At 71.2% G+C, this 49232-nt stretch carries 47 protein-coding genes (2 of these 47 only partly in view); 17 read left to right on the plus strand and 30 right to left on the minus strand.

What is annotated here, in order from left to right; translation table 11 throughout:
- The 4 genes in view from F8S09_RS02270 to ccsA are tightly spaced (at most 13 nt apart) and all read right to left on the minus strand, a layout consistent with a single transcriptional unit that may run on beyond the window.
- Window positions 1–1610, minus strand: partial view of a heme lyase CcmF/NrfE family subunit gene (locus F8S09_RS02270; RefSeq protein ID WP_322618450.1) — the 5' portion only. Its footprint begins 385 nt before the window's first position; only the first 1610 of its 1995 coding nucleotides appear in the window; its start codon is at window positions 1608–1610; the stop codon falls past the left edge of the window.
- A gap of 13 nt (window positions 1611–1623) precedes the next feature.
- Window positions 1624–2082, minus strand: a complete 459-nt coding sequence (gene ccmE / locus F8S09_RS02275; protein WP_152868563.1) for a cytochrome c maturation protein CcmE — start codon at window positions 2080–2082, stop codon at window positions 1624–1626.
- Window positions 2079–2201, minus strand: coding sequence for a heme exporter protein CcmD (gene ccmD, locus F8S09_RS02280; RefSeq protein ID WP_322618451.1), 123 nt, complete (start codon window positions 2199–2201; stop codon window positions 2079–2081). The genes ccmE and ccmD overlap by 4 nt, the downstream gene beginning before the upstream one ends.
- Window positions 2194–2916: a cytochrome c biogenesis protein CcsA gene (ccsA, locus tag F8S09_RS02285; protein ID WP_152868565.1), complete on the minus strand. Its 723-nt coding sequence runs from the start codon at window positions 2914–2916 to the stop codon at window positions 2194–2196. Before ccsA ends, ccmD begins: the two co-directional genes overlap by 8 nt.
- A 198-nt stretch (window positions 2917–3114) precedes the next feature.
- Here ccsA and F8S09_RS02290 point away from each other — a divergent pair, with 198 nt between their 5' ends.
- The gene (locus tag F8S09_RS02290) at window positions 3115–3837 is read left to right on the plus strand and encodes a hypothetical protein (protein ID WP_152868567.1); all 723 of its coding nucleotides are present in this window, start codon (window positions 3115–3117) and stop codon (window positions 3835–3837) included.
- Between the two features lie 4 nt (window positions 3838–3841).
- Here F8S09_RS02290 and F8S09_RS02295 read toward each other — a convergent pair whose 3' ends face one another.
- The 4 genes from F8S09_RS02295 to F8S09_RS02310 all read right to left on the minus strand — a co-directional run bounded on the left by F8S09_RS02295 (window position 3842) and on the right by F8S09_RS02310 (window position 7015).
- Complete coding sequence (locus F8S09_RS02295; protein ID WP_152868569.1) at window positions 3842–4795, minus strand: leucine-rich repeat domain-containing protein; 954 nt, start codon at window positions 4793–4795, stop codon at window positions 3842–3844.
- Window positions 4796–4811: 16 nt separating this feature from the next.
- Window positions 4812–5567 carry a heme exporter protein CcmB gene (locus F8S09_RS02300; protein ID WP_407643648.1) on the minus strand — a complete coding sequence of 252 codons (756 nt, stop codon included), beginning with the start codon at window positions 5565–5567 and terminating at the stop codon, window positions 4812–4814.
- Window positions 5557–6252: a heme ABC exporter ATP-binding protein CcmA gene (gene ccmA / locus F8S09_RS02305; protein WP_152868571.1), complete on the minus strand. Its 696-nt coding sequence runs from the start codon at window positions 6250–6252 to the stop codon at window positions 5557–5559. The genes F8S09_RS02300 and ccmA overlap by 11 nt, the downstream gene beginning before the upstream one ends.
- Before the next feature lie 79 nt (window positions 6253–6331).
- A complete protein-coding gene (locus tag F8S09_RS02310) occupies window positions 6332–7015 on the minus strand; it encodes a cytochrome c biogenesis CcdA family protein (RefSeq protein ID WP_152868573.1) in 684 nt (227 codons plus the stop codon).
- Window positions 7016–7105: 90 nt separating this feature from the next.
- Between F8S09_RS02310 and F8S09_RS02315 the strand changes: the two genes are divergently transcribed.
- Window positions 7106–7516 carry a hypothetical protein gene (locus tag F8S09_RS02315; RefSeq protein WP_152868575.1) on the plus strand — a complete coding sequence of 137 codons (411 nt, stop codon included), beginning with the start codon at window positions 7106–7108 and terminating at the stop codon, window positions 7514–7516.
- On the opposite strand, the gene F8S09_RS02320 is transcribed toward F8S09_RS02315, so the two are convergent.
- The 4 genes from F8S09_RS02320 to F8S09_RS02335 form a co-directional block, all read right to left on the minus strand.
- Window positions 7477–8271: an intradiol ring-cleavage dioxygenase gene (locus F8S09_RS02320; RefSeq protein WP_152868576.1), complete on the minus strand. Its 795-nt coding sequence runs from the start codon at window positions 8269–8271 to the stop codon at window positions 7477–7479. The genes F8S09_RS02315 and F8S09_RS02320 overlap by 40 nt on opposite strands.
- A gap of 75 nt (window positions 8272–8346) precedes the next feature.
- The gene (locus tag F8S09_RS02325) at window positions 8347–8820 is read right to left on the minus strand and encodes a hypothetical protein (protein WP_152868578.1); all 474 of its coding nucleotides are present in this window, start codon (window positions 8818–8820) and stop codon (window positions 8347–8349) included.
- A 245-nt stretch (window positions 8821–9065) separates the two neighbouring features.
- Window positions 9066–11357 carry a protein translocase subunit SecD gene (gene secD / locus F8S09_RS02330; protein ID WP_322618452.1) on the minus strand — a complete coding sequence of 764 codons (2292 nt, stop codon included), beginning with the start codon at window positions 11355–11357 and terminating at the stop codon, window positions 9066–9068.
- A gap of 54 nt (window positions 11358–11411) precedes the next feature.
- Window positions 11412–11786, minus strand: coding sequence for a hypothetical protein (locus tag F8S09_RS02335; RefSeq protein ID WP_227978433.1), 375 nt, complete (start codon window positions 11784–11786; stop codon window positions 11412–11414).
- A gap of 233 nt (window positions 11787–12019) precedes the next feature.
- On the opposite strand from F8S09_RS02335, the gene F8S09_RS02340 reads away from it, so the two are divergent.
- A complete protein-coding gene (locus F8S09_RS02340) occupies window positions 12020–12574 on the plus strand; it encodes a hypothetical protein (protein WP_152868580.1) in 555 nt (184 codons plus the stop codon).
- Between the two features lie 184 nt (window positions 12575–12758).
- The gene (locus F8S09_RS02345) at window positions 12759–13712 is read left to right on the plus strand and encodes a hypothetical protein (RefSeq protein ID WP_152868582.1); all 954 of its coding nucleotides are present in this window, start codon (window positions 12759–12761) and stop codon (window positions 13710–13712) included.
- A gap of 206 nt (window positions 13713–13918) precedes the next feature.
- Here the strand turns inward: F8S09_RS02345 and infB are convergent, their stop codons facing one another.
- The 7 genes from infB to F8S09_RS02380 form a co-directional block, all read right to left on the minus strand.
- Complete coding sequence (infB, locus tag F8S09_RS02350) at window positions 13919–15760, minus strand: translation initiation factor IF-2 (protein WP_152868584.1); 1842 nt, start codon at window positions 15758–15760, stop codon at window positions 13919–13921.
- 49 nt (window positions 15761–15809) lie between these two features.
- Complete coding sequence (locus F8S09_RS02355) at window positions 15810–16097, minus strand: YlxR family protein (RefSeq protein ID WP_152868586.1); 288 nt, start codon at window positions 16095–16097, stop codon at window positions 15810–15812.
- Between the two features lie 7 nt (window positions 16098–16104).
- Window positions 16105–17286 (minus strand): transcription termination factor NusA, encoded by a 1182-nt coding sequence (gene nusA, locus F8S09_RS02360; protein ID WP_152868588.1) that lies wholly within the window; start codon window positions 17284–17286, stop codon window positions 16105–16107.
- Window positions 17287–17307: 21 nt separating this feature from the next.
- Entirely contained in the window at window positions 17308–17775 is a 468-nt protein-coding gene (gene rimP, locus F8S09_RS02365; protein ID WP_152868590.1) for a ribosome maturation factor RimP, read from the minus strand.
- Window positions 17776–17918: 143 nt separating this feature from the next.
- Complete coding sequence (locus F8S09_RS02370) at window positions 17919–19055, minus strand: LCP family protein (RefSeq protein WP_322618453.1); 1137 nt, start codon at window positions 19053–19055, stop codon at window positions 17919–17921.
- Between the two features lie 329 nt (window positions 19056–19384).
- A complete protein-coding gene (locus F8S09_RS02375; protein WP_152868594.1) occupies window positions 19385–21616 on the minus strand; it encodes a phospholipase D-like domain-containing protein in 2232 nt (743 codons plus the stop codon).
- Between the two features lie 30 nt (window positions 21617–21646).
- A complete protein-coding gene (locus F8S09_RS02380; RefSeq protein ID WP_152868596.1) occupies window positions 21647–22792 on the minus strand; it encodes an acyl-CoA dehydrogenase family protein in 1146 nt (381 codons plus the stop codon).
- Between the two features lie 78 nt (window positions 22793–22870).
- Between F8S09_RS02380 and F8S09_RS02385 the strand changes: the two genes are divergently transcribed.
- The 7 genes from F8S09_RS02385 (at window position 22871) to F8S09_RS02415 (ending at window position 30301) form a co-directional block, all read left to right on the plus strand.
- Complete coding sequence (locus tag F8S09_RS02385) at window positions 22871–23317, plus strand: hypothetical protein (RefSeq protein WP_152868598.1); 447 nt, start codon at window positions 22871–22873, stop codon at window positions 23315–23317.
- 54 nt (window positions 23318–23371) lie between these two features.
- Entirely contained in the window at window positions 23372–24391 is a 1020-nt protein-coding gene (locus F8S09_RS02390) for an MDR family oxidoreductase (RefSeq protein WP_152868600.1), read from the plus strand.
- Between the two features lie 54 nt (window positions 24392–24445).
- Window positions 24446–25135, plus strand: coding sequence for a hypothetical protein (locus F8S09_RS02395; RefSeq protein WP_152868602.1), 690 nt, complete (start codon window positions 24446–24448; stop codon window positions 25133–25135).
- Between the two features lie 180 nt (window positions 25136–25315).
- On the plus strand, window positions 25316–26233 hold the full coding sequence (gluQRS, locus tag F8S09_RS02400; protein WP_152868604.1) for a tRNA glutamyl-Q(34) synthetase GluQRS: 918 nt from the start codon (window positions 25316–25318) through the stop codon (window positions 26231–26233).
- 57 nt (window positions 26234–26290) lie between these two features.
- A complete protein-coding gene (trpB, locus tag F8S09_RS02405; RefSeq protein WP_152868607.1) occupies window positions 26291–27568 on the plus strand; it encodes a tryptophan synthase subunit beta in 1278 nt (425 codons plus the stop codon).
- Window positions 27565–28365 (plus strand): tryptophan synthase subunit alpha, encoded by an 801-nt coding sequence (gene trpA / locus F8S09_RS02410; protein WP_152868609.1) that lies wholly within the window; start codon window positions 27565–27567, stop codon window positions 28363–28365. The genes trpB and trpA overlap by 4 nt, the downstream gene beginning before the upstream one ends.
- A 115-nt stretch (window positions 28366–28480) precedes the next feature.
- The gene (locus tag F8S09_RS02415) at window positions 28481–30301 is read left to right on the plus strand and encodes a sensor domain-containing diguanylate cyclase (RefSeq protein ID WP_194165188.1); all 1821 of its coding nucleotides are present in this window, start codon (window positions 28481–28483) and stop codon (window positions 30299–30301) included.
- A gap of 220 nt (window positions 30302–30521) precedes the next feature.
- On the opposite strand, the gene F8S09_RS02420 is transcribed toward F8S09_RS02415, so the two are convergent.
- Entirely contained in the window at window positions 30522–31031 is a 510-nt protein-coding gene (locus F8S09_RS02420; RefSeq protein WP_152868613.1) for a YciE/YciF ferroxidase family protein, read from the minus strand.
- 69 nt (window positions 31032–31100) lie between these two features.
- Between F8S09_RS02420 and F8S09_RS02425 the strand changes: the two genes are divergently transcribed.
- A complete protein-coding gene (locus F8S09_RS02425) occupies window positions 31101–31949 on the plus strand; it encodes an MBL fold metallo-hydrolase (protein ID WP_152868615.1) in 849 nt (282 codons plus the stop codon).
- A 40-nt stretch (window positions 31950–31989) separates the two neighbouring features.
- On the opposite strand, the gene F8S09_RS02430 is transcribed toward F8S09_RS02425, so the two are convergent.
- On the minus strand, window positions 31990–34416 hold the full coding sequence (locus F8S09_RS02430) for an SMP-30/gluconolactonase/LRE family protein (RefSeq protein WP_152868617.1): 2427 nt from the start codon (window positions 34414–34416) through the stop codon (window positions 31990–31992).
- Between the two features lie 115 nt (window positions 34417–34531).
- On the opposite strand from F8S09_RS02430, the gene F8S09_RS02435 reads away from it, so the two are divergent.
- On the plus strand, window positions 34532–35791 hold the full coding sequence (locus tag F8S09_RS02435; RefSeq protein WP_227978434.1) for a hypothetical protein: 1260 nt from the start codon (window positions 34532–34534) through the stop codon (window positions 35789–35791).
- Window positions 35792–35813: 22 nt separating this feature from the next.
- Here F8S09_RS02435 and F8S09_RS18115 read toward each other — a convergent pair whose 3' ends face one another.
- The gene (locus tag F8S09_RS18115; protein WP_265468987.1) at window positions 35814–35948 is read right to left on the minus strand and encodes a hypothetical protein; all 135 of its coding nucleotides are present in this window, start codon (window positions 35946–35948) and stop codon (window positions 35814–35816) included.
- Between the two features lie 66 nt (window positions 35949–36014).
- Between F8S09_RS18115 and F8S09_RS02440 the strand changes: the two genes are divergently transcribed.
- A complete protein-coding gene (locus F8S09_RS02440) occupies window positions 36015–37892 on the plus strand; it encodes an N-acetylmuramoyl-L-alanine amidase family protein (protein WP_152868619.1) in 1878 nt (625 codons plus the stop codon).
- On the opposite strand, the gene F8S09_RS02445 is transcribed toward F8S09_RS02440, so the two are convergent.
- Complete coding sequence (locus tag F8S09_RS02445) at window positions 37883–38407, minus strand: ankyrin repeat domain-containing protein (RefSeq protein ID WP_152868621.1); 525 nt, start codon at window positions 38405–38407, stop codon at window positions 37883–37885. The genes F8S09_RS02440 and F8S09_RS02445 overlap by 10 nt on opposite strands.
- A 77-nt stretch (window positions 38408–38484) precedes the next feature.
- On the opposite strand from F8S09_RS02445, the gene F8S09_RS02450 reads away from it, so the two are divergent.
- The 3 genes from F8S09_RS02450 to F8S09_RS02460 are packed head-to-tail and all read left to right on the plus strand — an operon-like array spanning window position 38485 to window position 42431.
- Window positions 38485–39552: a hypothetical protein gene (locus F8S09_RS02450; protein ID WP_152868623.1), complete on the plus strand. Its 1068-nt coding sequence runs from the start codon at window positions 38485–38487 to the stop codon at window positions 39550–39552.
- A gap of 8 nt (window positions 39553–39560) precedes the next feature.
- Window positions 39561–40571, plus strand: a complete 1011-nt coding sequence (locus tag F8S09_RS02455) for a hypothetical protein (protein WP_152868625.1) — start codon at window positions 39561–39563, stop codon at window positions 40569–40571.
- 30 nt (window positions 40572–40601) lie between these two features.
- The gene (locus tag F8S09_RS02460) at window positions 40602–42431 is read left to right on the plus strand and encodes an arginine--tRNA ligase (protein WP_152868627.1); all 1830 of its coding nucleotides are present in this window, start codon (window positions 40602–40604) and stop codon (window positions 42429–42431) included.
- 63 nt (window positions 42432–42494) lie between these two features.
- Here the strand turns inward: F8S09_RS02460 and F8S09_RS02465 are convergent, their stop codons facing one another.
- The 7 genes from F8S09_RS02465 to gyrA all read right to left on the minus strand — a co-directional run.
- The gene (locus tag F8S09_RS02465; RefSeq protein WP_152868629.1) at window positions 42495–43346 is read right to left on the minus strand and encodes an alpha/beta hydrolase family protein; all 852 of its coding nucleotides are present in this window, start codon (window positions 43344–43346) and stop codon (window positions 42495–42497) included.
- Window positions 43347–43430: 84 nt separating this feature from the next.
- Window positions 43431–44564 carry an acyltransferase gene (locus F8S09_RS02470; RefSeq protein ID WP_152868631.1) on the minus strand — a complete coding sequence of 378 codons (1134 nt, stop codon included), beginning with the start codon at window positions 44562–44564 and terminating at the stop codon, window positions 43431–43433.
- 84 nt (window positions 44565–44648) lie between these two features.
- Window positions 44649–45758 carry a prephenate dehydrogenase gene (locus F8S09_RS02475; protein ID WP_152869963.1) on the minus strand — a complete coding sequence of 370 codons (1110 nt, stop codon included), beginning with the start codon at window positions 45756–45758 and terminating at the stop codon, window positions 44649–44651.
- A gap of 33 nt (window positions 45759–45791) precedes the next feature.
- On the minus strand, window positions 45792–46451 hold the full coding sequence (locus F8S09_RS02480) for a glycosyltransferase family 2 protein (protein ID WP_152868633.1): 660 nt from the start codon (window positions 46449–46451) through the stop codon (window positions 45792–45794).
- An 84-nt stretch (window positions 46452–46535) separates the two neighbouring features.
- The gene (locus F8S09_RS02485; RefSeq protein WP_152868635.1) at window positions 46536–47906 is read right to left on the minus strand and encodes an FAD-dependent oxidoreductase; all 1371 of its coding nucleotides are present in this window, start codon (window positions 47904–47906) and stop codon (window positions 46536–46538) included.
- 125 nt (window positions 47907–48031) lie between these two features.
- A complete protein-coding gene (locus tag F8S09_RS02490) occupies window positions 48032–48643 on the minus strand; it encodes a helix-turn-helix domain-containing protein (RefSeq protein ID WP_152868637.1) in 612 nt (203 codons plus the stop codon).
- A gap of 577 nt (window positions 48644–49220) precedes the next feature.
- On the minus strand, window positions 49221–49232 hold the final stretch of the coding sequence (gene gyrA / locus F8S09_RS02495; RefSeq protein ID WP_152868640.1) for a DNA gyrase subunit A. 2418 nt of this gene lie beyond the right edge of the window; only the last 12 of its 2430 coding nucleotides appear in the window; its start codon lies beyond the right edge, outside the window — the gene reads right to left on this strand; its stop codon occupies window positions 49221–49223.

Below are 49232 nucleotides of genomic sequence, written 5' to 3' on the forward strand. Positions count from 1 at the left end.
GCGCCCGCATTCAGCGTGACCTGTGCGTCCTGCCGGTAGGCCGAGGAAAAGGCGATGCCCAGCGCCATCACGACCAGCCCGGCGTGCGCGAGGTACGCGCCGTAGCGCCGGGGCTGCTCGCGCACCAAGCTGACCATCCCGCCCCGTCCGCTCGCCCGGTAGGCCCGCCACGCCCGCCCGGTCAGCAGGGCCAGCCCCACCACGTTGTAGGCCGACAGCCCCACCGCCGCCAGCACACCGACCCCGCGAATCCCGAAGGCGTAGGCGAGCACCGCCGTCCCCGCCCCGGCCAGCAGCAGCGGCCACAGCGCCCGCCACAGCCCCTGTCCCTCGGCCCGCCGCCAGGGCAGCAGCGGCCCCACGCCCATCAGCAGCAGCAGGCCCAGCCCCAGCGGAATGGCGAAGGCGTTGTAAAAGGCCGGGCCGACCGACGTGTCCCGCCGCCCCTGCACCGCCTCCACGATGGTGGGAAAGAGGGTGCCCACCAGCACCATCACCGCGAACACCAGAAACAGCCAGTTGCCCGCCAGGAACGCTCCCTCGCGGCTCAGGGCGGCGGGCGGGTCGCCGTCGTCGCGCAGGTGGGGCGCCCGCCACGCGGCCAGCCCGATGCCCGCGACCAGCAGGAAGGCGAGGAAGCCCAGAAACACCGGCCCCACCGGACCCCCCGCGAACGCGTGGACGCTCTGCACGATGCCCGAGCGGTTCAGGAAGGTGCCCAGCACCGTGGACGCATACGCCAGCACGATCAGCCAGACGTTCCACGACCGCATCAGGCCACGCCGCTCCTGAATCTGGATGGAGTGGAGGAAGGCGGTCGCCAGCAGCCAGGGAATAAAGGACGCGTTCTCCACCGGGTCCCAGGCCCAGTAGCCGCCCCAGCCCAGCGTCTCGTAGCTCCACCAGCCGCCCGCGACGATGGCGGCCGTCAGGAAGGCCCACGCCACCAGCGTCCAGCGCCGCGTCACGACGACCCAGTGGTCCGAGAGCCGCCCGGTCACCAGCGCGGCCACCGCGTAGGCGAAGGGCACCGCCAGCCCCACGAAGCCCAGGTACAGCAGCACCGGGTGGACGGCCATCATCCAGTGGTTTTGCAGGGCGGGGTTCGGCCCGCGCCCATCTGCCGGAATCTGCGCCAGCGGGGTAAAGGGGCTGGCGACCGTCGCGCAGATGCCCACGAAAAAGATCAGGCTGGCATACATCGCGGCCAGCGCCCAGGGCCGCAGCGCGTCGCGCCGCAGGGTCAGGCTGAGGATAAAGGCGTACCCCGCCAGCAACCACGCCCACAGCAGGATGGAGCCTTCCAGCGCCCCCCACAGGCTGGTCACCTTGATCCAGGTGGGGGAGGCCCGCATGGAGTGCTCGGCCACGTACCGCACCGAGAAGTCGTCGCCCAGCAGCGCCGCCATCAGCGTGAGGGTAGACAGGCTGACGAGGGCGAACACCGCCCACACCGCCCGCCGCGCCGCCTCAGTCGCCCGCGCGTCGGCCTTCACGCCGCCGACTACCGCGAGCCATGTCCCGCCCAGCGTAAAGGCGAGGGCCGCCAGCAGCGAGAGCTGGCCCAGCGCCCCCAGCGGGCTGGCGTCAAAGGAAATCAGATTCAGCACGGTGCGGGCCGCCTCAATCGGCCTGCCGCAACAGGTCCTTCAGCTCCGCCTGCGTCTGCGGCACGTTGTACTCCTCGGAGTGCTTCACCACGAGTTCGGAGGCGTGGAAGGTTTCGCCCTGAAACTCGCCGCGCACCACCACGCCCTGGTCTTCCTTGAACAGGTCGCTCACGGCCCCCGTGTACTGCACCGGAAAGGTGGCGCTGCCGTCGGTCACGTCGAACCGCAGGTCCAGCGTCTGCGGGTTGTACTGCACGGCCTTGACCAGCCCGCCAATCCGCAGCGGGCGGCCCTCCAACTCGGCGCGTTGCTGCACGTACTCGGTCGGGGTCACGAAATATTCCAGGCTCTTGCCCAGGTTCCCGAAGGCCAAGAAGCCCGTCAGCCCCACCAGCGCGAGCACGCCCAACACGGTGGGCAGCGGGTTCTTCTTGCGCCGCCGCGCCTGAGGCAGGGGAGAGGGCGCGGTCATCGCCGCTCCCCCTCGTCCCGCACCTGCCGCAACCGCCACCACATCCAGGCCAGGTAGCCCACCAGCAGCAGAAAGGTCACGACGTACACGACCACGACGTATCCGGTGTACTTATCCACGGGCGACCTCCATGCTCCTCAGGTCTTCCATCAGTTCGCGCTCCTCGCGGGCCTCCTCGCGGGCAGCCAGGATGCCGCGCACCCGCAGGAGGTAGACGTAGAGCAGGGTGAAGGCGAAGGTCGCCACCATCAGCACCAGGCCGTAGACGGGCGCGGCGTTCCAGCGGGCCGACCAGTCCAGGTCGCCCAGCAGCTTCAGCGTCTGCGTCTGGTGCACCCCGCGCCACCACTCCACCGCCATGTAGTTGACGGGCACGTACAGGGTGCCCACCAGCCCCACCACGGCGGCGACGCGGGCGCGGCGGTCCGGGTCGTCGATCAGGGAGCGAATCAGGAGGTAGCCGCCGTAGATCACAATGCTCAGGGCGGTGGTGGTCAGCCGGGCGTCCCACACCCAGTACGCGCCCCAGGTCGGCTTGGCCCACAGCATCCCGCCCACGATGGTGGACACCGTGAACAGCACGCCGATCTCGGCACTCGCCATCGCCAGGCGGTCCCAGCGGCGCTGCCGGGTCAGCAGGTACAGCAGCCCGAACAGGCCCGTGCCGCCGTAGGCGAGGTAACTCAGCCACGCGCTGGGGACATGCACGAAAAACAGGCGCACCAGCGACCCCTGGTTGAGGTCCAGCGGCGCACTCAGGCCCAGGGCCACGGCCACCCCCAGGCTCAGCAGGGTGGCGAGGCCCAGCCCCGTCGTCACGCGGTCTTGTTTCATCTCAGCTCCCCCATTATGACCCGCGCCCATTTCCCCACACCGTGAGGCCTGTGGGCGCAGGAATCCTTCGTCCCAGGAGGATCGCGTCTGGCGCAGAAAGGGGCAAGTGCGAGTGTCCCCGCTGGGGCGGGGGGCCTGCCCCCGCTTCCTGCTACCGTGGAAGCCAACCCTTTGTCCACCTTTCTCCCCGGAGGCTCCATGAAGCGTTCCCGCGTCCTGTCCCTGCTGACCCTTGCTGCCCTGTCCGCTGCCCTGCTCGCGGCCTGTGCGCCCTCAGCCGCCGCGCCCGCCGCGCCGCTGCCCGACCCCGCGACCTACCGCCCCGCCGACGTGACCGTTCCGGTGCCCGGCATCGGCGCCGTGGGCCGCTGGATGATCACCAAGGACCTCGTGCCCGCGACGTGGCTGGGCGAGAAACAGGGCGGGCGCACGCTGCGCGAGCCGGTCAACGTGCTCCTGATCGACCGGGGCGCCCGCACCCCGCAGGAGGCCACCACGCGCCTGCTGACCGCGATGCGGGCCGCCGGATACCCTCCACGCGGTGGTCACTCCACCGGCTACTGGGGTGAGGTCGGCGGGCAGCTTTACCCCATGCTCCCCACCGGCAAGGGAGAGGCATTCAGCGACGCGCCCTTTTTCGTCCCCAACAACCACGGGCGCATCTTCGGCCCGGTGGCGGTGGAGGGCGGGTATGCCTTTACCGGGGCCTTCAGCCTGGAGGGCGTGCGCGTCTACCCCACGCTGGGTCACCCCTACCGCTCCTTCCAGGTCTCGCGCGAGGACCTCGCGGACAAGCTGAACGCCGCGTCGGTCTACAAGCGGGCCGGGTACGTGGAGATGGGCTCGCGCCTGGACACGGCGACCGAGACGACCGGGGACCATGACGGGCGGGCGGTGCTGCTGGTGGCGGGGGGGTCGTAACCGCTCAGGCGTAGATCAGGCAGCCGCGCTCCTCCAGCGCCCGGAAGGCAGGGGGCAGGGAGGCCAGCTGGTTCCAGCGCAGGTCGAGCTTCTCCAGCCGTGGAAGTTCGGCCAGTGCGTCCGGCAGCTTGGTCAGCCTGTTCGCCCGCAGGTCCAAGAAACGGAGATGTTGCAGCCCGGCCAGAGAGTTGGGCACCTCCTCCAGCGCGTTGAAACGCAGGTCCAGTTCGGTGAGTTCGGTCAGGCCCCCCAGTGTGTCCGGCAAGTGGGTCAGGCGATTGCCCTGGACCATCAGCCTGGTCAGGCGTTCGCAGCGGCCCAGCTCAGCCGGAAGTGCCGTCAGCCGATTGTTCATCACGTGCAGTTCGCGCAGGTGCGTGCAGTTCCCCAGGGCGGCAGGGAAGGCTGTCAGGGCGTTGTTGTAGGCGCGGAATTCGGTCAGGTCTGCCAGCTCTCCCAGCCAGTCCGGGAGTGTCTCCAGTGCATTGTCCGTGACATTGAGGTACGTCAAGCCATGCAGGTGCCGCAGCGATGGGGGCAACCCGGTCAGCCGATTGTTGCTGAGGTACAGAAAGCGCAGGTCCCGCAATTCTGCGAATTCGTCGGGGAGCGCCTCCAGCCCGTTGTGGCCGAGGTCCAGCATCTCCAGCCGCGTCAATTGCCCCAGCCCCGGCCCCAGCGCCGAGAGCCGGTTCGCGGAAAGGTTCAGCGTTGTGAGGGCCGTCAGGGTCCATAGCCAGTCGGGCACGCCTTCCAGCGCGTTGTCATAGAGGCTCAGGACGCGGGCGTCCGTGCCCTGCCGCAGCGCGTCGGGCAACCCGGTCAGGCCGCATCCATTGAGGTGAATGTGGTTGGAAGGTGAGTCGCTGCCGGTGCCGAGGAGGGCCAGCAACTCTTGCCCCCGCGCTCCGGTCGGATGCTGGTGGCTCAGGCTGGGGGTGGCGGCAGGCTCCGGCATGGGCCACTGTACTTTCTCACCCCTCCACCGCGAAGCCGAACAACAGCGTCGCCAGAATCACCGTGCCCACGTCGAAGCCCGCCAGAAAGATCAACCACGTCGTGACCTCCCCTGACCAGCCGCCCGCCAGCAGCAGGCTGGTCGCCTTCACGGTGGCGATCACCACCGGCACGAGGATGGGAAAGGCCAGCGCGGGCAGCAGGGCCTCCCGTGCCCGCAGGTTCACTGTGATGGCGCTGTAAAAGGTGGTTCCGGCGCTCAAGCCCAGGATGCCCAGCGCGGCCACCAGCCCCAGCGCCCCCCACGGCACCGCCTGCCCGGCCCCCGCCGCCCCGAACAGCAGCAGGCCGGTGGGCAGGGTCAAGGCGGCCACCACTGCCAGCGGCCCCAGCACCCCCAGCAGCTTGCCCAGGTACAGCGCCCCGTGCGGCCCCGGATACAGCAGCAGTTGCTCCAGCGCCCCCGCCTCCTGCTCCTGCGCGAAGGCCCGTCCTGCGCCCACGGCGGCTGCGAGCGCCAGGGCCGTCCAAACCGCTCCCGCCGCCAGCCCCGCCGTCTGGGTGGGGGTGCGCCCCGCCGTGTCCCCACCCAGCGCCAGCCCCAGCACCAGCAGCACCAGCCCGGCGAAAAAGGCGGTGGCGAGCAGCGTGTCCCGCGTGCGCCCGGCCACCCGCAGGTCCTTGGCGGCGACGGTCAGGACAGTGGACCGGGGGCGCTGGGCTGGAGTGGGGGAGGAGCCGCCCCCTTTCACCCCCCACGCTCTACGCTCCACGCTCCTCCTCCACCCGGCCCGCCGCCAGCCGCACCGCCCTTGGAGCCACCTGCCGCGCCAGCCCTGGCTCGTGCGCGGCGACCACCAGGGTCACGCCCCGTTCCCGCAGCTCGCCCAGCAACTCCAGCACCAGTGCCCGGCCCCCCTCGTCGAGGTTGGCGAAGGGTTCGTCCACCAGCGTGACCGGGCGGGCCAGCAGCCAGGCCCGCGCCAGCGCCAGCCGCTTACGCATCCCCGCCGAGAGGAAGCGTGCCCGCCGTCCTGCCGCCCGCTCCAGTCCAACGCGCCGCAGCGCCCCGGCCACGTCGGCGTGCTGCCCGTGCATCCGCAGGGCGAAGTCGAGGTTTTCCGTTCCCGTCAGGTCCGGGTACAGTCCCGCGTCCACCGGCATCAGGTGAACGTGATCGCGCACGGCCCGGTTGTCGCGCAGGTCGTAGCCCAGCACCCGCCCCTCGCCCCGCGTGGGCCGTAGCCCCGACGCCAGCACCCGCAGCAGTGTGGTCTTGCCCGCGCCGTTCTCGCCCAGCAGCGTGATCCCCTCCCCGGCGGGCACGTCCAGCGTCACCCCGCGCAGGATGACCTCGCGGCCCAGGCGGAGCCAGAGGTCGCGGAGTTGCAGAGCGTGGGGGCTAGTGGCGTGCGGCGTGTCGCTTGTAGACGGTGTGAGAGAGGTACTCAGGCTCATGGAGAGGGCACTGTTCCGAATAAGGCAGAGGCAGGAGCTTCAGCCCTCCACACGCCATAAGCCACGGGCGACACGCCCCTCACACCCTCAGCCACGCGGGCATCACCTCGTAGAAAAAGGTCGCCAGCCGCGTGAATTGCCCGGTCAGCATCAGCACGCCGACGAGCACCAGGACCGCGCCCCCCACTTTCTCGAAGACGCCCGCGTAACGGTTCAGCCGCCGCAGGTTCAGGCGGTCCCACAGCAGCGCCGCGACCAGAAAGGGCACGGCCAGCCCCACCGTGTAGGCGGCCAGCAACCCCACGCCCGTCCCCAGGCTGGCGGTGCTGGCGGCCAATCCCAGGATGCTCCCCAGCGCCGGGCCGAGGCAGGGACTCCACCCGAAGGCGAAGGCCGCCCCCAGCGCGACTGGGCCGTAGCCCCCGGCGTTCGCCAGCGCCCGCGTGTCGCGCATCAGGAAGGGCAGGCGCACCACCCCCAGCATCACCAGCCCGAAGAAGATGATCAGCACCGCCGCGACCTGCCCCAGCAGAATCTTGTGCGGGGCGAGCAGGGCGCCCAGCGTACTCGCCGTGGCCCCCAGCGCGATAAACACCAGCCCGAAGCCCAGGATGAACCCCAGCGCCCGTCCCAGCGGTGCCCGCGCCCCCCCGATCACGCCGAGGTAGCTGGGCACCAGCGGCAGCACGCAGGGACTCAGAAACGAGATCAGCCCTGCCAGAAAGGCCACCGTGATAGACGGGGCACCGGGAGCGGTCAACATGGGCCGAGTCTAGCGGGGCGGGGGAGGGCCGGGCGTCCCCCCTGTGGGCGGCCTCGCGGTCGTCTCCGCCTTGCGCCACTACCCTGACCCATGCCCGCCGAGCGCCCGCCCCTGATCTTCGTCTACAACGCCGACGGCGGCGCCCTGAACGGACTGAAGGACCTCTGGCACAAGGCGGTGTCGCCCCAGACCTACGCCTGCTCGCTGTGCGCGGTGACCTACGGCCCGCTGGGAATGCGGCGCGAGTGGCGTGACTTCGTGCGTGGGCTGGGGCGCGAGGTGCGCTTCTTGCACCGTGACAAACTGGCCGCCGAGTTCGGCCTGCGGGACGTGCCCCTTCCTGCCGCCTACGAGCAGAGGCCGGACGGCACCCTGGGCGAGTGGCTTCCGGCCTCCGAGTTGCGGGCGGTGACGACACTGGACGAGTTGATGCGCCGGGTGGCCGAGCGGACGCAGGCGCCTCAGCCGATGTTCAGCCCCACGTCGAAGGTCGCCCGGTAGCCCTTCTCCGGGCTGCCCGTGACACTCAGCAGAAGCTGATTGCCACCGTTGCGGTAAATCCCGTCGTTGGCGTTGAGCGTGTTGCGCTTGCCCTTGCGGCTGTAGGGGGCGCGGGCGTGGACCTGATCGGTGACCGCCTCCGGGAAAAACAGTTGCGAGGTGAACTCGCCCGTCGCCTGCCCGGCCGCGTTCAGGGGCCGCAGCTTGAAGTGGATGTGGACGGCCCGGCCCGGATACCACCCCGGATAGACGGTGGTGAAGGTGGCCTTGCCCTGCGCGTTCGTGACCTGGGTGCCGCGCAGGAAGTCGCCGGTGTTGCCCTGCACGTCCGAGTAGACGCCCAGGGCGTCGCACTGCCACACGTCGATCAACACGTTCGCGCGGGGCTGGCAGGCGTTCACCGCCACCCGCGAGGTCACGAACTCCAGCACCAGCGGCACGCCCCCGCTGACCTTCCCGGTCGTGGTGTCCATGCGGATGTCGCTGCGGCGCAGTTTCTCGTCCACGTAGTACGGCCCCTCGGTCATGGCCGGACGCACCACGCAGCCGGGCAGCCCAGTCACGCCGCTCGTGCCCGCGCTGCTGCCGCCCGCCCCGCCGGGGGGTCCGCCGCGTTGCGCGAGTACCCCCCCCGCCGCGAGCGCCGCCGCGCCGCCGCCCAGCCCCAGCAGCCGCAGGGCACGCCTGCGGCTGAGCAGGGTGCCGATCATCTCGTCGTCGTTGTCGTCGTCCGGGTGCTGGGGGTGGGGATTCATATGCGGACCTCCTTGACCTGCCTCCCCAGCGTAGAAGCGGGCGGTTAGAGGAGGGTTGGAGGTGGGGGCGCCGGACTACCTCGTGCCCAGGGCGTCCGCCGCCTTGCCCAGCTCCCCGAACGCCTGTTCGACCTCCAACTGCGCCACCTTGAGCGACAGCGAGGCGACCGACGCTGCCAGCGGTTCGCGAGCATACAGGCAGGCCGCGTTCACGCCTTCCTGAATGGACAGCAGGGCGCTGCGGGCCTGCGTGACGGCGAGGTACAGGCTGGCGTTCGTGGGTGTGGCGTTGGCCGCGTAGGCGCTGCGCTGCTGGTTGGTCAATTCGTTGCCCCGGTCCAGCAGGGCCTGAACCTTGTTCGGGGTGAACTGACAGGCCTCGGTCCGCCGCGCTCCCGTGACCGCCGGGGCCAGCTCGGTCCTCACCTCGAACACCAGGCTGCTGACCTGGCCGACATACCCGCCCACCGTGGTGGGAGCAACTTGCGTGGCCTGCGCGGAGGCCTGCTGCGCCGTAAGAAGTGTGGCGACCCAGATCAGTCTTTTCATAATGCCCCCAGCGTACAGGCTCGCCCCCTGCGCCGGAGCGAACATCGCGTCCCTACTCCCGACGTACTGTCTTACTCCCTTGCTCCCCCTTGCGGGGGAGGCTGGGACTCGTAGAGGTGCGGAGCAGAGGGGGGTAGCGGGCGAAGCTCGCCCTGTCCCTCTCACGGTCAGCCCCCGCACAGCAAGAAGCGGCCCCCCCTCGGAAGGCCGCCCCTGCACGGACGTTCGGATTGAAAGTGGGAGGCTTATGCCCCGGCGGGTTGCTGGGGCCGCTTGCGCCGCGCCCGCCATTCCTCGATGTACACGACCATCGGGGCCACGATGTAGATCGAGGAGTAGGTGCCGACCAGGATGCCGACGAGCAGGATCAGCGCGAAGTCGCGCAGCACCGGGCCGCCGAGAATCAGCAGGCTGACGAGGGGCAGCATGGTGCACACCGAGGTCATCACCGTGCGCGAGAGCGTCTGGTTGATGGACGTGTTCACGATCTCGCGGTAGCTTGCCCCGCGCATCAGCCGCAGGTTCTCGCGGATGCGGTCGGAGATGATGATGGAGTCGTTGAGCGAGTAGCCGATCAATGTCAGCAGCGCCGCCACCGTCCCCACCGTGAACTCCAGCCCCAGCAGGCTGAAAAGGCCCATTGCGATCGCCACGTCGTGCAGCGCGGCGACCACGCTACCCAGCCCCATGGTGAAGTCGAAGCGGAAGCCCACATACACCAGAATCAGCCCCAGCCCCAGCAGGGCGGCCAGCGCCGTGTTGCGCGTGAGTTCCTGACCCACGGCGGGGCCGACCGTCTCGCGGGCCAGCACCTCGCCCTGCGGCAGTTCCCCGATGGCCGCGCTGAGCTGATCGGCCTCGGCGGCGGTGAGCTCGGGGACCTTCACGGTGTACTGCGACCGCTCGGCCACCGGGACCAACTCGCGCTGAATGGTCGAGTTCTGGGCGTTGACCTCGTCCAGCCCCGCCCCCGTCACGGCCCCGCGCACCTGCTCGGTGGTGACGTCCTGACTCGCCCGCACGGTCAGGGTGGTTCCGGAGGTGAAGTCCACCCCGTAGTTGAGCCCCCTGGTCGCCAGAATCAGCCCGCCGCCCAGCGCCAGCAGCACGCTGAAGGTGGTCACGAAGGGCGCGGCCTTCATGAACTGGATGTTCGTCTTGCCGATGCGGGTGGGCGCCGACATGTTGGGCTTGCGCTGCGCGAGCCACTGCATGAACCACTTGGCGAAGACCAGGTTCGAGAAGGTCGAGATGACCACGCCGATGATCAGGGTGACCGCGAAGCCCTTCACGGCGCCCGTCGAGTAGTTGTAGAGGGCTACCGCCGAGAGAATCTGCGCGGTGTTCACGTCGAGAATGGCGACCGTGGACTGCTCGTACCCGGCGCCGATGGCATTCCGGATGCCCTTGCCCCGGCGCATCTCCTCCTTGATGCGCTCGAACGACACCACGTTGCCGTCGACCGCGCCGCCGATGGTGAGCACCAGCCCGGCGATGCCCGGCAGGGTCAGCGTGACCCCGAAGCCGCCCAGCGCCCCCAGAATCACGACCGCCGAGAACAGCAGACCCAGGGCGCCCACCAGCCCGAACCAGAAGCCGTAGTACACGAACAGCATGGCGAACACCAGCGCGATGCCCACCGCCGAGGCGATGGCGCCGCTGCGAATCGCGTCCGCGCCCAGCGTCGGGCCGATGGCGCGTTCGGCCTCGGTCTTGATGGCGATGGGCAGGGCGCCCGACTGCAGCACCAGCGCGAGCTGACTGGCTTCCTCGGCGTCGAAGTCCCCGGTGATCTGCACGTCGCGGAACAGGGGCTGCTGGATGGTCGCCACCGACTGAATCTGGTCGTCGAGAACTACGGCCATCAGCTTGCCGACGTTCGGGGTGGTGAACTGCCCGAACGTCTTGGCGCCTTCTTCCGTGTTCTGGAAGGTCACGACCCAGCGCCCCGTGGTGGGGTCGGTCGTGGCCTGGGCGCTGTCGATCACCTCACCGGTCGCCAGCACCGGGCCGAGGTCTTCCAGGGTGTAGCCGCCCGTCGCGGGCCTCTGCTGCGCGAGCTGCGGGTCCGGCTGTGCCCCCTGCTCCACGATGCGGAACTCCAGCCGCGCCGTCTGCCCGATGATGTCCCGCGCCCGTTGCTGCACGGCGGGGGTCGCTCCCGGAATCTCGACGACCACGCGCTTGCCCCCCGCGACCGTGACGGTCGGTTCGGCCACGCCCAGCGCGTTGATGCGGTTTTCGATGACGGTCTTGACCCGGTCGAGTTCCTCGCGGGTGGCGTTGGGGTCTTCCGGCGCGAGTTCGATGCGCAGGCCGCCCTTGAGGTCGAGGCCCAGGGTCATGAACTGATAGTCGTCGTCCCAGAGGGTCCAGAGGTTCTTGGTGTGCTCCCAGGGGCGCCAGATGTACAGCAGGCCACCCAGCAGGGTCAGCACCAGCAGCAGCGCGGTCCAGGGATTGGGCTTGCTGGCCGTCGGCGCCGGGCGCCGGGGCGGGGGCCGCCGGTTGTTGCGGTTGGGGTTGGAATAGGTCACGGGAAAGCTCCTGGACGCGATAGGGACGGAGGGGCGAAGGCGGCCACCCTCCCCTCAGCCCCCGTCCGTCTGCCGCCTGCCCAGCAGCGCGAGGCTGGGGGGCTGGGCGGGCGCCGTCCAGACCGCCACCGGACCCGAGCGGCGCCGGGCCTGGGGCGGGGTCCACAGCGGCGCGGGGGGCGTCCCCGCAAGCAGGCCGGGCGACGCCGGGGCCGGGGCGGGCGCGGGCCGCAACTCGGGCAGGGCCGGGGCCACCGGAGCCGCCGCCACGCGCGGGCCAGAGGTGCCCTCCGCCGGGGCCGGGGCCTGCTGGCCCAGCAGCACCGCCAGGACCGAGAGCAGCGTGAGCAGCCCCGGCCACGCCCGCAGCCTCGCCGCCCACCCGGTCAGGGAAGGCAGGCTGGGAGGGGATTCGGGGGACTGGGACATGGCAGGTGGGAAGCGCGGACAGCCCGCGCAGTGCCCCGGAGGATAGCAAAGGCTTGCTCAAGGAATGGGGCGCCGAGGGGACTGGACACGGCCGACTCCGGTGCTGCGGGCAAGAGGACGCGTGGCCCACCGGACCGCCGTCTGCTCCTCTAGCCCCCACTTAACCGTCTCCGGTCACCCTGTTCCCGTCCCGGCGAAGGTCGCCGGGCGAGTTCCCCCCGCAGGAGTGACCCATGCGCAAGCTCAACCGTCAGACCCTCTTCGCCCTCGCCGCCGTGCCGCTCACCGCTGGCCTGGTGCTCGCGGCGAGCGGCACCACGTCCCAGGCCCCCTCGACCCAGGCGCCCTCCACCCAGACCCCCCAGCAGGTGCAGCCCGCCCAGCCGGGGACCAGCCAGACCCAGCCGTCCCAGAACCAGGCCACGGGCACCAACTACGCCGACGTGTTCCTCCAGAAGCTCGCCGCCGCGCTGGGTGTGAGCGTGGAGCGCCTGAAGGCCGCGGCGCTCTCGGCGGGAAGCGCCACCGTGGATCAGGCGGTGGGGGCGGGCGACCTCTCCGCCGAGCAGGCTGCCCGGATCAAGGAGCGGATGCAGAACGACCCGCTGCGCTTCGGCTTCGGCCGGGGCGGATTCGGGCGCGGCGACCACGACCACGACCACGGCGAGCGTGGAGGTGGGCGCGGCTTCGGCCACCACGGCGACCGGGGCGCCTTCGGCTCCGGCGAGAGGGACCAGGGCAGCGCCCCCGCGCCGGACGACACGGGCGCGACCGGCATGGGCACCTGAGCCGGTCGGCCGTCCAGCCCTTGACCACACCGGGAGGGCGCCGATTCGGCCCCTCCTTTCCCGGCCACCGCCCTGCTTGTTTTTCTCGGATTAACCGTTGAGAGTTCTGTTCTGCCGGACTCCGTAGACCCGTCTCTGCCCCATCTGCGGCCCGCCGGGCAGGGCGCATCGGTCACACTGACCCATGACCTCGCCGCCCCTTCCGGCTGCTCCCGCCGCCCTGCCGTCGCCGCGCTGGTCCGCGTGGCGGCGGTTCGTACTGCACGCGGGCACGCTCTACCTCGCGCTGTATTTCCTGATCGGCGGGCAGCCGCTGCTGGGAACGGGCTTCGAGGCGCAGCGGGTCGCGGCGGCGGACGGGCTGCACCGCCTGCTGTTCGGACGCCCCCTGCCGCCCTACACGATGACCGGAAGCGGTGACACGGCCTTCGACTGGACGTTCGCGCTGCTGGTGCTGGGCGTGTCCTTGCTCGGCGGCCTGGTCTGGACGCTGGCGAGTCGGCGTGACCCGTCGCCCGCGTATCTGCGCCGCCTGGGGGACGGGCTGCGGGTGGTGCTGGCCCTCTGGCTCACCGTGTACGGCCTGTCCAAGTTCGGCTTCGGACAGTTCGGGCTGCTGCACCCCGGCCAGCTCCTCACCACCTACGGCGAGTCCAGCCCGATGGGGCTGCTGTGGCGCTTCATGGCGGCCAGCCCCGGCTACCAGTACGTCGCGGGCGTGGCCGAACTGCTGCCCGCCCTGCTGCTGCTGCACCGCCGCACCGTGACCCTGGGGGCGCTGATCGCCGCCGTCACGATGACCAATGTGCTGGCACTGAACCTCTTCTACGACGTGCCCGTCAAGCTGTTCAGCGCCCACCTGCTGCTCGCCGCGCTCGTCCTGCTTGCGCTGGATGGGGGGCGGTTGTGGGCTTTCGTCACGGGCCGCAGCTTCGCCGCCCGGCCCGCCGCCTCGTCCTCCCGCTGGGAAGCCCCGACGGCCTGGGTCGTGACGGCGTTGCTTCTCGGCGGCGCGGTCGCCAGCACCCTGAGTGGGCTTCCCAAGCTTGAGACAGCGCGGCAGGAGGCGGCGCAGCAGGGCGAGCTGCTCCGCACGCGGGGCTTTCACTGGGTCAACGAGCAGCCCTTCAACCGTTGAGGCAATTGATAGAGGGACAAAGACCCCTCACCCAACCCTCTCCCCAGAGGAGAGGGCTTTTTTCCCCTCTACCCAGGGGAGAGGGGCCTCGCGCAGCGAGGGGGTGAGGGGGTTCTTCCCCAGTCACCGCTGAGCGCGACAACAACGGAAAGGAGCGGCCCCCCCACCGGGAAACCGCCCCTCTCTCTATGCTGCTGAGCGCTGGTTTACGCCTGCTCGACTTCCACCATCTCGCTGGCCTCGATGATGTCGCCGATTTCCACGCCGTCCCAGTCGAGGTTGATCCCGCACTCGTAGCCGGTCTGCACCTCGCGCACGTCGTCCTTGAAGCGCTTGAGGCCCACCAGGGTTCCCTCGTAGACGACCTGCTTGCCGCGCGTGACCTTGGCCTTGGCGTTGCGGCGCAGCATCCCGTCGGTCACGTAGGACCCGGCGATGTTGCCGCTCTTGGGGTGCCGGATGACCATGCGGACCTCGGCGCGGCCCAGGTAGCGCTCCTCGAAGACAGGATCGAGGTTGCCCTTGATCAGGCGGTCGACCTCGTCGATCAGTTCGTAGATGATCCGGAAGGACTTGATCTCGACGCCCTTGGACTCGGCCACCTTCTTCACGCCGCCCGAGGGCGTCACGCTGAAGCACAGGATGGTCGCCTCGGCGGTCGAGGCGAGGAGCACGTCGCCCTCGGTGGGCGCCCCGATTCCGGCAAGCATCACGTTGAGCTTGACGTCCTCGCTCTCCTTGCGGGCGAGGATGCCCTGAATCGCCTCGACGCTGCCCTGGGTGTCGGCCCGCAGAATCAGGTTGACGGTGCGCGTCTCCCCGAGTTCGCCCATCATCTCTTCCAGGGTCAGGCGGCGGCGCTCGCGGGCGTTTTCCGCGTCACGGCGGTCGCTGGCCCGCCCCGCGATGACCTCACGGGCGGCGTGCTCGTTCTTCGCGCTCAGGACCGTCTCGCCGCTGGCCGGGGCCTCGGAGAAGCCCAGGATCTGCACGGGGGTGCTGGGTCCGGCCTCCTTGATGCGGCCCCCATTGGAGTCCGTCATCGCCTTGATCTTGCCGTAGCCCTCGCCCACGACCAGGAAGTCCCCGACGTGCAGGGTGCCCTGCTGCACCATCACGGTGGCGAGCACGCCCGCCTGACGGTCCACCCGGCTCTCGATGATCACGCCCGAGAAGGGGGCTTTGGGGTCGGCCCGCAGGTCCTCGAGTTCAGCGGTCAGCGAGATGTACTCCAGCAGGTCCTCGACGCCCTCACCCGTCTTGGCGCTCACCGGCACGACCACGAGGTCACCGCCGTACTCCTCCGGCACGAGGTTGAGCTGGGTGAGGTCGGTCTTGACCCGCTCGGGGTCGGCCTGCGGCAGGTCCACCTTGTTGATCGCCACGATCATCGGGACCTTGGCGGCCTGCGCGTGCGCGATGGCCTCGCGGGTCTGGGGCATCAGCGAGTCGTCGGCGGCGATCACGATGATGGCGATGTCCGCGACGTTCGCCCCGCGTGCCCGGATGGTCGTGAACGCCTCGTGGCCGGGCGTGTCGATAAAGACGATGCGGCCCTTGCTGGTCTGCGCCTCGAACGCACCGACGTGCTGGGTGATGCCGCCCGCTTCCTTGGCCGCGACCTTGGTCTTGCGGATGTAGTCCAGCAGGCTGGTCTTGCCGTGGTCGACGTGGCCCATGATCGTGACCACCGGGGCGCGGTGGGGCACCTCGGGGGCGGCGGGGGCCGCTTCGGGCTCGCGCTCGGCGGTGGCCGTGGCGCTGGGGGCCGGAGCCGCGCTGCCTTGCTTGGCCGCCTCGCTGGCCTCGGCTTGTGCCGTCCGGGGCGTGGTCGCCTCGGCGGGGGCGTCCGGGGTGGGTTCGGCGGTGGACGCCGCGCCGCCCTGGGCTTCTTCCTCCAGAATCTGCTTGATCAGCTCGACGGTGTCCTCCTCGATGGTGCTGCTCACGCTCTTGTACGACACGCCGAGGCCGTCGAGGATCTCCAGCATCTTGTGGTTGTCCACGCCCAGATCCTTGGCGAGGGAATAGATACGAACTTTCGACATGCTCACCTCCGGTGAGGCCTGCGCCGTGGCAGGCAGGGGGTTCAGGTTGTCATGGCTGGTCTTGGGTCGGGGAGGCCGGGGCCGCGTGCAGCGCCGCACTCACCGCCGGGGCGTCTCCCCGGAAGGTCCGGCGCAGCCGCTTCTCGGCCCAGCACCCCGGCGAGTCGGCGCACAGGTAGGCGCCGCGTCCGGTGCGCCCCTTCTGCCCTCCAGGGGCCACCTGCCACCCGCCCGCCGGGTCCCGACTCACGCGCAGCAGCTCGGCCTGGGGCCGCTTGGTGCGGCAGGCCACGCAGGTGCGCTCGGGAACGTGGGCGGTGGGGGAGGGGGCGGTCATCCGGGGGTCACTCCTGGGCGTCGTCCGGGCTGGCGGTCGCCACCGACTTGCTGTCCTTGAACAGCGCGTCGAAGGCCGAAGTGGCGCCCGCACGGCTGCCCGCGCCCGACTGCTCCTCTTGCATCGCCTGCTGCATGGCTGCGTCGAGGTCGGAGATGGCCGCCGTCTCACGCAGGTCGATCTTATGCTGCGTCAGCTTGGCCGCGAGGCGCACGTTCTGGCCGCCCTTGCCGATGGCGAGCGAGAGCTGGTCGGGCATCACGGTGACGGTGGCCTCGTTCTCCTCGATCTCGATGGGGCCGACCTTGGCGGGCGAGAGCGCGTTGCGGATGAACTCGCGGGCGCTCTGGTCCCAGAGGATCACGTCCACCCGCTCGCGGCCGAGTTCGCCGGTCACGGCCTGGATGCGGTTGCCACGGTGGCCGATGCAGGCGCCGATGGGGTCCACGTTGGGGTTGTGCGAGAACACCGCCACCTTGGAGCGTTGCCCCGCCTCCCGCGCGATGGCCTTGATCTCCACGATGCCGTTGGCGACCTCGGGGATTTCCTGGCGCAGCAGGTACTCCAGCAGGTGCTCGTCGGCCCGCGACGCCAGGATGGTCGGCCCCTTGGGGGTCTTGCGGACCTCCTTGAGGTAGATCTTGACGCGGTTGCCGGGGGTGAGCTTCTCGCCGGGAATCTGCTCGCGGGGGGGCAGGATGGCCTCGCCCGCGCCGAGTTCGACAAACCAGTTGCCCTTGTTGTCGCTGCGGACCACCTGCGCGGTGAGCACCTGGCCCTCGCGGTCCTTGTACTCGTTGTAGACCACGTTGCGCTCGGTCTCGCGCATCTTCTGGGTCAGGGTCTGCTTGGCGGCTTGGAGGGCGATGCGCGAGAACTTCTCGCGGTCGACCGGGAACTCCATCTCCATGCCGACCTCGACGCCGGGGTCGAGTTCGAGCGCGTCCGCGAGGCTGATCTGGAGGTTCTCGTCCTCGACCTTTTCCACGACCTCGCGCACGACGAGCACTTCGAGTTCGCCGCTCACGGGGTCGAGGTGCACTTCGACCCGGCGGTCGGGTTCCACGTTGCGGACGTAGGCCTGCGCGAGCGACTGCTCGAAGGCCTCGATGAGTTGCATCTCGTTGATGTTGCGTTGCTGCGCGACTTCACGCAGCGCGTCGGCGAAATTGAATTCGGGCTGGGTCATCCCAAGTCCTCCTCTTGATTGTTAACGGTGCCGGTCGGGGAACTCGGCGAGGTTGCCCTGAAAGCTCCCCACCGTGAGCGTCACGTCCTCGCCCGAGACGTCGAAGGTGACCTGCTCGCCCTCGACGCCCTTGATGGGGGCGGTAAAGGAGTGCTCGCCGTTTCGCACGCGGGCCTTGAGGCCCACCATGCGCTCGAAGTGCCGGGCGCGGGTCAGCGGCCGCTTGGCCCCCGGCGACTCGAGTTCGAGGCGGTACTCGCCCGAGATGGGGTCGGCGCGGTCGAATTCGGCCCCGACGGCCCGGCTGGCCTGCTCCAGATTCTCGACCGTGACCGGCTGCTCGTCGAGGCGGTCCATGCGGATCACCACGATGGGCCGCCGCCCCGGATTTTGCACCTGCACGTCCAGCACCTCGTACCCCAGTGGGCGCAGGACGCCGTCCGCGAGGCGGTGGAGCTGGTCTGAATTGTTGTTCACGCTACTATTCATATTGTAGGCCCCTCTGTGCCGGGGCCGGTCACCACCCCCTCCACGAAAAAAGGTGGGTGCAGAACCCACCTCGCTTTCGAGGATTTCTGAGGCCCAGTATACCGCAAGTGTGCCGGGGGGCCTGAGCGGGGTCACAAAGGGAGTCAGTTCGCCGGAGTATCGCTCCCCAGCCGCACCGTCACGTCCGCCCCGGCTACCCCCGGCTCGGCGGTGACCTGCCCGAAGCCCACGTCGCGCTGCACGGCGGCAGCCCCCTCGCCACTGAGGGTGGTGGGACCTTCCCCGCGTGGACCGTTGGCGATGGTCACGTCGGCGTAGCCCAGCCCGCGCAGCCGCGCCTGCATCCGGGCGGCGCTGCCGTCGGGAGCGCCCACGTTGAGCACCGCCACCGAGAGCGAGCGCGGGTCGTTCGGGTCGCGGAAGTGCTCGCGCACGAGGTCGGCCAGCGCCGCCCGGTCCGCGATCCAGGTGCCGCCCGCCCCGTAGTCGCCGGGAACCGTGTGGCTCTGCACGCGGGGGCCGCGCAGCGCTGCCCCCAACAGCGCCCCCACCTCGCCGCGCGACAGGTCCGAGCGGGTGTGCTCGTTCAGGGCGCCGACCATACGCGGCAGCCGCCACCAGTTCAGTGGGCTACGGGTCTGGGCGATCAGCGCCGTGAGAAAAGCCTGCTGCCGCGCCACCCGCCCGATGTCCCCGAGGTTGTCCTTGCGGAAGCGCAGGAAGCCTTCGGCCTGCTCGCCGCTGAGGCGTTGGCGCCCCGGATACAGGTTGATGTGGAGCTTTCCGGCATTGTCGTCATACTTCATGCGTTGCGGCACGTCCACCGTGACGCCGCCCGCCGCGTCGGTCAGCGCCCGCACCGCTCCCAGCGAGAGCAGCACGTGCGCGTCCACCCGCACCCCGGTCAGCTCCTGCACGGTCGCCGCGAGCACCTCCGGCCCGCCGTGGCGGTTGGCGGCGTTGATCTTGCTCAGGCCCCAGCCGGGCACGTTCACCCAGGTGTCGCGCGGAATGCTCAGCAGGTCGGTCTGCCCGTCCGGGTGCACCTGCGCGAGCACGATGGTGTCGGTGCGCCCCAGGAAGTCCTCGGGCTTGGGGGGATACGGCCACACCCCCGCCGAGTCGTCGTATTCCACGTCCACCCCGGCGAGCAGGATGTTCAGCGGACCGTCGGCGGCGCGGGGCAGGGCGCCGTAGCGGGACAGGGCGGGCGCGGCGGGGGCCGCGAGGGCGACGAGGCCCGCCAGCACGACGAGCAGGGAGAGGAGGGTGCGGCGCACGCGGCGAGTGTAGCGGGAGCAAGGATGAGGCACAATCGCGGCTGCATTCGGCAGGGATTAGTTTGGCTGTGCCCTGTGCTGGCGCCGTCCACCGAGTCCCACCACCATCTGACGGCGACCTGAAGCCGTTGTCAGAACAAAACTGGTCATCCTGAAAGGTTTTGTAGGCGAGATCAAGGGACGCCAGGCTCAAGCTTCAAACGACAGATTCTTCCGCTCTGGCATGCCAGGCCAGCTCCTCCGGCTCACAAACGGCGGGTACGACGGATTCCGGTCCGGCAGTTCCCCTCCGCTGGGTGCTGGCCGAAGCCACGCGACCTGGAGCAGCTTTACTCGCTCCCCACCCCTGCGCTCAGCCAGCCGGGCAGCTCGGCGGGGGGGGACTGGGACCAGAAAAAGGCGAACTCGCGGGCGTAGCCCTGGGCAGCGGCGGGCGCGGTGGTGGCGAGGGTGTACTCGTTCAGGCCGCGCGGCGCCCACGAGGAGTAGTGCAGGTTCTGGCTGCCCACCGTGAGCATCTGCCCGTCGACCAGCATGGTCTTGGCGTGGAGGGCGCCGGGGTACCAGCGGGCCTCGAAGCGCTCCGAGAGGCCCCGTGCGGCGAGTTCGCCCCGCAGCACCGCCAGCCCGATGTGGTTTTCCAGGCCCAGAAAACCCTCCTCGCGGACGATGGCCCGGATGGTCACGCCGCGTTCGGCGGCCCGGACGAGCGCCCGCATCCACGGCAGGGCGTCCGCCCCGAAGGTGCACAGGCGCGGGTTGAGCAGCGCGAGGGTGCAGCGCAGGGTCATGCTGAAGTTGACGTGCATCAGGTCGATGCGGTCGCGGGAGGCGTCCAGCAGGCTGATCAGCGCCGCGTCGGCCATCTGGAAGCCCTCGCGGCGGTACAGGCCGAACACGCGCTCGCCCCCCGCGCGTTGCAGGGGGAAGCTGGCCGTGCCCTGCGGGTGTTCGGGCACGGCCAGCTCGCCCGCCTGGCAGGCGCTGCGGACAGTCTGCGCCGTGACCCCAGGGGCGCAGTTCAGCACCCGGCTGCGTGCCCACAGGTCGTCAAAGACCGTGACACCGTCGCGGGCGACCGGCCCCCGCACCCGCAGGCCGAGGTCGCGCATGTCGCCGCCGTGCCCGCCCGCCCTGCGCGAGGGCAGGTGTACCGGGGCCGCGTTGAAACCCATCGCCGTGAGGTCGGTGCCGTCCGTCACCAGCAGCTTGGCGTGGCTGTGGGGAAAGGTGCCCGTGAAGTTGGCCACCTCCACCCGCCAGCCCCGCTCCGGGTCGGCCAGGGGAACGCCCGCCGCCAGCAGGTCGCGCAGCGCCGCGTACACCTGCAGCCCCCAGGTCAGGTTGGCGACGGCCGGATAGTTGCCCAGCGCGACGCGCACCGTCACGCCGTCCGGGTAGGCGGCGGGGTTCGCCTGCACCTGCCGGTAGAGCCGCGCCACACCTCCGGCCAGCACCGCGCCCGGCCCGCGTCCAGGGTCGTCCTCCCACTCCATCACGGCGTACAGCACCTCGCGCCTGGCCCCCGCGATCTGGTCGGCCAGGCCGTCAAATCCTCCATGCGGCGTGGGGGGCTGGCCGCTGAAGGCCGGGAGGGGACCGGGCGTATGCAGAAAGCCCAGGAAGGCGTTGCCGCAGGAGAGGTCGGGCCGCCCGTCCCGCGTGGTCACGCGCCAGAGGGCGACCTCCAGCGGGTCCGTCGGCGGGGCGCAGTCCACCCCGGCGGTTCTGGGCACGGCGAGGGGGGTGGGGGCGGCGGGGCGCGACTGCACGAAGCTCACGGCCTGCTGGGTCACGCCCCACCCGCCCAGCAGTGTCAGGCCCAGCGCGGCCAGCGTCAGCTTGACCTGCTCCCCCCCCGCCCCGTCGCGCTCCGGATGGGCCGCCGCCGCGTCGATGCTGAACGCCACCGTCAGGTCGCCCACCACCTGCAGGGTGACCAGGAAGGCGGCCAGCAGGCCCAGCAGGGCCCAGCCCCCGCCCGCCAGCAGGTTGGGCACGCCCGCCCAGCCGATCACCGCCCCCCCCAGCAGCCCGACCGCGCCAAAGCCCAGCAGGCCGCCCAGCGCGGGCCGCCAAGCGAGCCCCGCCCGCACCGTGAGCAGGCCCAGCACCCCGCCGGAGATCAGTCCGTACAGGGCGCAGGCCAGCGCGACCGGCAGGGCCAGGTGGGCGCCGCCCAGTGCGTCTTCGAGCAGCCCCTCCTGGGAGACGCTCGCCAGACCCAGCACCGTGCCCAGGGGCACGAGCAGCAGGCCCGCCGTCGCCCCCGAAGCCACGCCCGCCCGCAGCCGCGCCTGCCCCCGCGACAGCCCCAGCCTTCCCAGCGGGAGTGCCCGCGCCGAGAGCGCTCCTGTCAGCCCGAAAGCCAGCGTCACGCTCAGCAGCGCCCCCAGCCCGCCTACCAGCGCCCGCACCAGCGGCTGCCCCGGCGGCACCAGCGCGAGCACCACGCTCAGCACCCCGCGGGCCAGCAGCGCCCCCAGCGCCAGGCCCGCCAGCGTGGCCAGGGCCAGCCGCCCGACTTGAAAGGAAGTGGGCGGACGGGGCAGCAGGCGCATGGGAATTCAGGATAGGGGAGAGGCCGCGCCCTACCGCCGCGCCTCCACCCCCAGCCGCGCCGCCCCCAGTCCGCCGTAGCCCACCTCGTCGGCGGGGGGATGGGTCAGTCCGGCCCGCGCGTCGCGCAGCAGGCGCTCGAGCCCCAGCGTGGGCAGCAGCGCCGCCCCGCCCGCCGTCCGCACCGCGAGGTCGCCAGCGGCCACGGCCGCGTTCGTCGCGTGGACCTTGGCCGCGCCCAGGAGGGGCACCGCTTCCGGCCCCGGCGCGGCGTCCCAGGCCCGCGCCGCTTCCGTGAGCAGGGCGCGCGAGGCCGTCAGCTCCGCCGCCATCCGGCCCACCGTCTCCTGCACGCGGGGCAGGGTGGCGATGGGTGCCCCCAGCGCGGTCGGCACCCGTTCCCGTGCATAGGCCGTCAGCGTCTCCAGCGCCGCGAAACCCACCCCCAGGTAGGTCGCGGCAAGGGCTGTCCAGAACCACGCGCTGCTCGCGGGGTGGGTCGGGGTCGGCGGGGCCACGTGCTCGGCGGCCACCCACACTCCGTCAAAAGTCACGTCATGGCTCCCACTTCCGCGCAGGGCGAGCGCCCCCACCCAGGTCGGCTCCACGGCCACGCCGGGAGCGTCCATCGGCACCAACAACCGGGCGACCTCCCCGGCGGGGGTGGCCGCGCTCACGACCGCCAGCCCCAGCCCCCGCGCTCCGGTGGCCCAGGTCTTGCGCCCGGTGACCCGCCAGCCGTCCCCGTCCGGCACCGCCGCCGTGCGCGGCAGGCCCCCCCGAGACGGGCTGCCCAGTTCCGGCTCACTCGCCAGCGCGTTCACCAGCCGCCCCTCTACGCTCGCCCCCGCCAGCGCCGTCAGCATCGGTTCGGGCAGGGTTCGCCCCTGAAAGGCCGCTCCCACCACATGCGTGTGCATCGCCAGCACCAGCGCGAGCGCGGCGCCCGCCTCGCCCAGCCGCCGCTGCGCCTCGGCGTACTGCTCCAGGGTGGCCCCCAGCCCCCCGGCCTCACGCGGCAGGGTCAGCCGGGTGTAGCCGCTTGCCCGCAGCGCCGCCCCCGCCTCCGGGGTCACGTCCCCGGCCGCCTCGCAGGCGTCGGCGTGAGCACGGATGGCCGCCTCTGCCCGCGCGGTGACGGCTTCGAGGTCGGCGGGAAGGGCAGTGGTGGGCAACATGGCCCGCAGGGTAGGGCATCGCCGTTTCCCAGATGCCCCCTCGTCAGTTCGTGCAAAACAGAATACAATGGTTGAACTATGCCCCAATCCCCCCGCGACGCGGCCCGCGCCGACATCCTGTCCCGCTTCCTGCCGAGCGTGGACCGCGACGTGAGCGGTCTGGCGGCGGCCCACTGCGAGGAACGTCGCCTGACCGCTCCCGGCGGCTTTCCCGCCACCACCCTCTGTCTGGGCAGTCACGTGGCCGTGACCCGGCTGATCTGGGAAACCTTCGCGCCTGGCTGGGACGACGTGGTGTACGTCTACGACGGCACGCGCGGCGAGCAGACCCGCTACCTGGGGGCCAAACTGCACCTCACGGTCGCTCTGGCGGTGTCCGGGGACGAGCCCACGCCGGGCGTGCAGGCCGCGCTGGAGGCGGCGCGGCGGGCACTGTCCGAGTTGTGGCGGGTGTGGGCGGGCTACCAGGCGACCACGACCGACGCCCTCTCGCTGGCCGTGACCGAGTTCGAGGACGTGCGCTAGCCCCGCGTCCTCGCCGCGCTACCCTGGGGCACTCCAATTTCCGAGGTGCCTCCCATGTCCCAGCCCATCCTCCCCAACACCTTCCGTGCCCTGCGGGCCGTCAAGGACGACGCGGGCGTCCGCGCCGAGTTCCAGACCCTCACCCCCGACGACCTGCCCCCCGGCGATACGGTGGTCCGGGTCACCCACTCCAGCCTCAACTACAAGGATGGGCTGGCGGTGGCTGGTCGCCCCGGCGTCCTGAAGGCCTATCCCATGACCCCCGGCATCGACCTGGCGGGCGAGGTCGTCTCCGACGAGACGGGCACCTACGTCCCCGGTCAGGGCGTGCTTCTGACCGGCTGGGGAATCGGTGAACGGCAGGACGGCGGCTACGCCGAATACGCCCGCGTCCGCTCCGAGTGGCTGGTGCCGCTGCCCCCCGGCACGGACGCCCACTGGGCCATGAGCGTGGGCACGGCGGGCTTCACGGCGATGCTGGCGGTGATGGCGCTGGAGGAGCATGGGGTCACCCCCGACCGGGGCGAGGTGCTTGTCACGGGGGCGGCGGGGGGCGTGGGCAGCACGGCAGTCACGCTCCTCGCGGCGGCGGGCTTCACGGTGACGGCCAGCACCGGGCGCGTGCAGGAGGAGGGCTATCTGCGCTCGCTGGGTGCGGCGAACGTCATCGGCCGTGACGAGGTGCCCGCGCTGAAGCGCCCCCTGGAAAAGGAACGTTGGGCCGGGGTCGTGGACTCGGTGGGCGGCGAGACGCTCGCGGGGGCCATCGCGGCCACGCGGACCCACGGGGCGGTCGCGGCCTGCGGGCTGGCGGGGGGCAGCGGCCTGTCCACGACCGTCTTCCCCTTCATTCTGCGCGGGGTGGCCCTCCTGGGCATCGACTCGGTGACCTGCCCCATGCCGAGGCGCCAGGCGGCCTGGGAGCGGCTGGCCCGTGACCTCCCCGCCGCCAGACTCGCGGACGTGACCCAGGTGCGGTCCCTCTCGGACGTCCCCGCCCTGGCCGAGCGGATTCTGGCCGGGCAGGTGCGCGGGCGAACGGTGATTGCGGTCACCCAGCAGAAGATCGGATGAGGTGGGGTGCGACGTGCCTCTCTGTGTCCGCCGGGATGTACTAGGCTGGGGTCCATGAGACAACTCGGTGCGCTGGCGGCCCTCTCCCTTCTGCTCGCCTCCTGCGGGAGCGGCCCCGAGCGCGTGCCGGACAACGCACCCCCCGAAACCACGGTCTCGGGCCGCATCCAGACCTGGCAGAGCGGCAGCACAGGAACGGTGACCCTGGCTGGGACAGTGCCCCTGGTGCCGCTGGCGAGTGCCCCGGTGGATACAACGGGCAAGTTCGCCCTCACGGTGCCCACCGGGGCGCTCGTGGACGCCCAGACCCGCTCCATCCCCGAGACGCTGGAACAGGGCCTCTCCGACCTGAACTGCACGTCTGACGGGCTGACGGTGGGCGATCCGGCGGCCCGTGGGCTCCTGTTCTTCACCCTGCGGGCCGAGGGGGGCGGGGCGGGGGCGCGGGAGGTGGTGGCCGCGAGCGTGACCAAGGGACTGATCTCCCGGACCATCGACGCCCGCGCGTGGCTGTACGTGGACCGGGCGACCACCCTGGGGGGTAAGGTGAATTGCCGCCTCGAGGGCTTTGACGTGCCTGTCACGCTGGACGTGAGCGCTGTCACAGGCTGGAACATGCTGAGTCTCTCCGTGACGGCCGGGGTGGGCTTCGGCGGCTTCGGCGTGACGGGCAAGGTAAGCCGCACACTGACCGACCTGAACACCTGGCTTACCCTCGACGAAGTGGGGCAGGCCCTGAGGTAAGAACCCCCGCGCCCACGGGTCCGGCGCGGCCAGTCCGCTGGATGCCCGGCGAGCTCCCTCCTCCCGCGCTGCGCCGCTCGCTGCGGAACAGGACGCGGGCGGCAAGTCTGGGCGCGGCGTGCGGATATGGCAGGGGCGAGCCCGGGGGGACGGTCCTGGTTCATGCTCTACCCTCTCCCCATGCCCGACTTTCCCGCGCCCACCGTGGGCCGTTTCGCCCCCAGCCCCACGGGCGCGATGCACCTGGGCAACGCGCGGACAGCCCTGCTCGCGTGGCTGCACTCGCGGGCGCTGGGCGGGCGGCACCTGCTGAGGTTCGAGGACCTCGACACCGGGCGGGTGCGGCCCTGGGCCTTCGGCGTGACCCGGCGCGACCTGGAGTGGCTGGGCCTGGACTGGGACGCCGAATACGTGCAGTCGCAGCGGCTGGACGTGTATGCCGACGCCCTGGCCCGGCTCACGGCGGCGGGGGAGACGTATCCCTGCACCTGCACCCGCCGCGAGATCGCTCAGGCCATTCAGGAGAGCGCGGGAGCGCCGCACGGCACGGAGCCGGTCTATCCGGGCCTCTGCCGCACGCATCCCCCCGATCCGGGTCGCCCCGCCGCCCGGCGCTGGCGTGTTCCCGACCAGACGGTGTGCGTGCGAGACGCCTTCACCGGGGAAACGCTGTGCCAGCACCTTCCCACCGAGGTGGGCGACTTCGTGCTGCGGCGCAATGACGGCGTGTATGCCTATCACCTCGCCGTGGTGGTGGACGACGCGGCGACCGGCGTGACGGACGTGGTGCGCGGGCTGGACCTGTGGACGGCGACGCCCCGGCAGGTCGCCTTGCAGAGGGCGCTGGGCTTCCTCACGCCCAGATACCTCCACGTCCCGCTGATGACCGACTTCCGGGGCGAGCGCCTCGCCAAGCGGGGTGGAGCGCCCCCGGTGCAGGCCCTGCGCGAGGAGGGAGAGGAGGCCGGACGGGTCCTCGCCACGCTGGCCCGTTCGCTGGGCTGGGAGGTGCCAGAGACGGTGACGGCGCGGGAACTCCTCCCCCTCTGGCGGCGAACTCTGGAGGAGGCTGGATGGTCGCTTTCCTCACAAAGTTAGACCGGTTGTCTAAGTTTCCCGAACTGTCGTGGGTCGGAGCGGACTACCCTGGGCATCATGTCCATGTTTCTCCCGGCCTACCCGCAGCCTGACGCGCGGGGCCGCTTCGGGCGCTTCGGCGGGCGGTACGTCCCCGAGACGCTGATTCCGGCCCTGGACGAACTGGAGGAGGCCTACCTCGACGCCAAGCGGGACCCCGAGTTCCTGAACGAGCTGGAGCGGCTGCTGCGCGAGTTCGTGGGCCGCCCCAGTCCGCTGTACCTCGCCCAGCGCCTGACCGAGCACGCGGGCGGCGCGAAGATTTACCTCAAGCGCGAGGACCTCAACCACACGGGCGCCCACAAGATCAACAACTGCCTCGCGCAGGCCCTCCTCGCCGTGCGGATGGGCAAGCGGCGGGTCATCGCGGAGACGGGCGCCGGGCAGCACGGGGTCGCCTCCGCCACCGCCGCCGCGCTGCTGGGCCTGGAGTGCATCGTGTATATGGGCGCGGAGGACATCCGCCGCCAGGCCCTGAACGTCTTCCGGATGAAGTTGCTGGGCGCCGAGGTCCGCGAGGTCACCTCCGGCACTGCCACCCTCAAGGACGCCACCAACGAGGCGATCCGCGACTGGGTGACGAACGTGCGCGACACCTTCTACATCCTGGGCAGCGTGGTGGGGCCGCACCCGTACCCGGCGATGGTGCGCGACTTTCAGGCCGTGATCGGGGAGGAGGTCAAGGTGCAGTTGGAAGCGGTCGAGGGCCGCCCCGCTCCCGACGCCGTCGTCGCCTGCGTGGGCGGCGGGTCCAACGCCATCGGCATCTTCGCCCCTTATGCCTATCTGCCGGAAGAGGAGCGCCCCCGCCTGATCGGCACCGAGGCCGCCGGGGAGGGCGTGGAGAGCGGCAAGCACGCCGCTTCCGTCGCGGGGGGGCGCATCGGCGTGCTGCACGGTTCGATGATGTACCTCCTCAACGACGACGAGGGCCAGATCGTCGCGGCCCACTCGGTCAGCGCGGGGCTGGATTACCCCGGCATCGGGCCGGAGCACTGCCATTACTCGGAAACCGGGGTGGCCGAATACGTCCCCGTCACCGACGCGCAGGCGCTCGAAGCCCTGCAACTCCTCACCCGGCTGGAGGGCATCATCCCCGCGCTGGAAAGTGCCCACGCGATCTATCACGCGGTGCAGCTTGCCCCCGAGCTGGGACCGGACGGGATCATCGTGGTCAACCTCTCCGGGCGCGGCGACAAGGACGTGGCCGAGGTGATGCGCCTGCTGGAACAGGAGCGGGACGCGGGCCTGCTGGACAGGGACCCCGAGCAACTCATCGCGGAGGTGCTGGCATGACCGCCACGTTGACGAGGGGCGCCGAGCGCCTCCACGCCGCCTTTGCTGGCGCGAAGGCCGAGAACCGCGCCGCCTTTATCCCCTTCATGACGGGCGGATTTCCCAGCGCCGCCGGGTTCCCGGCGGTGGCCGACGCGCTGCTCGCGCACGCGGACATCCTCGAAGTCGGAATTCCCTACTCCGATCCCCTGGGGGACGGCCCCACCATCCAGCGGGCCTCCGAGCAGGCGCTCGCGGGCGGCACGAGCACCCGGCGCACGCTGGCGCTCATCCGTGACCTGCGGGCGCGGCACGGCACGCCCATCGTCGTGATGACCTACGTGAACCCCATCTACGCGGTCGGCCCGCGCGAGTTCATGCGGCTCGCGCAGGAGGCGGGGGTGGACGGCCTGATTCTCCCCGACCTCCCGCCCGATCAGGACCTCGAAATCGCGGACCTCGCTGCCGAGCACGGGCTGGCGGTCACTTTCCTGATTGCGCCGACGAGCACGCCCGAGCGGGTGAAGCTGGTGGCGGAGGCGTGCACGGGCTTCCTGTACGCGGTGTCCGTTACCGGGGTCACCGGGACGCGGGAGGGGTCGGCGCTGTCTGAGGTGCCCGCAATGCTGGTCCTGGCCCGGCAGCACGCACGGGTGCCCGTCGCGGTGGGCTTCGGCGTCAAGGACGCGGCGACCGCCCGGCAGGTCGCCTCAGTCGCGGACGGGGTGGTGGTGGGCAGCGCTTTCATCCATGCGGTGCGGGACGGGCAGGACGTGGGGGCGCTCGCGGCCGAGATCGCGGCGGGGTGCGGGCGGTAGTCCCGATATTCCTGGCTGCGCCCCCCCGGCACCGTGCCAGGGGGGGCGCACTTTTTGCCGCCCATGTCGGTTTTTTGTCAGACAGCAGCGAGAGGGGGTCGTTACCCTGGGGACGATGCGTCTGGCCCCCCTCCTCCTTCTGCCCCAGCTTCCGGTGTGGATCTTGCTGGCGGTGGCGGGCGTGCAGCTCTCGGCGGCGGTGGATGCCCGCACGCAGGCCACGGCGGAAGCGGCACACTCGCGCGAGCAACTGTCCCGGATGGAGGCGGCGCTGCGGCTGACGCTCGACCTCGAAACGGGGGTGCGCGGGTACGTGATCACCGGGCAATCCGCGTTCCTGACCCCCTACCGGGAGGCGACCGCTGTCCTGCCGGGGGTGCTGGCGACCCTGCGCGAGGGGACCGCCGCGCAGCCCACCCCCGACCGCCCGGCGCAGCTCGCCCGCCTCAGCCGCATCGAGACGTTGCTGGAACGTTGGCAGGCCAGGGTGGGCCGCCCCGAGATCGCGGTACGCGGGCGCTCGGCGCAGGAAGCGGCCGCACTCGTGGCGCGGGGCACGGGCAAGCGCCTGATTGACGCGGTGCGGGCCGAGGCCGCCGCGTTTACCCGCACCGAGGGCACCCGGCTGCGCGAACAGGAGGCGGCGGCGCTGGCCCGATTGCAGGACCTGCGGCGCACCCTGCTGGAATACGGGACCGCGGTGATCGCCCTGTCGGTCCTCAGCGGGCTGCTCGCATCGGCGCTGATCTCGCGCAGCTACCGCCGGGTCAGCCTCGCGGCCGAGCGCCTCGCGCGGGGCGAGGGCGGCGTGCGCCTCTCCGACCGGGGACCGCAGGAAGTCCGCTCGCTCTCGGCGGCCTTCAACCGCATGAGTGAACAGCTCGGAGCCGCGCAGCAGGAGGCGCAGGGCCGCGCCGCTGACCTCGCTGCCCAGAACGCGCGGATGGGGGCGCTGGGCGACCTCAGCGACTGGCTGCAAGCGGCGCGGGGCCTGGAGGAAGGCGGGCAGATCCTGGCCCGCGCCCTGCCCACGCTGCTGCCCGGCACGCGCGGCTCGCTCGCCACCCACAACGCCTCGCGCAACCTGCTCGTGCCGCTGCTGACCTGGGGGGAGGAGGTGGCCTCCGGCGGCGCCCCCGACGGCTGCTGGGCGCTGCGCCGGGGCGAGACCCGCTGGCCGCAGGACTCGGGGTTCGCGCCCGCGTGTCTGGCCGGGCCAGGGGGCGGCGGGTACGTCTGCGTCCCCCTCTTCTCGCACGGGGAGACGCTGGGCATCCTGCGGGTGCGTCCCGAGGCCGACGGGCATCCCCTCCCCGCCGACCTGCGGGAGACGCTGCCCGCCGTGGCGCGGCAGGTGGCCCTCGCCCTCGCCGGATTGCGACTTCAGGAGCGGCTGCACCAGCAGGCCATCCGTGATCCCCTCACCGGGCTGTTCAACCGCCGTCACCTCGAAGACGCACTCGCCTCGGCTGGGGCACACGCCGCCGCCACGGATGAGCCGCTCTCGCTGATCGCCCTGGACGTGGACCATTTCAAGCGCTTCAACGACACCTTCGGGCACGAGGCGGGAGACGCCGTGCTCGTGCGGGTCGGGGCCGCCCTGCGCGACCTCGCCCCCCCCAGCGCGGTGCCCGCCCGGCCCGGCGGGGAGGAGTTCACCCTGCTGCTGCCGGGGCTGGACACGGGGGCGGCAGCGGCCCTCGCCGAGCGCCTGCGCGAGACGGTCGCGGGCTGGAGTCTCAGCCACGCGGGGATGGCGCTGGGGCAAGTCACCGTATCGCTGGGGGTGGCGTCCCTGAGGGTCCACGCGCCTGCCCCGGAGGGCTTGCCCCGCGCGGCGGACGAGGCCCTCTACGCCGCGAAGGCCGGGGGGCGCAACCGGGTCATGGTGGCCCGTGGGCTGGAGGTCAGCCCGCTCGGGGTATTCGCGCACTGAAGGCGACTTGTACGGTTGCCGTCCAATCCGTGCCCAAGCTGGGAGAGCGCTGACAGGGAAACTCCTCTCCCGGAAACGGTCGTGTTGCTGCCGGCTCTGCTGGGCCGCCTCGCAAGTCTGCTCGGGTTGCACAGAGGTGTTCCTGCTGGGCCGGAATCCGTAATACGGGCCAAAAAGCCTGCCCCAGAGGCGACCCAAGGCAGGCCGCAGGGACAGAGGGTCATCCCAGCGCCTGCATGTTGATCGAGCGTGCCAGCCCTGTCAGTTTCAGGTCGGTCGCCTTTTCCTCGTCCTCGGTGGTCTGGAGGAGCGCGGCGTCCTGGGTGCGGCCCAGCAGCTCGGCGTAGGTCCGCAGGGTGCCGTAGGCGGCGATCTCGTAGTGCTCGGCCCGCTGGGCGGCGGCGATCAGTCCCGCGTCGCGCACGGCGGGGTCGGCCTTTTTCTCCACCATTTCCCGCGCCTCCGCGACGAGGCCCTGCATGGCCTTGCAGGTCACGCCGCCGGGCTGCGCTCCCAGGCCCCCCAGAATCTGCTCCAGTCGCCCGATCTGCTCGCGGGTCTGTCCGGCGTGCAGCTCGAAGCCCTCTTTCAGCTCCGGCGTACCCGCCGCCTGCGCCATCTCGTCCAGCGCTTCCAGAAGCTGATGCTCGGCCGAGTACACGTCCTGAAGCTGCTCGGTGTAGAGGTCTTGCAGGTCGGTCATCTTCATGCTCAGGCTCTGTCCGGTCATGGGGCCATCTTCGCCCCGGCCCCGGCGAGGGGTGTGGGCCGGGCGTGAAGTCCCGCTACACTCCCCCTCATGTCTTGGATCAAGCACCTCCAGGTCGGCGAGGCCGACGTGTATTCCCTCACCGACGGGCAGTTCCGTCTCGACGGCGGCGCGATGTTCGGCAGCGTGCCCAGGGTGCTGTGGGAGCGCGTCTCGCCTGCCGACGAGCTGAACCGCATCCGGCTGCGGATCAATCCGCTGCTGATCCGCCTCGGCGGCGAGAACATCCTCGTGGAGACGGGCTTCTGGGACCAGGGCGGCGAGAAGTTCGAGGCGATGTACGGCCTCGACCGCGACGAGACGGTCTTCCGGGGCCTCTCGGAAGTCGGCCTGACCCCGGATGACATCGGCCTCGTGATCAACACCCACCTCCACTTCGACCATGCCGGGCGCAACGTGACCCCGGCGGGCGAGCCGACCTTCCCGAACGCCCGCTACGTGGTGCAGCGGCAGGAACTCCACGACGCGACCCACACCCACGAACGCAGCCGCGCGAGCTACGTGGCCGAGTACATCGAGCCGCTGCGGGATGCCGGGCTGTACGAGGCCGTCGACGGCGAGCACGAGCTGCGGCCCGGCCTGGGCGTGCTGCCGCTGCCGGGGCACAACCTCGGGCAGCAGGGGGTGGTGCTGCGTTCGGGCGGGGAGACGCTGGTGTACACGGCGGACCTCGTGCCTACGCTGGCGCATGTGCCGCTGCCCTACATCATGGGCTATGACCTCTACCCGGTGACCACGCTGGAGACGCGCAAGAGGTATTACGGCGAGTGGTTCGAGTCCGGAGCGATTCTCTGCACCCCGCATGACCCCGGCGTGGCCTTCGCCCGGCTGGAGGAGGGGAAGAAGGGGGGCTTCGTGGGGGTAGCTCTGAACGGGTAAACCCCCTCCGGGCTGGAGGGGGCAGGGAGGGGTGAGGGGGTCAGCGCAGGATGGAGAGGAAGCTCTGCCGGTTGCCGTCCACGTAGTCGGCAGTCAGAAAGGCGAGGCCGCCGCCGTTCAGGGGCACGCCCGCCGGAACCTCCCCGAGCTGCACGCGGGTGGCCGTGCCGGTGCGGGCGTCGATGCGGAAGATGCTGGTGTAGTCGGCACCCCACAGCACGTCGGGGTTCTGGCGGTCGAAGCCGAACAGCCGCTCGACCCGCAGGTCGTTGAAGGTGGTGACGCTGCCGTCGGCGTTCAGGCGCTTGACCGAGCCGTACTGGGTCAGCCACACGCTTCCCGCGTCACTGACCGCCACGCTGCCGCCCTGCTCGGACACGTCGGCCCCCAGCGGCCTCACGGTGCCCGCCTGGGTGTCGATCCGCAGTGCGGCGGTGGAGTAGGCGGGCAGGTAGACCAGGGTCTTGCCGTCGCCGCTCGCCACGAGGCGGCCCTGCTGACCGTAGTTAGCCTTGTCGTCCACCACGACGACCTCGCCCGCCCCGGTCCCGGTGCCGGGCGTCCAGCGGACCAGCGCGGTGCGGGTGCCGCCGGTGGGCTCGGAAACGCGCTGCACGAACCACACCCGGCCCTGGGCGTCGGCCACGCCACCAAAAAGCCCGGTCGGCCGGGGCAGCAGGGTGACCTCGCCCGCCGCTGTGATGCGGGCCACCCGCTCGTCCGTACCTGCGGCCAGCACGTCCCCGCCGGGCAGCGCGGTCAGGCTCCCGACCCCAAAGGGCACCGTCGCCCTGGCCCCGGCCTGAAGGCCCACGTAGCGGGTCAGGTCGGTCACGTAGGCCGAGGTCGCGGAGTCGAAGCGGCCCCCGCTCACCAGCCAGACGCCGTCGCCCGAGGGGACGAGCTGGCTCGCCGAGCCGACGGCCACGCGGGCCGGGCGCACCGTGAGCTGCACGGTGTTCGGTCCCTGGGGGGGGCCGCCCTGCGGCGAGGACACCCGCACGGTGGCCGTCGCAGGGGCAGCGTCCGCAGCGACCGTCAGCGGGATGGTCACGGTGGTGGTCGTTCCCGGCGTGACCTGCACGGTCACGGGCTGAGCGCTCACGCCCGCGGGGAGGTCGCTGACCGTCACGGTAGTGGAGCCGCTGAAGCCTTCCACGCTGGCGAGGTTCACCTTCAGCCCGGCGGTGGTGCCGGGGTACACGTACAGCCCACCCATGTGCTCGCTCGCCACGGTTACGCTCACGCTGGGAGCGATGACCCGCAGGCTGGGCAGGGTGCCGCCGCCGACCTCGCGCCCGCCCTGCTTGACGACGACGTTGAACACGCCGCTGTACGCCGGGGCGTTCGCGGCCGCCGTGAAGGTCAGGCGGGTAACCACCGCCTGCGCGGCGAGGCGGGCCACAGCCGCGCGGCTCTGGGTGCCCTGGGCACCGAGGGGGGACAGGTTGAGGGTCGACGGGGTGACCGTTACCCCGGGAACGTTGGTTTCCAGGGTGACGGTGCCGCTGATGCCCCCCATCTGCTCCAGCACCGCCTCACGGGTCACGGACGCTCCGGCCCGGAGGCTGATCTCGGAGAGGTCGTCGAAGTAGATATTCAGCCGCTCGTCGGCCCGGTTGAAGGCCAGGGTGACGCGGGCGCCGGGGGCCACGTTGCGGACGCGCAGGGTCTGCTGCTGGGGGCCGACCGGCTTGACTTCAATCGCGTTCCATCCCGCCCTCAGGGTGAGGTCGAGGTCGAGCTCAACGGACCCGCAGTCGGCGGTGCCCCTGAAGGTGGCCGCCTGCGCCGCGTAGATCCGCTGAACCGGGCGGCCGTCGGTCGTCTCCTCGCTGACCGTGCCCAGGAAGTCCCCGGAGCGGCTAAACACGCCGAGTTCGGGAAACTCGACCCCGACGTCGGCCACGCTGCGGCTGCCGGTGAACACGCACTCTCCCAGCAGGGGAGCGACTTCCGGCGGCCTGGGAAGCGCTCCGTTGACCGCGCCCGCCGCCGTCACGGTGGCCGGGGTCAGGTCCAGCACGGTATCGCTCTCGGAGAAGTAGGCCGCCACCTCACCCGCCCCGAGGGTCCAACCGCTCAGGGTGCCCTGAAGACGGGCCGGGTCCAGCGCCATGCCAGGCTGAGCAGCGGCGCGGTAGGTCAGCGTGACGGTCTCGTTGCCGTCCAGCGTGACCGTCTGTGCCGCCGGGGTTACATAGCCGTTCGCCGCCCCGCCCTCCACCCGGAAGACTTCGCCCGCCTTCAGGGTCAGCGTCTTGCTGCCCGCCACCGGGCCGCTGAAGGCTTCGGCTTTGGTGGTGTCGTTGAGGACGGTCACGGGGGCTTGCGGCACGCCCTCGACCTTGAGGGTGAGGGTATAGGTGGTGGGGGAGGGGTCCGGCCGCTCCTTACCGGGGCCGGGGCAGGCGGTCAGGAGCACGGTCAGGCCCAGGAGGGCCGAGGTGAGGGGAAGGGTCTTCATAAACACTCAGGATTCTAAGGAAGAGGGGCCGTCTCTGCCTGACGTTTTGCTGACGCCCCCCAGGTTCATGAAGCCCCCCGCCCCCTCTGGCCCGGCATGTGCTTCCCTGTTTCCCATGGGTGAAGCGAAACGACGCAAGGAACTGGGCCTGATGCCGACCACCTTTCCGGTTGAGGTGCGGGCCACGAACGGCGAGGTCACGCTGACGGGCGGCCCCGACGATCCCGCCGTGCGCGAGCGGGTACTGGAGGGCCTGCGCTCGGCATTGCCGGGCGGGGCGACGTGGGAGCAGGGCTACCGCCAGCTCCACCTGATGATGGGCCGGGGCGCGGAGCCGGTCGCCACCCCCGAGGACCTCGCGGCCATTCCGGTTCCGGCGCAGCGGCGGCTGACGGGCGACCTCGTGCTGGGCGCCCGCTCGACCCCGCACGACGTGCTGCCGCTGGGCGAGGGGGCCTCCCTGCGCGTGCGGACCTCCGAAACCTCACACGACGGGGACACCTGGGAGCCGCTCGCGTTGCCGGAAGACGGCATGGAGCACCTGCTGCGCCATCCGCTGGCCCGTGAGCGCGGTCCCCTGCTGGGCACCCTGACCGCCGAACACTGGCGCGAGGGCCGCATCGACCTCGACGCCGAGCCGCCGGAGGCGTTGCTGGAACCGCTGGAGGACCTCGTGCGCGAGTGGAACGGCGAGGGCGAGGAGTGGCGGGAACGGCACCTGGAGTTGCTGGACGGTGGGACAGACGCAGACGCCGTGCCCCAGGCCATCCGCACCCGGCTGGAGCTGCGCGGGCTGCCGCTGCTCCCCTCGTCCGCCAACGAGCCCCACGCGGTTATCGGTGAGGGCGAGGACGCGCTGGCCGTCTACCTCTCGCCGCTGGCGTACACGCTGGACGGCGAGGACTGGCTCCCCTACGGCGGCGCGGAGGGCGAGGCGCTGGATTCCTCTTCCGGCTTCGGGGACCTGCTGACCCAGATGCTCGACGTGCAGACGGTACCCGTGACTGTGTGGGCCGACGGGCGGGTGGAGTGGCCGGAGGGTGACGTGCCGCAGGAGCAGGCCGACCGGGTCCGGGGCGACCTGCGCTCGGCAACCGGGGCAGGCGACCCGGCCGCGTGGGCCGAGTGGACCCGCACCCTCCTCGCGGAGACCTTCGCGGACGAGGCGCCGGACCTCACCGAGCGCGGGAACCTGCCTGCCGTGCAGGGCGTCCGGCTCGACCTCCCCACCGACAGCCTCACGGACCCCGACGACCCCGCGCAGTACTTCATCGAGTCGGAGGTGACCTTCGACGGCCAGACCTGGCGCGACCTCTACGCGGAGGAGCTGCCCGAGGAGTTGCGGGAGGAAGGAGAGGGTAGCGCGGCGAACTGACCCCTCCTTCCCGTTGGCCGCGTCACATCTTCGGTGGGCGCGGCTTTCCGCTGTCCCAGGCGTGGCGGATGACCCGCACGACCAACCACAGGCCGCCCAGCAGCACGCCGAGCAGCACCAGCAGGACCAGCAGTTCCAGGGGGCCGAAGTTGGGCATAGGCCAGCGTACCCCACTCCCGCGCCCCTTCATCCGGTGGGGGCGGCCGCCGTGCTAGACCGGCCCATGCGCCGTCTGCCCCTCCGCGCCCTCGCCCTGGCCGGTGCCCTGCTGGGTTCCCCGGCCCTCGCCGCCACCCCGGAGGTCTTCGTCGCCTATCCGCCGCCGGGCCACCGGGTCGCCTCCGACCATGTGCTGCTGGAGGGCAGCGTCCCAGCGGGCGCCACCCTGCGGATCGACGGCCGGGCGGCGGAGGTCGGGCCGGACGGCCTCTTCATCCTGTGGTGGCCGCTGCGGGTCGGCACCCAGGACCTGCGGCTGGTGACCAGCCTGCGCGGGGAGACGGGCACCCGCACCCTGCGGGTCACGCGGACCGTCCGGTCGGTGCTCCCCGCTGCGCCGACTGCTCTGGAAGCGGCGAGCATCCAGCCCGGCCACGATCACACCTTTTGGGACGCCGCCAGGGACAGCGGGGCCGAGCGCACCGTGCCGGTCGCGTTCCGGGGGTCGCCGAGGGGCCAGGCCAGCGTGCGGGTGGGCGGAGGTCCGGCCACGCCCCTGCGCGAGGTCGCGCCGGGCGAGTACCGGGGCGGGTACGTCCTGCCGCCCGCGCAGGCCCTGGCCGCCGCTCCGGTCACCGTCCGCCTGACCGGGCGGGACGGGCGGACCGTGACACGGACGGCCACCGGGCGCGTCACCAACCTGCCCGGCGCCGCCCCGCAACTCGCCGTGCAGCGCCCCGGTACCGTGCCCGGCCTTGCCCTGAACCCGGCCGATACGCTGCTCACGACCCTGTCGGGCGAGCCGCTGCTGTACCCCCGTGAGGGCATGACCTTCCGGGCGGTGGGCCGGGTCGGTCCCGACCTGCGGGTGCGCCTCGCGCCGGGGCAGGGGGCGCTGGTGACGGCGGCGCAGGTGGAGGTGCGCTCCGGCGTTCCCGCGCTCGCCCTCGCTGGGGCGCTGCGGGTGGAGGGCGTGGTGCCTGCGCCCACCGCCGTCATTCCAGCCCTGCCCCTCGCCGCCGCCCTCTCCGTGTTGCCTCCGGTCCCTGCACCCACCCCGCCCACGGGGGACCTCCGCCTGCGCCTGCCGCTCGGCGGGGCGCGGGTGCCCTTCACGCTGACGCAGCCGGAACCGGGAAAGCTCGTCCTCACCGTGTATGGCCTGACGACTCCGCCCGCGCTCCCACCGTCCACCACCGATCCTCTGCTGGCTGGCCTGGACGTGACCACGCCCGCGCCCGGCGTCACCCGCCTGACCCTGAGCCTGAACGCCGCGCAACTGTGGGGCTTTGCGGCGGGGTACGAGGAGGGCGACCTCGTGCTGAGCGTGCGCCGCCCACCCACGCTGGACCCGGCGCGGCCCCTGGCCGGGCGGGTAATCGTGCTGGACGCGGGGCATGGCGGCACCCAGAACGGGGGCGCGGGGGCGCTGCGGGTCCCTGAAAAGGACCTCGTGCTGCCCGTCACCCTCCGCGCCGCCGAGCTGCTGCGGGCACAGGGGGCCGACGTGCGGCTCACGCGGGACCGGGACGTGACCCTGGGCCTCTACGAACGCGGCCTCTTTGCAGAACTGGAGGAGGCCGACCTCCTCGTGTCCATCCATGCCAACGCCCTGCCCGACGGGCGCGACCCGCGCGGCATTCGCGGCCCGGAGGTCTATTTCACGCACCCGCAGGCACAGGCCCCCGCCGCCGCGATTCTGGCGGCGCTGCGGCGCACGCTGCCCGACCTCGGCCCCGGCGCGGGCCTCAAGCCGGGGGCCAACCTCGCCCTGACGCGGCCCAGTGGGCAGCCCAGCCTGCTGGTGGAGACGGGCTACCTGACCGACCCCGGCAACCTGCGCCTCCTGATGTCCCCGGCGGGGCGGGAGCGGCTGGCGGGGGCCATCGCGTCGGGCATCGCGGACTTTTACACGGCGCAGGTGCGGCCGGGTCAGCCCTGACCCAGCCGCGCTTCCAGCCACTGGGCCGTTTCTTCGGCCCCCATCTGCCGGGCCGCCTCGACCGCCGTGAAGCCGCCCGCGTCGCGGCGGTGGGGGTCGGCGCCGTGGGCGAGGAGCATCTCGATCATCTCCCCGCGCCCGAACATCGCCGCGAGCATCAGCGGGGTGCGGCCGTCCGGCCCGGTGCCGTCTACCCACGCCCCGTGCGCGAGCAGCAATTCCAGCATCGCCCGGTCGCCCCGGAAGGCGGCGGCCCCCAGCGGCGTCTGGCCGCGGTCGTTGAACAGCTCGGGGTCGGCGCCGTGCTCCAGCAGCAGCCGGGCCGCTTCAAAGTGGCCGTGGTAGCTCGCCAGCATCAGCAGGCTGTCGCCGCGCTGGTTGAGCAGGTTGGGGGGCAGGCCGCCCGAGAGCAGGGGCCGCAGCCGCTCGGCGTCCCCGAAGCGCACCAGTTCCAGCACGTCTTGCAGAAAGGCGAGGGTCTCGGCGTCGGGCACGGGGCGGGTGGAGTCGGACATGGGGGCAGTCTGACGCGGCCAGGGGCCGAGTGGAAAGGGGTTCAGGTGGGGGTCACCTGCGCCCCCTACGCTGGGGCATGTTCCGCCGTCTCTGGTTGTTCGCTGCCTTTGCCCTGGAAGTGGCGGCCTCTACCCACGCCCAGTCCGCGCCCGTCCTCCAGTTCCGGCTGGACCCCGAGGGATACCACGCCTACCAGAACGACCCGCCTCCACCCCTGACCCTCACCCTGACGCTGCGTAACCCCGGCCCCCGGCCCGTGACCGTGACCTGCCGGGCGGTGGGAGGTCCGGTGCTGAAACGGTTCACGGAGTTTCAAGACGGCGAATCGGTGCTGCGCGACGAGACCGTGGGCGAGTTGCGCCCGCAGGCCGGTGCGCCGGTCTGTCGCCGCGTGGGTGAGCGGCTGACTCTGGCGCCCCGCACGAGCTACACCTATGCGCGGGCGCTGGGGCCGCAGACGGTCGGGGCACAGGTCCACTACCGCAGCGGCTGGAACGTTAGCGCGGCGGCGGGGTCGGGGTGGTTGCGAAGCGGGACGGTCACGGCGCTGGTCGTGCCGGGAAGCCGCCCCATTCCCACGCCGACCCCGCAGGCCTATCAGGACGCCCTGGACGCCAGCCACGCCCGCTGGTACACCCGCAGCAGCCGCTCCTCCCGGCCAGAGACGCGCCTCTCCTTCGGGCTCGCGGATGAACTCTCGCGGGAGGCGTTCCTGGCCGAACTCAAAAAGCGCGGGCTGGACCCCGGCAGGGTGGACATTGAGGTCGCGCCGCCCGTGCAATTCCAGAAGAAGCCGACCTTGTCCCACACCGCCGCCGTCACCGTCGCGTCCGAAGCGCAGGGCTACGCCTTCACGCTGAAGGTGACGAACAGGACGGGCCAGCCGTTGAAGGTGTTCCAGCAGTATTGCGAGCTTCTCGCCATTGAGCGCGTATCGGATGGATTGCGGATGTGGGAGGTGGGCAACGGTCCCTGCCCAGCAGTTGGCGTTGCTCCCATCACCCTCCAGCCCAGCGAGTCCACCACCCGCGAGGCCCGCTGGGACGGCAAGGACAGCCTCGGCCGCCGCGTGCCGCCCGATCAGTACCGCGTGCGGCTGGGCCTGGGGCAGTTCGTGGGCGAGGCAGTATTCACGGTGAAGTGATGTGGCGGATGCGGCGGGGGCTCCTCGCCCTCGCACTGGCCCTCGGCAGAGGCGCCTCCGCACAGGCGGAGTTCCGGCTGGACCCACCGACCTACCGGGTCTCTGCCGACGACCCGGCGCGGCCAGTCTTCACCCTCACCGTCAGGAATGAGGGCCGGGAAGCGGTGCCGCTGCCGTTCTCGCCCGTCACGCGGGAGATGGCCTGTCCCGCTCTCCAGGTGGTTCGCAACGCCGACGCCCGGAGGGTGCACGACTCCGGCGACCAGGGGTGCCAGTCGGCCGTCCAGGTTCTCCGGGTCCAGCCGGGGGAAACCCGCACGCTGCCCGTCACGCTCCCTGTTCGTCTGGAGGCCGGGGAGTACCGGGTCCGCCTCCGCATTCCACCACCCGGCGGACATCCGGCCCGGTACGTCTCGGCCGATCTGCGGGTGTGGCGCCGCACCGACCCCGTGGAGCGCACGCCCTGGCCGCTGCTCTACCGCCTCGCCGTGCGGCTGAGCGGGGCGCAGACCCACGTCCTACAGGACGCGGGTGGCCGCCTGTCCTTCAAGTTCGTGGACGACCTCTCGCTGGCTGCCGCTCTGGGGACGCTGCGGCGCTGGCGGCTGGACCCCGGCCGGGTGGACCTCCGGGCAGCTCCCCCCGTGCGCTTGCCTACCAATACGAATCCCTACTGGCCCGTTTCGCGGCGCGTGACCGTCACGCCGCGGGGGTCCGGCTTCACCTTCACCCTGACCCTGACCAACCGGGCGGGGGAGGCGCTGAACATCTGGCATCACCCGTGTGACCCCGTTGCTGTGGAGCGCGTGCAGGACAGCGCATACGTCTACCAGCACGGCAACGGCCCCTGCCCCACCGTCCCCAATACGCCCGCCACCCTGCGGCCCGGCGAATCGGTCCGCCGGGAGGTGCGCTGGGATGGCCGCGACTCACTGGGGCGGCGCGTTCCACCTGGCGAGTACCGGGTCCGGTTCGCCTTCGGTGCGGCGACGGGCGAGACGGTCTTCACCCCGAAGTGAGCGCCCCCGCCGCTGTTAAACTTCCCTCTTATGGACCTCAAGGCTCAACTCAAAGCCGCCGTCGAACGGGCCGCCGCCGACCTCGGCGCACCCGTGGACGCGGCCATTCAGGAGACACCCGCCAACAAGCCCGGCGACTACGGCACCCCCGCCGCCTTTCAGATGGCAAAGGCCCTGGGCCAGAACCCCGCACAGGTGGCCGCGCAGCTCGCGCAGACCGTGCAACTCCCGGCGGGCATCGCGCGGGTGGAGGCGGCAGGTCCCTTCCTGAACTTCTTCGTGGACGTGGGGGCCTTCGTCAAGGCCGTGGTCGAGACGCCCTTCGCCATGCCTGCCCGCCCCGACAAAATTGTCATCGAGCACACCTCGGTCAACCCCAACAAGGAACTGCACGTCGGGCACCTCCGCAACGTGGTGCTGGGTGACTCCATGGCCCGCATCTTCCGGGCGGCGGGGTCGCGGGTCGAGGTCCAGAACTACATCGACGACACCGGGCGCCAGGCGGCCGAGGCCCTGTTCGCGGTGTCCCACTACGGCCGGGTCTGGGACGGTGAGCAGAAGTACGACCACTGGCTGGGCGAGGGATACGTGCGCCTCAACGCTGATCCGCAGAAGCCTGCGCTGGAAGAGGGCATCAGCGCCGTCATGCACCGCCTGGAAGCCGGGGAACTGCGCGGGGAGATTGAAAAGGTCGTCCGGGCACACCTGGACACCTGCTTCCGGCTGGGCGCCCGCTACGATCTGCTGAACTGGGAGTCAGATGTGGTGGGCAGCGGCTTTCTGAGTCAGGCGATGAACATCCTGGAGGGCAGCCGCTACACCTCGCGCCCGGCGGAGGGCAAGTACGCGGGCGCCTTCGTGATGGACGTGTCCGAGTTCATGCCGGGGCTGGAGGAACCCAACGTGGTCCTGGTGCGCTCCGGCGGCACCGCGATGTACGCCGCCAAGGACATCGGCTACCAGTTCTGGAAGTTCGGCCTCTTCGAGGGGATGCGGTTCAAGCCCTTCACCACCGACCCCGAGGGGAATACCGTCTGGACCAGCGCCCCCGACGGCGAACCCGACACCGAGCGCCGTTTTGGGCACGCCGACGAGGTCATCAACGTGATCGACTCGCGCCAGGACCACCCCCAGACGGTGGTGCGCTCGGCCCTGGGCGTGGCGGGCGAGGCGGAGAAAAAGGAACGGTCCATCCACCTCTCCTACGCCTTCGTCACGCTGGAGGGCCAGACCATCTCCGGGCGCAAGGGGATCGCGGTCAGCGCCGACGACGCGATGGACGAGGCCGAGCGCCGGGCACTGGCGGTGCTTTCCGAGATCAACCCCGACCTCGCCGCCAGAGGGGACGCCCGCGAGATCGCCCGGCGCATCGGCATCGGCGCGATTCGCTTCGCCATGCTGAGGGCCGAGCCGACCCGCATCGTGGACTTCCGCTGGGAGCAGGCGCTCGCGCTTCAGGGCGACACCGCGCCCTATGTCCAGTACGCCGCCGTCCGCGCCGCGAACATCCTCCGCAGGGCAGGAGAGGCCGGGTACGCGGTGGACGCCACCGGGGCCGACTGGGACGCCCTGCCCGACGTGGACCTCACCCTCGCCAAGCAGGTCGCCCGCTTGCCCGAGGTCGTGGCCCAGAGCGTCCGCATCCACTCGCCGCATGTGGTGGCCCAGTATGCCCTCGATCTCGCCACGTCCTTCAACGCCTGGTACAACGCCAAGGACAGGGCCGGAAAGCCCGCCACCAACGTCCTGCAAAGCCCCGAGGGACTGCGCGAGGCCCGGCTCGCCCTGGTGGGGAGGTTGCGCCGCGCCTTCGAGGAGACGCTGGACCTGATCGGCATCGAGGTTCCGGCGGCGATGTAACCGCCCGGAAGGGGAGAGGGCCGGGGAGACATTTTCCCAGGCCCTCTCCCCTTGCTCCCAGCCTCAGCGGCGCAGCGCCTGCTCGGTGGCCTGCGCCTCCAGCCCTCCGAAGAAGTCGGCGAGCTGGTCAGCCACCTTGGGCGAGAAACGGTTCCCGCCGAGGTGCGGGCCGCTCAGCTGCACGAAGCGGCTGGGGCCGGGAGCCGCGCGGTTTCTCAGGCGCATGGCGTTCGTCTCCAGCGGCACCACGTCGTCGTCGGGGCTGGCGACGAGGAAAAGGGGCAGGCGCGGGGCCCGCTCAGCGAGCATGAGGGGGTTGAGGTCCGGCGTGGGCTCACGTTCCTCCAGTCCGTAGGCGTGGTTGATCTCCGCCCGGCGGGTCAGGGCGGTGCCCCAGGCGTTTCTCAGGTCGGTCCAGGGGTCGATCAGGGCCACGCCGCCCACCGGGTAGGGGCTGCCCGGCAGGGCGCTGCGCAGCGCGAGCAGCCCGCCCATGCTGATCCCCAGGGCGTAGGTGCGCCCATTCCAGGCAAAATGTGCCCCCGCCTCTTGCCGCAGGCTGGCGACCTGCGCGAGCGCGGCGGGACTGCCCCAGGTGCTCTCGCCGCCGTCGTCGCTGAGCAGCACCGCCAGCGGCACGTCCAGCAGGGCCTCCACGAGCACGCTGACCTGCGTGCTCTCCAGCAGCCGCTCGGCACTCTGCCCGCGCGGGTGCGACACGACCACCAGCGCACATTCCTGGCGGTAACACGCGGGCGGCACCCGCAGGAACGACGGGCCGCTGACCCGCTCCAGCCGCACGGTGTCGGGCTTTTTGGGGAGGGGCAGCGGAGGGACGGCAGTGGTGGCCGCCGCGCCCGTCACGGCAAGGGCAGCGGCCAGGGTCGTCAGCAGGGAAAGGGCGAAGCGGCGCATCAACCGGAGCACTCTACCGTCCCGGCGGTGACCCTGTCCTGACGTGCCCGCTGAAGGCCCTCTCATCGGGCTTGATGGACGATCTCAGCGCCCGAAGATCAACAGTCCCAGCCGCCTGCCCAGCAGCAGTCGCCCGATCACCATCGGGATCAGCAGCGCGATCAGGAAATACAGGGTCGCCGTCACGGCGAGGCTGAGCGGGCCGCCGTCCGGAATGCCCACCCCGTATTCCAGGAATTGCAGCAGGGCCGGGTGGATCAGGTAGATGGGCAGGCTGACCGTCCCCAGCGTGGCGATGGCCCGCCGCAGGGTGCCGCCGCCCTCCGGCCCCCGCCGCTGCCAGGCGTAGGCGGCGCCCAGCAGGGTCAGCGCCACCAGGATGGAGTAGCCCCAGTTCAGCGCGTTGTAGGTCAGCGGCACGGTGGGCTCACCTTTCAGGTTGCCCACGGCGGTCGGCAGGTACAGCGCGAACACCACCGCCAGCGCCCCCAGCAGCAGCGGCAGCCGCCTGCGCCACCACGCCGGGAACTCGTCCAGCCGCGCCCCCACCCCGATGCCGGTCAGCACTGGGAGCAGGTACCACAGCACGGTGCTCGCCGGAAATTGCAGGGTGAGCACCTCGCGGTTCAGGAAGTACATCCCGAGCTGGGCCGCCGCACCCAGCGCCAGCATCAGCCCAATGGGGGGACGCCGCCGGGCCAGCGGCAGCAGCAGCGGCAGCAGCAGGTAAACCTCGAGCGCCACGAGCAGGAAGTACAGGTGGAAGCTCGCCTTGCCGTACAGCAGCCAGAAGCTCCAGCGTTCCGGGTCCGTGAGCTGCTCGGGGGGGCGCTGGGTGGTGCCCACGTACCACACGGCGTACAGGGCGCTCCACAGCACGTAGGGCCACGCCCCACGGGTGACGCGCCGGGTGAAGTAGCGCCGCAAGTCGAACTTCTTCAGCAGGCTGCGCGTCAGCACCACCGCCGAGAGGAACACGAAGGCGGGCACCGCGAAGTGCAGGGTGCGGTTGAGGATGAGCAGCAGCTCGTGCGCGAGCGACCCCGCCTCGGCGTGCCGCAGGGCCATGCCGCTGGTGTGGTGCGCCACGACCTCCATGATGGTCAGCCCCCGAAAGGTGTCCACTGCTGTGAGGCGCGGGGCAGCCGTCGCCCCCTGCTCCAGCGGCGCGGCGGGCGAGGAAGCCAGGGCAGGCGTGGGGGAAGCAGGCTCGGACATCCAGGGGTCACTCTACCCGCCCCGCGCATGAGGGGCGTCCATCCAAAGGCGGGGGGCGGCTCATGGAGGCCGGGGGAAGGGCGGCTAGCCCCGTCCCCGCACCTCGTACCCCGCCCCCCGCAGCAGGGCGGCGGCCCGCGCCACGTCCGCCGCAGTTTCCAGCCCCAGCCGCAGGGCGCCCCCCTCCTCGCGGATGGCGAGCACCTCAATGTCCTTGATGTTCACGCCCGCCTCGCCCAGCGCCTGGGTCACGGCCCCGATCTGGTTGGGGCGGTCGGGCATGGCGACCACGAGGTCGTGCCGGGGCGGGAGCAGGCTGCGGCGCACCACGGGCAGGCTGTCACGGGTACGCTTGCCCTCGGCGGCGGCGGCGAGCAGGTCGCCGGGGCGCTCCAGGTCGGCCTCCAGCCGCTCCAGCCCGCGCCGGAAGCGGGCCAGGGCTTCCCGCAGGGCCTCCCGGTTTTCCACGACCATGTCGCGGCTCATCCGGGGATCGCCGCTGGCCACCCGCGTGAGATCGCGGAAGCCCCCCGCCGCGAGCAGGCTCAGCCGCTCGTCCCGCGCCACGAGGTGCGTCAGCGCGAGGCTCACGAGGTAAGGCAGGTGGCTGACCGTCGCCACCAGGCTGTCGTGTGCCTCGGGCGGCATGACGACCGGGGCCGCCCCCAACGCCTCCACGAGCTGCCGGGCGCGGCTCAGGGCCGTCAGCGAGGTGTATTCGGTTGGCGTGAGCACCCAGACCGCGTTTTCCAGTAGCGCCGCCCGCGCGTGCGTGACCCCGCCGCGCTCGCTGCCCGCCATCGGGTGCCCCGGCACGAAGCCGCGCACCCCCAGCGCGTCCAGTTCGGCGGCGATGCCCGCCTTGACGCTGCCCACATCGGTCACCAGCGCGTCTGGCGACAGGAAGGGGGCCAGTTCGTGGGCCAGCGGCCCCAGCGCCCCCATCGGCGCGGCGAGCACCACGAGGTCGCACTCCCGCAGCCATTCGCCGGGCGCGGCCTGAACCTCGTCCACCACGCCGAGCGCCTCGGCCTCGCGCAGCACGTCCATGCTGGCGTCGTACCCGATCACCCGGCGGGCCAGCCCCCGCTCGCGCAGTCCCAGCGCCACGCTGCCCCCGATCAGCCCCACCCCCGCGATGGCGGCACGCTGAAAGGCAAGCGGGGAAGGCGTGGGGGACGCGAAATCGGCCATGCGGGTCACACCGTAGCATGAGGGTCCCGGCGCCTACCCCCGGCGTTTGCGGCGGCGGTAGGTCAGCAGATCGGCGTACATCCGGGTGCGGGCGCGGGCGCCTTTCCAGAAGCCGCGCTTGGTCTCCTTGAGGACCTGCCGCACCTGCCCCAGCTCCACGTAGCCCCAGCGGGCGCCCGTCTCGCGCAGATGGTCGGTGATGGGCGGTTCGGGCCAGCGTTCCTCGCCCAGCCGGGGCACCGAGAGCAGCCAGTCGCGGCGGCAGGCCCGCTGCCCGCTGAGGTTGGGGGTGAGCTTGTTGCCCCAGTCGCTCGCAAAGCTGCCGCCCCCCTCAAAGACCCCGATCGCCATGTCGAGGTCGCCCGCCAGCACAGGCGCCAGAAGCTGCTCCAGATGCTCCCGCGTCAGCCCCACGAGGTCGGCGTCCAGCATCACCACGTAGTCGGCGGTCGCCGCCTCCAGCGCGGCCTTCAGGGCCGGACCCTTGCCGCGGTTGTGCGGCAACTCCACCACCCGCGCTCCCGCTGCCCGCGCCACTTCGGCCGTGAGGTCGGCGCTCCCGTCGCTCGCCACGACGACCTCCGGGGTGAAGTCCAGGGCCACCTGCACCACGGTCGCCACGGTGTCTTCCTCGTTGTACGCCGGAATCACGACCGCCACGCGGGGGGGGGAGGGGGGGACGGGCGACGACATCAGGCCGCATGGTACTTCACCCCCAGCCAGCAGACGAACGCCCCTCGCCGTGGGGAGAGGGGCTGAGGGGGAGGTGGGTCTGCTTCAGCCCTTGCGGTGCGTCAGCATCTCGTGGCGGTGGACCACCTTGGCGCGGGGGCGGCCCTGCTGCTCACCCTGAGCGAGTTCATGGGCGTCGAGGACCTGCCAGTCGTGGTAGGTGTACACGTCCACGCCCTTGCCGCGCAGCAGGGCGTCCACGGTCTCCCGGCTGGGCTGGGGGGCGGCAGGCAGCGCCCCGGCCTGGGCATCGGCGAGCAATCCGGCCACCGTGTCCACCGCATCCTTCTTGTTCGTGCCGATTACGCCGCTGGGACCGCGCTTGATCCACCCGGCGGTGTACTCACCGGGGCGGCCCTCCACCCGGCCCTCCGCGTTGGGAATCACGCCCCGGCGCTCGTCGAAGGGCACGCCGGGCAGCGCGACCCCCTTGTACCCCACCGAGCGCAGCACCATCTGCACGGGCAGCACTTCGTACTCGCCGGTGCCCACCGCGTTGCCCGACTCGTCCAGCACGTTGCGCTCGACCTTCAGGCCGCCCACGTGCCCGGTGCCGTCGTCCAGAATCTCGACGGGCGACACCAGAAAGCGCAGGTGGATGCGCCGCTCCTTGCCCTCGGGCGTCCGCACGGCGAAGTCGCGCAGCACCTCCAGATTCTTCTTCACGGTGTTGTCGGTGATCAGCGCCTCGGTCGCTTCATCGATCTGCACCTCGGCGGGCTTCACGATAGGGTCGGCGGCGCTCAACTCGCCGAACTCGCGCAGCTCCTTGGTCGTGAACTTGGCCTGCGCCGCGCCCCGGCGCCCCAGCACCCACACGTCGCGGACCTGGCTCCGCTCCAGCACCTCCAGCGCGTGCCCGGCGATGTCTGACCCTCGCAGCTCGTCGACCGTCTTGACCAGGATGCGGCTTACGTCGAGCGCCACGTTGCCCACGCCGACCACAGCCACCCCCTGTGCATTCAGCACCAGCTCGCGGGCTGCCGCGTCGGGGTGGCCGTTGTACCAAGCGACGAACTCGGTCGCGCTCATCGAGCCCCGGAGGTCCTCGCCGGGAATCCCCAGGCGGCGGTCGGCACTCGCGCCCACCGTGTAGATGATGGCGTCATAGAGGCCCCGCGCTTCCTCGTGGGTGAGGTCAGTCCCGAACTCCACGTTGCCCAGAAAGCGCACACGGGGGTCCGAGAGCACCTTCTCGAACGCCCTGGTCACGCTCTTGATGGTCAGGTGGTCGGGGGCCACCCCGTAGCGCACCAGTCCGTAGGGGGTGGGCAGGCGGTCGAATACGTCGACCTCGACCGGCAGGGCCGTCTGCTTGGTCAGCGCCTCGGCGGCGTAGATGCCGCTTGGACCGCTGCCGATCACGGCCACCCGCAGGGGGCGGCCCAGGGAGGGGGAAAAGGTCTGCTCGCTCATCGCTGCCGAGTGTAGCGGGGGTGGCCTGGCCGGAGGGTGCGGTCATTCCCCTGGGCGGGACGGGAGCAGCCCCACAGCAAAACGCCACCCGGCATGAACCGGATGGCGCTGTGGATTGGAGGGGATCAGGCCGCCGAGATCGTCGCCAGCGCCCGCTCGTCCTTGAGGGTGATCTTGCCGTACCCGGCGCTGATCACGCCCTCGCGGCTGAGTTCGCCCACCACCTTGGTCACCGTCTCGCGCACCGAGCCGACGGCGGCGGCGAGTTCGTCGTGGGTGGCGTAAATCATCGTCTCGCCGGAGTCGAGCTGGGTCGCCAGCGCGGTATCCTTGAGCTCCAGCAGCTCGCCCGCGATGCGTGCCCGCAGGCGCTTGCCCACCAGCCGGTAGATGCTCTCGTAAGCCCGCTCCAGCGTCTTGACGAGGTGCGTGGTCACGATGAGGTTGTCCTCAGCGCTCATCAGGGCGGGGTTGATCACGTCCACGGTGGAGTCGGTCACGGCCTCCGCGAAGTAAGCGCGGTTCACGCCCGCCAGCGCTTCCTCGCCAAAGTACTCGCCGGGCTTGACGTAGCGCAGGGTCAGGCCATTGCCGTCGTCGTCCATGGTGTGCACGCGCACCAGGCCGCTCGCCACGCGGTAGAGCATGTCGCTCTTGCCGGGGTAGAGAATCACGGCGCCGGGCCGGTAGGTCACAGTGTCCACGAAGGTCTTGGTCAGAGAAGTGGTGTGCGTCATTGGGTCGCCTCCTGGCGTTGAAGTTGGGTCGGGCGCCGGACCATCCCGGCATGGATCACAGTGTAACCCAAGGTCACTATTTTGTAAACACTTTTGTTTCTTTAAGCAGTATTTAGCTTACAAAGCTGAGAGGGGAGGAGGAGCCTCCGAAGTGGCTCTAGGACGCAGAAACTCCATCTGCTTCCGCACGCCCATCCTCACCTCACCCTCATAGAAGATGGCATTCCAATGGAGTGTTCCGAGGTACGTTAGGCGAGGCGGGAAGGCAGAGGACCGTCGGCGGCGAGTAGGCTGCTCGGGTGACCCCAGGCGCGCACGAGATCCCCCTGGATTGTCCCCGTTGCCACCACGAGACGGGGATGAGCATGGAGGCGTCCTTCACGTCGCAGACCGTGGTTTGCCCGGCGTGCGGTGGGCCGATCCACTGGGAAAGTTGTCCACGCTGTGAAACCGGGTATCAGGCAGACGTTCCAGGTCAACCCTGCCCAGAGTGCCCCTAACGCTGGCTTATGGGACAGGGCCGTCCGGCCGGGGTTGACCCGGCTCCGAACGGCCCTGCTTACTTTTCGCGTGCGACTTAGAGTTCGTC

The organism is Deinococcus terrestris (assembly GCF_009377345.1).
Classification (GTDB): domain Bacteria; phylum Deinococcota; class Deinococci; order Deinococcales; family Deinococcaceae; genus Deinococcus; species Deinococcus terrestris.

What these genes read in the sequence shown, in the direction of transcription:
- F8S09_RS02325 (WP_152868578.1), bottom strand. Translation starts at nt 8,820, where the DNA reads ATGAAAAGACTGATCTGGGTCGCCACACTTCTTACGGCGCAGCAGGCC.
- trpB (WP_152868607.1), top strand. Translation starts at nt 26,291, where the DNA reads ATGTCCATGTTTCTCCCGGCCTACCCGCAGCCTGACGCGCGGGGCCGC.
- F8S09_RS02430 (WP_152868617.1), bottom strand. Translation starts at nt 34,416, where the DNA reads ATGAAGACCCTTCCCCTCACCTCGGCCCTCCTGGGCCTGACCGTGCTC.
- F8S09_RS02415 (WP_194165188.1), top strand. Translation starts at nt 28,481, where the DNA reads ATGCGTCTGGCCCCCCTCCTCCTTCTGCCCCAGCTTCCGGTGTGGATC.
- F8S09_RS02345 (WP_152868582.1), top strand. Translation starts at nt 12,759, where the DNA reads ATGACCTCGCCGCCCCTTCCGGCTGCTCCCGCCGCCCTGCCGTCGCCG.
- F8S09_RS02445 (WP_152868621.1), bottom strand. Translation starts at nt 38,407, where the DNA reads ATGTCCGACTCCACCCGCCCCGTGCCCGACGCCGAGACCCTCGCCTTT.
- F8S09_RS02390 (WP_152868600.1), top strand. Translation starts at nt 23,372, where the DNA reads ATGTCCCAGCCCATCCTCCCCAACACCTTCCGTGCCCTGCGGGCCGTC.
- F8S09_RS02485 (WP_152868635.1), bottom strand. Translation starts at nt 47,906, where the DNA reads ATGAGCGAGCAGACCTTTTCCCCCTCCCTGGGCCGCCCCCTGCGGGTG.
- F8S09_RS02380 (WP_152868596.1), bottom strand. Translation starts at nt 22,792, where the DNA reads ATGTTGCCCACCACTGCCCTTCCCGCCGACCTCGAAGCCGTCACCGCG.
- ccmA (WP_152868571.1), bottom strand. Translation starts at nt 6,252, where the DNA reads ATGAGCCTGAGTACCTCTCTCACACCGTCTACAAGCGACACGCCGCAC.
- F8S09_RS02320 (WP_152868576.1), bottom strand. Translation starts at nt 8,271, where the DNA reads ATGAATCCCCACCCCCAGCACCCGGACGACGACAACGACGACGAGATG.
- F8S09_RS02470 (WP_152868631.1), bottom strand. Translation starts at nt 44,564, where the DNA reads ATGTCCGAGCCTGCTTCCCCCACGCCTGCCCTGGCTTCCTCGCCCGCC.
- F8S09_RS02420 (WP_152868613.1), bottom strand. Translation starts at nt 31,031, where the DNA reads ATGACCGGACAGAGCCTGAGCATGAAGATGACCGACCTGCAAGACCTC.
- ccmE (WP_152868563.1), bottom strand. Translation starts at nt 2,082, where the DNA reads ATGACCGCGCCCTCTCCCCTGCCTCAGGCGCGGCGGCGCAAGAAGAAC.
- infB (WP_152868584.1), bottom strand. Translation starts at nt 15,760, where the DNA reads ATGTCGAAAGTTCGTATCTATTCCCTCGCCAAGGATCTGGGCGTGGAC.
- rimP (WP_152868590.1), bottom strand. Translation starts at nt 17,775, where the DNA reads ATGAATAGTAGCGTGAACAACAATTCAGACCAGCTCCACCGCCTCGCG.
- gluQRS (WP_152868604.1), top strand. Translation starts at nt 25,316, where the DNA reads ATGCCCGACTTTCCCGCGCCCACCGTGGGCCGTTTCGCCCCCAGCCCC.
- F8S09_RS02335 (WP_227978433.1), bottom strand. Translation starts at nt 11,786, where the DNA reads ATGTCCCAGTCCCCCGAATCCCCTCCCAGCCTGCCTTCCCTGACCGGG.
- F8S09_RS02460 (WP_152868627.1), top strand. Translation starts at nt 40,602, where the DNA reads ATGGACCTCAAGGCTCAACTCAAAGCCGCCGTCGAACGGGCCGCCGCC.
- trpA (WP_152868609.1), top strand. Translation starts at nt 27,565, where the DNA reads ATGACCGCCACGTTGACGAGGGGCGCCGAGCGCCTCCACGCCGCCTTT.
- ccsA (WP_152868565.1), bottom strand. Translation starts at nt 2,916, where the DNA reads ATGAAACAAGACCGCGTGACGACGGGGCTGGGCCTCGCCACCCTGCTG.
- F8S09_RS02395 (WP_152868602.1), top strand. Translation starts at nt 24,446, where the DNA reads ATGAGACAACTCGGTGCGCTGGCGGCCCTCTCCCTTCTGCTCGCCTCC.
- F8S09_RS18115 (WP_265468987.1), bottom strand. Translation starts at nt 35,948, where the DNA reads ATGCCCAACTTCGGCCCCCTGGAACTGCTGGTCCTGCTGGTGCTGCTC.
- F8S09_RS02290 (WP_152868567.1), top strand. Translation starts at nt 3,115, where the DNA reads ATGAAGCGTTCCCGCGTCCTGTCCCTGCTGACCCTTGCTGCCCTGTCC.
- F8S09_RS02455 (WP_152868625.1), top strand. Translation starts at nt 39,561, where the DNA reads ATGCGGCGGGGGCTCCTCGCCCTCGCACTGGCCCTCGGCAGAGGCGCC.
- F8S09_RS02440 (WP_152868619.1), top strand. Translation starts at nt 36,015, where the DNA reads ATGCGCCGTCTGCCCCTCCGCGCCCTCGCCCTGGCCGGTGCCCTGCTG.
- F8S09_RS02465 (WP_152868629.1), bottom strand. Translation starts at nt 43,346, where the DNA reads ATGCGCCGCTTCGCCCTTTCCCTGCTGACGACCCTGGCCGCTGCCCTT.
- F8S09_RS02385 (WP_152868598.1), top strand. Translation starts at nt 22,871, where the DNA reads ATGCCCCAATCCCCCCGCGACGCGGCCCGCGCCGACATCCTGTCCCGC.
- F8S09_RS02490 (WP_152868637.1), bottom strand. Translation starts at nt 48,643, where the DNA reads ATGACGCACACCACTTCTCTGACCAAGACCTTCGTGGACACTGTGACC.
- F8S09_RS02435 (WP_227978434.1), top strand. Translation starts at nt 34,532, where the DNA reads ATGGGTGAAGCGAAACGACGCAAGGAACTGGGCCTGATGCCGACCACC.
- F8S09_RS02355 (WP_152868586.1), bottom strand. Translation starts at nt 16,097, where the DNA reads ATGACCGCCCCCTCCCCCACCGCCCACGTTCCCGAGCGCACCTGCGTG.
- F8S09_RS02475 (WP_152869963.1), bottom strand. Translation starts at nt 45,758, where the DNA reads ATGGCCGATTTCGCGTCCCCCACGCCTTCCCCGCTTGCCTTTCAGCGT.
- F8S09_RS02295 (WP_152868569.1), bottom strand. Translation starts at nt 4,795, where the DNA reads ATGCCGGAGCCTGCCGCCACCCCCAGCCTGAGCCACCAGCATCCGACC.
- nusA (WP_152868588.1), bottom strand. Translation starts at nt 17,286, where the DNA reads ATGACCCAGCCCGAATTCAATTTCGCCGACGCGCTGCGTGAAGTCGCG.
- F8S09_RS02310 (WP_152868573.1), bottom strand. Translation starts at nt 7,015, where the DNA reads ATGTTGACCGCTCCCGGTGCCCCGTCTATCACGGTGGCCTTTCTGGCA.
- F8S09_RS02340 (WP_152868580.1), top strand. Translation starts at nt 12,020, where the DNA reads ATGCGCAAGCTCAACCGTCAGACCCTCTTCGCCCTCGCCGCCGTGCCG.
- F8S09_RS02375 (WP_152868594.1), bottom strand. Translation starts at nt 21,616, where the DNA reads ATGCGCCTGCTGCCCCGTCCGCCCACTTCCTTTCAAGTCGGGCGGCTG.
- F8S09_RS02315 (WP_152868575.1), top strand. Translation starts at nt 7,106, where the DNA reads ATGCCCGCCGAGCGCCCGCCCCTGATCTTCGTCTACAACGCCGACGGC.
- F8S09_RS02480 (WP_152868633.1), bottom strand. Translation starts at nt 46,451, where the DNA reads ATGTCGTCGCCCGTCCCCCCCTCCCCCCCCCGCGTGGCGGTCGTGATT.
- F8S09_RS02450 (WP_152868623.1), top strand. Translation starts at nt 38,485, where the DNA reads ATGTTCCGCCGTCTCTGGTTGTTCGCTGCCTTTGCCCTGGAAGTGGCG.
- F8S09_RS02425 (WP_152868615.1), top strand. Translation starts at nt 31,101, where the DNA reads ATGTCTTGGATCAAGCACCTCCAGGTCGGCGAGGCCGACGTGTATTCC.